The sequence below is a fragment of the Campylobacter concisus genome, assembly GCF_902460535.1.
GTDB lineage: Bacteria > Campylobacterota > Campylobacteria > Campylobacterales > Campylobacteraceae > Campylobacter_A > Campylobacter_A concisus_AS.
In genome coordinates this window covers 52,929-94,511 of the sequence record NZ_CABPTV010000008.1, presented here as the reverse complement: position 1 = coordinate 94,511, position 41,583 = coordinate 52,929, and the positions used below count along the sequence as shown (strand labels likewise).

The window sequence follows — 41,583 nt, the reverse complement described above, 5'->3', positions numbered from 1 at the left end:
TAGTTGCTTAAATTATAATTTTAAAATATATAAAAAAGAAAATACTATCTTGTAAATCTTTTCTATCCAAATTTTTAGCATAAATTTTTTGTCAAATTTATAGTGATTTAAAGCGCTGGCTAAATATCTTTTTATACAAATTTCGTTAAAATCGCCTCAAAATTTAAAGGAAATTTATGAAACAAACCATCACCGAGAAAATATTTTCAGATCACGTTGGCAAAGAGGTAAGCGCAGGAGAAATCATCGAGAGCAAGATCGATATGATCATAGGTAACGACATCACGACACCTATTTCGATCAAGCAGTTTGAGCGAAGTGGCGCTAAAAAGCTAGCCAACCCAGACGGCTTTGCCATCGTGATGGACCACTACATCCCGACAAAGGACATCCTAAGCGCAAATCAAGCCAAAATTTCACGCGAATTTGCCTACAAACACGACCTTAAAAACTATTTTGACGAAAAAGATATGGGTATCGAGCATGCGCTTTTGCCTGAAAAAGGGCTAGTCATCCCAGGCGACGTTATCATCGGCGCAGATAGTCACACCTGTACGCACGGCGCTCTTGGAGCCTTTAGCACCGGCATGGGTAGTACCGACCTAGCTTATGCGATGATCACTGGCAAAAACTGGTTTAAAGTGCCTGAGAGTATCAAGGTCGTCTTTAAGGGCAAGCTTGATAAGCACGTCTATGGCAAGGATCTCATCCTCGAGATCATCCGCCAAATAGGCGTTGATGGCGCACTTTACAAGGCGCTTGAGTTTAGCGGCGAGGTGATAGACACTCTTAGCATGGATGATAGATTTTCAATGTGCAACATGGCGATCGAAGCTGGCACAAAGAGCGGTATCATCGCGGTTGATGAGATCACAAAAGAGTTTTTAAAAGATAAAAATTTACGTGATAAACCAAAATTTTTCTACTCAGACGAGGGCGCAAAATACGACAAACTTTTAGAGATCGATGTCACGAAACTTGATCCAGTCATCGCATATCCATTTTTGCCAAGCAACGGCAAGAGCGTAAGACAGGCGGTTAGCGACGATCTAGCTATCGATCAGGCATTTATCGGCTCATGCACAAATGGCCGTCTAAGCGACCTTCGTATCGCAGCGCAGATTCTAAAAGGCAAAAAAGTAGCTCGAAAAACAAGGCTCATCATCACTCCAGCGACGCAAAAGATCGCAAGAGCTGCTGAAAAAGAGGGGCTTATCGACATTTTCATCGAAGCAGGAGCGGTTGTGAGCAACCCAACTTGTGGTGCTTGTCTTGGCGGATATATGGGCATTTTAGGTGCAAATGAGCGCTGTATCTCAACGACAAATAGAAATTTCGTCGGTCGTATGGGCGATAGAACGAGTGAAATTTATCTGGCTAACTCGGCAGTTGTGGCGGCGAGCGCGATAGCAGGTAAAATCGCCGATCCAAGGGACTTATAGGCGTTAGCTTTTAAGGCAAAAGATTGTTATATAAGAAAAGTTTAAATTATTTTGCAAATTTACAAGAAAATTGATTTCCAAGATCGCAAGCTTTTTTGTTAAGTTCTTTTGCCTTTGACTTATCTTTTTCTATACCTAAACCTTTGTAGTACAATGAGGCTAGACGACCACAACCATATCCGTCTTCATCGTCACAAGCTTTTTGATACAATTCAAATGCTTTTGCATAGTTTTGTTCTCTAAAGAACATCTCTCCAAGACCAGCACAACCATTTGCATTACCACCGTCACAAGCTTTTTGATAAAGCTCCTTTGCTTTTTTAGCACTTTCAAATAGACTAAGAATTTTTAGATCACCTTTTGCGTATAAAAATGCTAGCTGATTGCAAGCCCATGCTCTATTTTGTCCGCATTCTTTATTAAGAATTTTCTCAGCCTTTTCATAGTCTTTATTTTTTAACGCAGCTTGAACTATATCATATTCATTAGCAAAACAAAAGCATGATGCAAACAACATCACAGAAAAAATCTTTTTCATCTTTGGTCCTTTAACTTATCTTCAATATTAGTTATAACTCTAAATTCAACCCTTTGTGAGTTTAAATAATTTTCTTTTAGCCCGCTTTTTGAGGTTAAATTTGAATTATCGTCAAGCGTTTTAGCCGATGCAAAACCTATAGCCCTAAAATGTTCCTTTAGAAAATTCCTTTTTTTTGAATGTCTTAATATGTACTCTAAAACAGACTGTGCTCTCTTGGAGGACAAAGCCATATTTTTAATATACGCATCATCTTCACTAACATCATTCCAAACTGAGCTTGTATGACCTTCTATGCGTATTTCATCTATATTACTTATAATATTTTTGTCTGTTATTATTTTATGTATCTTGGGAAAAAGTTATCTAAAATTTTTTCAAAATCTTTAGATAGATCAGCTTCGCCAGTTTTAAAAAGAATTTCTGGCCTATTAAATCTAATAGTTAAATCATCTCCAATGACCGCATTAAATTTCGATAAATCATCCTTAAATTCTTCTTTTAACATAGCTGTTAATTTTAATCTTAGGTCTTTATAATTTTTTGGTATAGCCTGGCTTTTGTCAAGTTTTTCTTTTAAATTTATAATATTTGAGTTTTCATTTACTTTCAACATATATAAAGAAAACAACAACAAAAATACAAGCATTAAAGCTGTCATTATGTCACTTAATGCTATCCAGTAACTATTCTTTCCAGTTTTTTTAAAGAGACCCATTTTATTTTTCGCTAATTTTTTTAAGCAACAATATGATTTCTTCTTGATTTTTTATAAGCTCAGCTATATCAAACTCTTCATTCTTATTTTCTTTATTCATAGCGCCAAAAAAGAAAATCTCAATTAGTTTTAAAAATATGGATCCAAAAATAGCAAAGATAGATATACTAAAAGCTGTTTTTATACCATTTATAAGCTTAGGAATACTATTTTCGACATCATTAGCATCAAAGTCAATTAAACCCAAAAATATGCCTAAAAAGGTAAAGCCTATACCTATGGTGATTAAAATATCTGAACTTTGACTATGTAGTCTTTTACTTTTTATCAAATTTGTTAAAAAAAAGATAAAAAAACAAGAATGATACCAACGCCGATAACAATATGAGTATTTGAGAATAGAGAATAAATAAAATTGCCCAAGATAAAGTCCTATGTTTTTGTTCCACATTTTAACACTGACATACTTAAACGATTTATAAATTTATTCTTTAAAACGCTGTTATAGTTGCTAAAAGTCCAAAGATTATACCTGGCAAGTTTGCAGCAGAAAGCGGATAGTCTTTTTTAGCTTTTAGCAAGCCGTAACTTGTCCAGATCGTGCAGTTTATCGCAGCCGCTAAGGGCTGGATAAAAGGCGTTTTATGGCCATCGAGGTTGCCCATTATTTGTGGGATGTATGAAAAGTACATAACAACCGATAAGCACGTGCCTATCCAACCTAAAATTTGTAAATTTCTTTCACTCATGTGATCTCCTTTAAAAGTAAGCCGTTATTTTCTAGCTTTATGATTAGCGTGGTAAAAAAATTAATTTTATCTGCTAAAAAGTAGCCCATTGTTTTGGCAAAAGCGCTCTTTTTTTGCAAATTTAAGGGCAAAGCTTTGCTAAGTGATAATAAATTTAAAACAAGATGAGTTAGAAAATTTGGTTATACTTTTGTAATTTTTTGAAATTTAAAAGGATAAAAGATGCAAACTTGCGTCATTTTAGCAGGTGGCAAGAGCTCGCGCATGGGTCAGGATAAGACCTTGTTGCCATTTGGGGGATTTGAAACACTCACGCACTATCAGGTTGCTAAATTTAGCAAAGTCTTTGATGAGGTTTTTGTAAGCTCTAAATTTGAGAAATTTAACCCGCCACTAAAGCTCATAAAAGATGAGAGCAGTGAGGATTATTCGCCGATGTTAGCGCTTTACTGCGTGCTAAAAAGCTTTGATCATAGCGTCTTTATCATCCCAGCTGATATGCCATTTTTTGACCCAAAAAGTCTTGGCGAGCTGGCTAAATTTAAAGATGAATTTGAGATGGTTGTGGCTGGCGATGATGAGCATATACACTCGCTTTGTGGCTTTTTTAGCCCAAGCTTAGCCCCACTTGCACATGAGCTTTATCTAAAAAATGAGCACAAAATCGGGCTTTTACGAAAAAACTGCAAGTGCAAGATAGTAAATTTTGAGGACAAAGAGCAGTTTTTTAACGTAAATTTCCCAGACGAGTACAAAATAGCAAATGAAAAGATGAAAAATGAGTAAATTTACATTGCTTTTAAGCCTTAGCCTTACATTTTTGATGGCAGGCAGGACGGATGACTTTAAAAGGGCGCAGGAGCTTGAGCAAAGTGGCGATATAAGGGCTGCGATGCAAATTTATAAAGAGCTAGCCAAAAGCTCTTTAGGCGAGCAAGAAGCGGTGCAAAATGCGCAAGCAAGCGAGCCAGCACCAAATGATGCGAAGCTAAAGCAGGCTGATCTTTTAAGGGATAAAAACGATAAAAATTTACAAAACGCACTTGGCATCGAGCTTTATAAATTTAACTACCTTTTGCCAGTAACTTACGCTAAAACTGTCCCAGATGATGGGCGAAAGAGCGTTGAGACAAAGTTTCAAATAAGCCTTGCAAAGCCGCTTTTTTACGATGTTTTTGGTCTTAGAGAGAGCCTTGTGGCAGCATATACGCAAACCTCTTGGTGGCAGATAACAAAAACTTCAGCGCCGTTTCGTGAGACAAACTATCAGCCTGAAATTTTCTTAAATTTCGCCTCTCCAAAATACCTAGAGCAAATAGGCGTGAAAAACCTAAAATTTGGACTCTTGCATGAGTCAAACGGACGAGATGGCACCAACTCAAGGAGCTGGAACAGAGCCTATGTGCAAAGTGACTTTGTCTATGGAAATTTAACCATCTCGCCAAGAGTTTGGAGCGTGATCGGCGAAAAGAACGACAATAAAGAAATTTTAAACTACATCGGACACGGAGATCTAAGGCTTAGTTACAAGCTAAATGACCAAATTTTTAGCCTAATGCTAAGAAATAACTTACATTTTGATAAAACAAATAAAGGTGCGGCAGAGCTTTCATATATGTTTCCGATATTTTCAAGCGGCGTTTATGGCTATTTGCAGTATTTTACAGGATATGGTGAGAGTTTGATTGACTATGATAGGCACACTGACAAGGTTGGTCTTGGCTTTGTTATTTTAAAATAGCCTTAAAAATTTAATCTTATAAAGTGGCTAAATTTGGGCAGATGAAGTAAATTTTAGATAAATAACGAAAAAAATTTAACTAATAGAAAAACTTAAAAATATTAGAAAAAATATAAGCAAATTTTGCTAAAATCACTAGCAAAATCTCACAATAAAGGAGTTTTCATGAGCGGTATAGCTTTGATTGTCTGTTTTGCTATAGCAATCATCCTTATGATCGTTATGATCTCAAAGTTCAAGGTGCATCCATTTTTGGCACTTATGAGTATATCTTTGGTGCTAGCAATAGTCGCAGGTATCGATCTATCCAAGATCCCAGCGATGATAGGCGTTGGTTTTAGTGGCACATTTAAGAGCATCGGCATCGTCATCATCTTTGGAACGATCATCGGTACAGTGCTTGAAAAAACGGGAGCTGCGCTAAAGCTAGCTGACATGGTCGTAAAGCTAGTCGGACAAAGACGCCCTGAGCTTGCCATGCTTATAATGGGCTGGGTTGTAGGCATCCCTGTATTTTGCGATAGCGGTTTTGTCGTATTAAATTCTATCCGCGAGGCACTTTATAAGAAAATTTCAGCAAGCCCAGTTGCTATGTCAGTAGCACTTAGCGGCGGTCTATACGCTTCTCACGTTTTCATCCCACCAACTCCTGGCCCGATAGCTGCTGCTGGCACACTTGGCCTTGGAGGGAATTTACTTCTTGTCATCATCATGGGTGCGGTAGTTTCAGTGCCTGTTTTGGTAGCTGTCTATTTCTTTTCAAAAAGTATCGCTAAAAGCGTAACTATCAGCGATAAAGAGGCTGACGCTACTATCACAGCGAGCTACGAGGAGCTTTTAAATAAATTTGGCAAATTACCTAGCGGATTTTTGAGCCTTGCTCCTATCATCATGCCTATCATTTTCATGGCGGTTGGCTCTGTGGTTGATGTTTTAGCAAAACAAGGCATGCTTGATAAAGCTGCGCTCTTGCCAAAGATATTTTTATTCTTAGGTAACCCTATCATTGCGCTTGCTATCGGCGTGATCTTTTGCGTATTTTTACTAGCTGAAGCTAAAAAGATGAGAGAATTTGACCATATAATAAACGAATCATTAAAGATCGCAGGTCCTATACTCTTTATCACCGCAGCTGGTGGCGTTTTGGGCAACGTCATCACCGAGGCTGGCTTTGTAAATTTCATAAGAGAAAATGCCTCAACTATAAAAGCGATAGGAATTTTCTTCCCATTTATCATCTCAGCTGTGTTAAAAACAGCTCAAGGAAGCTCGACTGTGGCTATCATCACGACAGCCTCTATCATGGGCGCATTTAGCGCTGACAACTCGCTCATGCACACACTTGGCTTTACAAGTGAAATTTCAGCTGCTCTTTGTGTCATGGCGATAGCATCTGGTGCGATGTGTGTATCTCACGCAAACGACAGCTACTTCTGGGTCGTGACAAACTTTAGTAAGATGACGGCAGATCAAGGATATCGCACACAAACAGCGATGACATTTATCATGGGCGTTGTTGGAATGATCAGCGTTTATATACTATCTTTGGTGCTTTTATGAGAATTTTGGTTGCGATTGATTCATTAAAAGGCTCGCTAAGCTCGCTTGAAGCGGGCCTTGCTATAAAAGAAGCCCTTGAAGACTTTTGCGACGTCGTCGTAAAGCCTGTTGCTGACGGCGGTGAGGGCAGTGTAGAGGCTATGGCTGATGCACTTGATGCTAAATTTATAGATACCATCGTCAAAAACCCACTTGGCACTGAAATTTTAGCTAGATATGCCCTAAAAGATGACCTTGCCATACTTGAGATGTCAAGCGCTTCTGGGCTTACTCTTATAAATCCTGATGAGAGAAATCCTATGAAAACTAGCACATTTGGCTTTGGCCAGATGATAAAAGATGCCATTAGTAAGGGTGCTAGGAAATTTATCATAGGTATTGGCGGAAGTGCGACAAATGATGCTGGCATAGGTATGCTAAGTGTTCTTGGGTTTAAATTTTATGATAAAAATGGCTCTTTACTTGAGGGCAAAGGTGAAGATCTAGCTCAAATTTGCGAATTTTCAGATGAGGGAGCGCTAAAAGAGCTAAAAGAGTGCGAATTTTTAATCGCCTGTGACGTGGATAATCCACTCTACGGACAAAAGGGAGCAGCCTACGTCTATGCACCACAAAAGGGCGCAAATGGTCGTATGGTAAAACAGCTTGATGACGGGCTAAAGCACTTTGCGGGGCTTGTAAAAGAGAAAAATGGCACTAAATTTCACACGCAAAAAGGCGCTGGAGCAGCTGGCGGACTTGGCTTTGCTTTTGTTGCATTTTTGGGCGCAAAGCTTAGGCCTGGTATCGAGATCATCACGCAGACAATAGCGCTTGAAGATGAGATCAAAAAGGCCGATCTTGTCATCACTGGCGAGGGTCGTATGGACTTTCAAAGCACCATGGGCAAGACCCCAACAGGCGTGGCAAAGCTAGCTAAGAGGCATCATAAGTCAGTCATCGCGCTTGCTGGAAGCGTGCAAAGGTGCGCCAAAGACTGCCATAAACACGGCATCGATGCGTATTTTTGCATACTAAATGAGCCAATGAGCCTTGAAGAAGCTATGCGAAAAGATAATGCCATTAGAAATTTAAAGATGACCGCCGAGCAAGTCATCCGCCTTTATATGCTAAACCGCAAAGCATAAATTAAAAAAGATAGAAGCTAAATTTCTATCTTTTTCTCTCTAAATTTAACTCCAAATTTTACTAACAAAGTGCTACAAAAATTCTCAAAATTTAATACATTTTGTAAAAGTAAAACCACTTAGAAGAAATGGCGAATTTAGCCTAAATGACTGGCTGGTTGGTACTTGCGCTAGACAAGCACTTCCTGCAAAGATAAGAAAGATAGGCTAGTTTGATGTAAATTTGGCGAGTAGAGAAAAATTTGCTTGCCAAATTTCATTTTCGTGAGAGCTTTTTGTCCGTTTGGCGTAAATTTATATGCAAAGTAAGTTTTTTAGGCCACTTGCAAGCTAAAAATTCTCACATATCTATAGAGTTTCATAGTTAAATTTGATGTTTTAAATTTATATGGGTTAAATTTAGTATAGCTAGTTTGCTCTATTATTGAGCGCTCTAGTTCGCTAGATCCTCAGCCACTTTGGCGGTGAGTTTTAGCTTGTCACTATCGAAGTGTGTGTAAATTATCGAGGTGTTTAGGCTGGCATGCCCAAGGGCTTCTTGCGCTAGTGTCAAGCTTTTTTGGTTACGACAAAGAGAAATTTAAAAATAGTAGGCTTAAATTTAAATATAAAATCTATAAAAGCTTAAGCACATATCCATTTTCGGCGGCTTCAAGCTTATATTTATGCATCTTATCAAGCTCTAAAACCACTCTGAAATACTTGTCATGCCAGCCGATTATGACGTTTTTAAAAGTATCGTTTTCAAGCTTTAAATTTCTAGTCTTAAAGCTTCTTGGAGGTTTTGCAAAGTCAAGCACGATCTTGTTTTTCTCGTAAGCAAAGTGCTTTAAATTTTTAGCTTTTGTGATGATATTTAGCTCTTTTTCATGTGCTAAAAAGCTCACAAATCCTAAGAATTTAACCTCTTTTTCACTGCTTTTTATCTCTTGAACAGGCTTTGAGGCTGGCTCGATCTTTACTTCGACTACCTTTTGTTCAGGCTTAGTAGGCTCTTTTACTTTTTTTGTGCCAAGGTCGATCACCACGACGTTTGGAGTTGGTACATCTGAGGTTTTATTTCTATCTTTATTTGAAATTTTAGTCTCATTTTTTTCTATTATCACTGGCGTGCTAACCTTTTGAGCTGGCATATCGGCCATCGTGACTGAGACGTCTAGTTTTTTAGCTGCGACTGGCTCTGGAGTCTTCATCTTCATAAGTGCAAATTCATCGTTCCAGTCGATAGTTTTGTTTATATCGGTTAGTCTTTTTTCTTTTATGCTGCCGTCATTTGCTCTATATCTTATGGTGACATCAAGCAGAAGCATCGCATCGCTTGGAAATTTAAACGAGAGCGAGTTGAAGCTGTCATATTTTTCTACGACATTTGTCGTCATAACGCTTGTGTTTAGCTCGCTAATAGGCATAAATGGGTTTTCTCTAGCACATAAGCTCGCTGTAAATATAGATAAAACTAACCAAATTTTCTTCATCGTTCCTACTTTTTATTAGAGTCTGGCTCAAGGCCTTGTAGTTCAAAATAATCTTTTTGCAGACGTGCATTCATTTTTTTTAAAATTTCCACATCTTCGCTAAGCCTCTCTTTTTTGCTCTGAAGGCTTAGCATCACGTCAAGTGAGCGTTTGCCAAACATCATGTTGCCCACGTAAAAGGCAAACATAGCCACGCAAATGGTGGCTATGACGTAGTGTAATGTCGGCCGAACAAATTTTATGATTTTATGAAATATGCCATCTTCTTTGCCATATTCATCTAAAATTTCGCTCAAATATTATCCCCTAAAAACTCACCCGCCTCAAGCTCAATCTCAAGCAAGCGGTTGTATTTCGCGTTGCGCTCGCTTCTTGAAGTAGCACCCGTCTTTATCTCGCCAGTGTTTAGTGCGACTGCAAAGTCAGCGATAAACGCATCTTCGCTCTCGCCGCTTCTGTGGCTCATTATGCAGCGGTAGCCGTTTCTTTGAGCAAGGCGGACAGTCTGCATAGTTTGCGTGACTGAGCCTATTTGATTTGGCTTGATTAGGATCGCATTTGCGATATTTTTCTCAATGCCTTCTCGTAAAATTTTCTCATTTGTAACAAAAAGGTCGTCGCCAACTAGCTGCACCTTGCTACCAAGCCTTTTTGTAAGCTCAGCCCAGCCGCTCCAGTCATCCTCGCTAAGGCCATCTTCGATAGAGAATATCGGGTATTTTTCACAAAGTTTTTCGTAGTAGCTAATGAGCTCGTCGCTGCTAAATTTCTTGCCTTCAAGCTCGTATTTGCCGTCTTTATAAAGCTCGCTTGAAGCGACGTCAAGGGCAAGTTTTATCTGGCTGCCTAGCTCATATCCAGCCTCTTTTACAGCTTGTGAGATGAGCTTTAGTGGCTCTTCGTTGTCTTTTAAATTTGGAGCAAAGCCGCCTTCATCGCCGACAGCCGTGCTGTGACCAGCTGCGTTTAGGATAGATTTTAGCTTGTGGTAAATTTCAGTTGCAGCTCTTAGTGCCTCGCTAAATGTGCTAAAGCCAAATGGCATGATCATAAATTCTTGAAAATCAACGCTGTTGTTTGCGTGCGCGCCGCCATTTATGATGTTAAACATCGGCACTGGCAAGATGCTAGCGTTTGCACCGCCAAGGTAGCGATAAAGCGGGATATTTAGGCTCTTTGCGGCTGCGCGAGCTACCGCCATAGATACGCCAAGGACTGCGTTTGCGCCTAAATTTGAGTAGTTGTGCGTGCCATCAAGCTCAAGCATCTCCGCATCGACTGCTTTTTGGTTGTAGGCATCAAGTCCTATCACTGCTTCTGCGATCTTTTCATTTACGTTTGAAACAGCCTTTAAAACGCCTTTGCCAGCATATCTCTCGTCTTTGTCGCGAAGCTCGAGCGCCTCGCGCTTACCAGTGCTTGCGCCGCTTGGTACGATCGCGCTTGCCTCAGTTCCGTCGCTTAGTCTAACTGTCGCACGAACTGTTGGGTTGCCTCTGCTGTCTAAAACCTCGTGAGCTTCTACATCTTCAATAAATACCATTATTCATCTCCTACTTCGTTTGTGTCGTCGTCTTCGTCTTTTGCGCCGCTGCTTATTAGGTGGTCTATACCCATTGAGCCTTTTATCGCCGCTACTATCTCATCAGAAATTTCTGGGTGCTCTTTTAGGTAGGCTTTGGCGTTTTCTCTGCCTTGACCTAGTTTTTCGGCCTTGTAGCTAAACCACGCGCCTGATTTGTCGATGATGTCGAGCTTTACGCCATAGTCGATTATCTCGCCCTCTTTGCTCACACCCTCGCCAAACATGATGTCAAATTCAGCCACTTTAAATGGAGGCGCGACCTTGTTTTTAACGACTTTTGCTTTTGTGCGGTTGCCGATAGGCTCGTCGTTTTGTTTAAGTGTGGCTATCTTTCTTACATCAATCCTTACAGACGAGTAAAATTTAAGCGCATTACCGCCAGTTGTAGTCTCTGGCGTGCCATATCCCATCATGCCGATCTTCATACGAATTTGGTTGATGAAGATAACAGTTGTCTTCATCTTGCTTAAAATTCCAGTTAGCTTTCTAAGCGCCTGACTCATTAGTCTTGCTTGCAGGCCAACGTGCTGATCGCCCATATCGCCGTCTATCTCGCTCTTTGGTGTAAGAGCAGCGACGCTATCAACTACGATAAGATCGATCGCACCGCTTCTTGCAAGCGTCTCAACGATCTCAAGTGCCTGCTCGCCAAAGTCTGGCTGAGAGACGTAGAGGTTGTCGGTATTTACGCCTAAATTTGAAGCGTATTTTACGTCTAGTGCGTGCTCTGCATCGACAAATGCACAAATTCCACCAGCTTTTTGCGCTTCAGCGATGATGTGAAGTGTGAGCGTGGTCTTACCAGAGCTCTCTGGTCCGTATATCTCGATGATCCTGCCTTTTGGAACGCCGCCTATGCCAAGAGCCAGATCAAGCCCTAGCGAGCCAGTCGGTATCGACTCGATAGCCTCAACCTCTTTGTCGCCAAGTCTTAAAAGCGTGCCTTTGCCAAAAGCTTTATCGATCTGCTTTAGTGCAAGCTCAAGCGCCTTTTTCTTGTCCGCTTCGCTCTCTGGGATAGCTATCTTTTTGTCACTATCTTTTTCTTTTGCCATTTTTTACCTTATAGTTGAAATTTGGCTTGATTTTATCTAAAAAGAGATGAATTTTACTTGATTTACTCGCAAATTATAATATTTTCGCCAAGCAGTGCAGCGCTATCAATAAGAGCAAAAAGCTGCTCTTTTTCAAACAAAAATCCATAAATTTGATCTTCGTTTTTTAGTATCGCAAGCTTAAGCGGCTCTATAAGCGAGCTTGCGCAAAGGTTTAAAAAAGCTTCATCGATACTGTTTTGTGAAATTTGGGGTTTGATTTTGAAATTTTCATCTTTTATAAAAGAGATAAATTCCTCTTGCGAGGTAGATTTATTAAATTTAAAAATTAATTTTTCTTTTAAGGCCTCAGCCAAAATTTCATCAAATTTAACTAGGTCGATGTGATCTTTTACACCTAAAATTTTGGCAAAATTTAGCAAGTTTTTATCATAATCAGCCACATTTTTCTCATGCTCGCTTTGTGCCTTTTTAGCCCTATAAATGGCGTAAAATCCGATAGCTATAAACAAAAGTGAAAGGGTAAAAACTTCGCTTAAAAACTCACTCATCATCATCCTTATAAAATGCAAACTTCAGTCTTAAGCTCTACGCCAAATTTCTCTAAAACTCTAGCTCTAGCCAAATTTATAAGGCTAGTGGCGTCCTCAAAGCTTGCGTGGTTAAAATTTATCAAAAAATTTGCGTGCTCTTCGCTAAATTTCGCTCCGCCGATAGCGTATCCCTTTAGTCCAACTGCCTCCAGCAACGCCCCTGCAAAGTGCCCTTCAGGATTTACAAAGCAGCTGCCAAAGCTAGCGCCTTTTGGTTGATTTGCTCTTTTTGCGCTTATGGCTTCAGATATGCTCGCGTCAAAGCCGCTTTGAAGCTTAAATTTAGCCCCCAAAATGGCCTCATCTATGCCGCTATGGCGGTATCTAAAGTTTATCTCATCTTTGCTCACCCAGCCACGAACCAGACGCACATGCGTGAGGTTGTCACTTATGCTAAATTTAAGTAGTCCAGCGTTCATTTTTATAAGTCCGCCAAGCGTGCCAGGGATATTTTTTAAAAACTCAAGGTTTGCGATGTTATTTTGCTTGCAGAAGTTATAAATTTTAGCTGATTTTGTCGCAGCACCTATTTCAAGGCAAATTTTTTCATCACAAATTTCTAAATTTATATAGTCAAAGCTCTTGCCAAGCATCGCCATTTTTGGGGGATTTGGCGAGATAAGAAGGTTGTTGCCCCCGCCTATCATCACAGCGCCTAAAAAGTGAGGCGAGCTTAGATCTTCAAGGCTATCAACCTCGAAAATTTCATGCACGCCGCCTATCCTAACCGAGGTAAATTTAGAAAAATCAACAAGCCTCGTCACTGGATAAATTCCGGTATAAAATCAAGCATGCGAGTGGTAAATTCAACCATCATCGAGATCATCCAAGGCATCAAAAATATGATGACAACGACAACTAGCAAAATTTTTGGCACGAAGCTTAGCGTGGTTTCGTTTATCTGCGTGGTCGCTTGAAAAATGGAGATGATAAGACCTGCTATTAAGCCGCTTAGCAGCATCGGAAGGCTGATGTAAAGGGCGATCTTAAAGGTTTCAACTCCAAGTGAGACAAGCGTACTTTGCATCAGCTAAACCTTGCTTCGTTGTATTCAGTTGGGATTAGGTAGTCGTTTACGTCGATAGCTTTTTCAAAAAAGCCTTTGTCGTAGCCTATTTGATAGAGCTTATTTAGCGCTTTTAGCTGAGTTTCGTTCATGCTGATGGACTCGTCATTTGCATATAAATTTAGATACGCTTTAAGCTCGTCTTTGCCAACTCTTATTAAATTTCGCTCCATTAGCATGTGAGATAAAAATGGCTTGTGCGAAGTGGCGATCCTAACGGCCTCGCTAAGCACTCTCTCACACTCGATGGCGTCAGTTATCGGCAGACTTCGTCTAAGCGCCATGCCACCAAGTGGTAGCGGTAAATTTTCGCCGTTTAGCTCGCTCCAAATGTCCCAAATTTCACGCTCGACGCAGAGCTTGTCTGAGAAATTTAAGATACTTTCATGTATGAGCACGCCAGCATCGACTTCGCCGCTAAACACGGCATTTTCGATCTCTAAGAAATTTTTATAAACGATCCTTGCCTCTGGGTAGGCTATGCGAAAGAGCAGGGCGTTTGTCGTGTTTTTGCCAGATAACGCGACCTTGAAATTTCGCTTTAGCTGCTTATCTTTTAGCTTGATAAGCTTTGGACCATATCCGTTGCCAAAGCTCACGGCACAGCGCAAAAGCGCAAATTCATCGCAAATTTTAGGATAGAGAGCAAAGCTGATCGCTGTGGCCTCATAAGTGCCTTTTAGTGCCTCTTCGTTTAGCGTTTCTATATCAAGCGCCTTTGATGTGAAGGCTAAATTTTTACTGCCAACCCAGCCAAATTTGACCGCGGCATACATGAAAATATCGTCAGCATCCGGCGAGTGAGCGACGTTTATGGTTTTTAGATTGTGCAAAGATGATCCTTTTTTTGATTACGCCATTTTAATGAAATTTATTTAAAATAAAGTTTTAAGGGCGGTTTTGAAACGATTTTACCAGCTTTGCCTCTTTGAAATTTAGCACGTATTTCACGTCTATGGCGTCTTTGGCACCTTTTCTTCGAGCTTGGAGCGTCGAGTAAAATGGATGCTTAAGTTCAAGCATCTTAAGTAGTTTTTGATCGCTATCTTCTTTTTTTATATTTTCAACGATTATTGTCGTTATAAATTTGCCCTCAAACTCGTAAAATGGCCAGACAATCACGCCTGCATCGCTTGTTTTAAAGTCCGTAATTTTAGACTTTTTAGGGATATTTAGCATGGAGATGATCTTTTTGCATGAGCTCTCTAAGTTTTGCACGGAGATCACCTTTACAAGCAGGTCTTTTTTGATCCCGATGCCATTTTGACTAAAGCGATAAACTCCGTCCTCAAGGATACCAACTTTTTCAAAGGCGTTAGCGTAGTTTGCGGCGGTGCAAGCGGTCAGTAAAAGCGAGAGAATCGTTAAAATTTTTATAAATTTCATCTTCTCTCCTAAAATTTAACTCTCTTTAGCCTATCTGAAGCGAAATTTTTTCTGCCAAATTTAGCCTCACTTTTGCCGTTTAGCTCGACTAGATCGCCTGTAAAGCCACAAATGTCATTTTTAACAAGATAGCTTCCCACACCGTAAATATCAACTGGGGTGTTAAATTTCTCAAATTCGCTCATTTTTTGCGGATTAAAACCTGAGCTAACGACGATCTTAACGTGCTTAAAGCCAACTTTATCAAGCGCCTCTCTTAGGGCAAATATAAGCTCCTTGCAAACGCCGTGTGGGTCAAATTTACTCGTATCTTTGCCTTCAAAATACTTATCAATCAAATTTTTACTAGTATCCACTCTAACTGCGCCAAGCCTATCTTTTAGGGCATTTGCAGCCTTTAAGGCGTCTGTTATCACGTCGTTGTTGTAATCAACCAAGGCCGTGATCTGCTCGTTTTCAAAGGTTCTAGCGTAAATTTGGCAAGCCTTCACCACGTCTCCGCCGCACATTTGAATGAGCGCGTGAGGCATGGTGCCACCACCTTTTAGCCCTGTAAGCTCGCCCTGAGCGTCTGTGGCGACCTTTTTTATACCGCCGATAAATGAAGCATATCCGTCGCCTGGCTGCGTGCAGATGTCATCTTGCCTGTCTGCCATGCTAAAGACGTCCTTACCATTTGCCGCTCTTATCACGTCTCTGGAGCTTGTCGCCACACAGCTTCTTCTAGTAAGCGTCGCGTCGATCACGTTTTCTAAAAAGCCGAAATTTTCATACTTGCCGCTTATCTTTAAAACTGGCTCGTTTGCGTTTATGATATCGCCGTCATCAAGTGCGTAAATTTCAAGCTCGCTTGGATTTTTGGCAAATTTATTGATGATAGCTAAAACCTCGTCGATACCGCAAAGCACGATATCATCACGCCTTTGGAAAAACTGCATTGTTACGTGCTGATCTGGCAGGTTTTGCTTAATTATCTCATTTACTTTTAGAAAGTATTTCGCCGTAAAGTATCCCTCGCCAATCCTAGGATCTAGCCTAAAAGTCTTATCTGTTAGCCTCTCTATCTTGCCTTGCATCTTTAGCTCAAGTTCGTTCATGTCTATCCTTTTGTTTTTGCGAGATTATACCATTTTAGCGAAATTTGGCGCAGGTAAAAGGGCTAGTGAATTTATGCAAAAAGCAAAATTTAGAGGGCGAGCTAAAGGATAAAATTTTAGCAGTTGCTGGCGTAACACAGGTCGTTACCTATATATTAAGCGGCGAAGTTGATGTTGGCTTTATCAATCAAACTGAGCTAAACGCGCACAAGGATCAATTTGGTAGTTTTGTCTTGATAGATAAAGCGCTTTATGCATCAGCAAATATCGTGACTACAGCCTTTCCTAGTGCTCTCACGCGGGCTTGGCGAGGTTAGTATAACGCTCGTTTTAGGCGGTAATATCATAGACAAAACAGACACCATCTCACTTGCTATCTATAACGCAGTATATGACGGCAGAAGTTATCAGGCACTCGCTTTAAGTCTTGTTTTGGTTATGCTTAGTTTTGTTTTGTTTTGGGTTATAAATTTGCTAGAAAAAAGTAGGATTTAGCACAAAATTTATGCTAGCTAAAAATTAAATTTATTTAAATTTCGCTACAATTAGGGGCTTATATAAAAATTTAGGAGAATTTTCTATGAAAAAAGAAGATATAAAAGAGCTTATCGAATTTTTTAATGGTATGGAGATGAATCATATCAAGATAAAAAGTGGTGATTTTGAGGTCGAGGTAGAGAAATTTGCTGATTATTGCGCGCCTGCGAAGCCGGTAGCACAAGCAGCAGCTCCAGCGCCAACACCTGTAAATGTTGTCGTTAGCTCAGAGGTAAAACCAGCTGCAAATTCGCCAAAAGATAGCATAAAATCTCCTATGGTAGGTACTTTCTACGCTGCTCCAAGCCCAGGCGCTGCTCCATTTGTAAAAGCAGGTCAAAGAGTGAGAAAAGGCGATGTAGTAGGCATCATCGAAGCTATGAAGATCATGAACGAGATCGAGGCTGAGTTTGACTGCCAGATCACTGAGATGCTAGTCTCTGACGGACAGCCAGTTGAGTTTGGATTGCCGTTATTTGGCGTGGAGAAAAATTAATGGAATTAAAAAGAATTTTAATCGCAAACCGCGGCGAGATCGCTCTTCGTGCTTTGCGAACGATAAAGGAGATGGGTAAAGAAGCCGTTGTAGTTTATTCAACCGCTGACAAAGACGCACTTTACGTAAAATACGCCGACGTGGCCATTTGCATCGGTAAAGAGCGCTCAAGTGACAGCTACCTAAACATCCCAGCTATCATAAGCGCAGCTGAGATCAGCGAAGCAGACGCTATCTTCCCAGGTTATGGCTTTTTAAGTGAAAATCAAAATTTTGTTGAAATTTGCTCACACCACAAGATCAAATTTATTGGACCAAGCGTTGCTGCGATGGCTTTGATGAGTGACAAGAGCAAGGCAAAACAGGTCATGCAAAGAGCTGGCGTGCCAGTTATCCCTGGCTCAGACGGCGCTGTGGCTGACACAAAAGCTGCAAAAGAGCTAGCTAAAAAGATCGGCTATCCTGTCATACTAAAAGCTGCTGCAGGCGGCGGCGGACGCGGTATGCGCGTGGTTGAAAAAGAGGCTGATTTAGAAAAAGCATTTTGGTCGGCTGAGAGCGAGGCGATGAGTGCATTTGGCGATGGCACGATGTATATGGAAAAATATATCTTAAACCCACGCCACATCGAGGTTCAAATCATCGGTGATAGCCACGGCAATGTGCTTCACATAGGTGAGCGCGACTGCTCTATGCAGCGCCGTCACCAAAAGCTTATCGAAGAGAGCCCAGCCATCTTGCTTGATGAAAAAACAAGAGAGAGGCTACATGAAACTGCCATAAAAGCGGCAAAAGCGATCGGCTACGAGGGAGCTGGTACATTTGAGTTTTTGGTTGATAAAAATTTAGACTTTTACTTCATCGAGATGAACACAAGGCTTCAAGTCGAGCACACAGTAAGCGAAATGGTAAGTGGGCTTGATATCATCGAGCTTATGATAAAAGTGGCTGAGGGTGAAAAGCTACCGTCACAAAAAAGCATCGAGCTAAAAGGTCATGCGATCGAGTGCAGGATCACAGCTGAGGATCCAAACACCTTTACTCCGTGCCCTGGCAAGATCACAAAATATGTCTGCCCAGGCGGCCGCAATGTGAGAATGGATAGTCACATCTATCAAGACTACTCTATACCGCCCTATTATGACAGTATGATCGGAAAGCTCGTAGTTTGGGACACAGATAGAAATAGAGCCATTCACAAGATGAAAGTAGCTCTTGATCAGCTCATAATAAGCGGCATAAAAACAACAAAAGATTTTCACATCGCCATGATGGAAAACAGAGACTTTTTAAGCAACAACTACGATACAAACTATCTTTCAAGACATTAAAACTAAATTTTAAACCATTGCCTTTTGGCTTTGGTTTAAAATTTCTTATTTTATATATAAGCCAAATTTTTAGGTATTAAACTTTTTAAATTTAAGAGAAATTTAGCTAGATTGTAACTACAAAATGCAATAAATACTAAAAATTTATCTAAATTTATTAGTAGCAACTAAGTTTTGTGATATTCATACCATTTTTAAAATATGGCGGATAGGGCATAGTTACGGTAAATGGCACCGCTTTTTGCTTTGGTAAATTTTGAGCTACATCAAATTTGTATGCAACAGTGTTTGGTCTCTCGTCCTCATCGCCTCCAAAAACCCATGAAAAAAATGAGAGCCCGCTTGGTTTAAATAGCGCTTCGCCACCAAGATCGTTTTTATTTAGCGGCTGATTAATAAGCTTAATTGTAAGAGTGCATTTGCTAATGGTAAATTTGCCGACATTTCTTACTTGACCTCGAAAGACGATGCTTTCATTTCTTAACACTCGCTCGCTCTTTACGCCCTCGACTATGCCTTTTTTGGTGTATTTGTCAAGAACTAGCATCAAAAAAATGGCAAGCGTGGTTGAGACCAAAATGTTTGTAAAAAGTAGCGATAAAAATAGCTTTCGCTCAGCTCTAAGTGAGAGCACAAGAAACAAGATAGAAAGTAGTGCGATCGCGAAAAGCACGATGATATGAACGATCGTAAAGTAGGCTGAACTCATCAAAAACACTCCGCTTTTTTGGTGATATTGTAGTCAATGAAGGCAAAGTCATTGACAAATTCTCTTATCTGCTTGCTCTGCTTTGGCAAAAGCGCTTTATTTAAAATGATACGTTTTTTAGCAAAAGGGTTTAGTGAATTTAGAAAATTTCTCGTGCTTTGCGTTGAACCAAGGTAGAAGCCAAGCTCGATTTTGCAAATGTTTAATGTGTAGTTTGAGTTATTTGTGATGTTAAAATCAACCATCAACGCATCGACATATTGAAGCTGCTTTGTTTTTATTTTGCTTATGCTAACAGGTCTTAGGCTTTCATTTATATATTTGTTTGCGTAGTAGTTGCCTGCAAAAAGTCCCAAAAAACCAGCTAGGATAAATAAAAATCCTATCTGCCACCATGATTTTATCGCAACAAAAATTCCTAAAAGCACGATAAATATAAAGGCTAAAAACACCCAACCATAGGCTAGAAAGTCGATAAGTTTGGCGTTTTGAAGTATGAAAAGTATGTTGTGCTTGATGCTATTTAACATCTCGCGATCTTTTTTCTTCGATGCCACTCATGCCAAAACGTCTTGCAAGCTCGTTTTTGACGGCATCTGGATGTATGTTGTGGGCTGAAAGTGCGACAAGCGCGTGAAAGCAAAGATCAGCTGCTTCATAGATGAGGTCATTTTTTGCCTTTTGCTCATCTTGTTTTGTCTGCTTGGCAAAACTAAGCTCTTTTGCCGCCATGACAAGCTCTGTAGCCTCTTCGCCAACTTTTTTTAGAATTTGGTTTTCACCCTTTTTAAAAAGACTTGCCACGTATGATGTTTGCGGATCTGCATTTAGTTTTCTATCTTCTATAACGTGATAAAGCTCGTCAATGATGCCGTAACTTGGCTTTTTAACCTCACCTTTTTCATCAGAAATTTCTAAATTTTCTAAATTTATCTCGTTAAAAAAGCAAGACCTTGCCCCAGTGTGACAAGCAGTGCCTCCCTTTTGAACGACTTTTAAAAGCAAGGTGTCGTTGTCGCAGTCTAAAAATACAGCCTTGATCTCTTGCGTGTTGCCACTCTCTTCGCCTTTTTTCCAAATTCTATTTTTAGTGCGTGAAAAGTAGTGAGCGTAGCGGCTAGATAGAGTTAAATTTAGTGCTTCTTCGTTCATATAAGCAAGCATCAAAACCTCGTTTGTAGTGTGATCGCAAACCACCACCGGGAGCAATCCACCAACCTTTTGCCAGTCTATACTTTTTGCTATGCTATTCATTTTTACCTTTCGCTAACCGAGCTAGCTTTTGCCCTATCCTTTGCATCTAGCCAGATATTTGGCACAGCTCCACCAGGTGTTAAGAAAATTTTGGCATCTTTGTTCTCTTTTAGAGCGTCATTAAATCTATTTTGTGTCTCGATCTGCTTTAAATTTAACAAATTCTGATCAACACTTTTTGCGATCTCTTTGTTTGCATACGCAGTCGCATCAGCCTCGATCTTGATGGCATCAGCCTTACCCTTTGCCTCGATGATAGCAGCTTTTGCACTACCTTCTGCAAGGGCAGCTTGTTTTAGAGCCTCTTGATTTGCTCGCTCAACCTCGTATTTTGTCCTCTCAGCCTCTTGTTTAGCGATCTGGACGCGCTCGATCTGCTCTTTTACCTTCGAAGGCAAGATGATCTCACGAAGCTGCACAGTTAGCAGCTCGACTGGCTTGTTTGGCTGAGAGTCGATGTCTTTTCTTATGCCCTCATCGATCTGCCTAGCAAGGTCGTTTCTTTTAGTTGGTAGCTCTTCGGCTGTGTATTTACCAGCGATGCTGCGAACCACGTCACGCACGACAGGATCAACGATCTTGCTCTCCCAGCTAAGACCCCAAGATGCGATAGTTTGTGGTGCATTTTCTGGATTTAGGCGGTACTGCACGGTGATATCGATGCTAACTGGTAAATTTCTAGCGTCCAAAACCGAGATCGAGTTTTTGCGTAAAATTCCAGCTCCCTGATAAGACTTTTGCAAGCTCTCGCCCATGTCCTCGCCTGAAGTGTAGTTGATGATCCTAACTCTAGTATCAACTACAATGATATTTTGGATAAATGGCAAAAAGAAGTGAAATCCTGGTTGCAAAGGATTTGGCTCATATTTACCCGCTGTGGCTTTGATGCCGACCTCGCCTGAGTGTATCACTTTAAATGGCTGAGTGATAGCAAGGATCGCGATAATGGCAATTATGATGTAGGCTAGCGCACCAAATTTGCCAAAGCCACTTGGTATATTTGGCATTTTAAAATCCTTTTTAAAAGGTGGCTCTTTGTCATTATTTTGACCTGAGCCTCTGTTGTCATTACCTGGCTTTTTTTTGTTGAAATAATCATTTAAATCAGCGGGCATTTCATTCCTTTAAATCTTAAATATATGTTAAAAATGATTCGTATTTTTTGTTTAGACCATAAACTACGTCAAAGTAAGCTTTTTGTAGTCTCTTTGTCACTTCGCCCCTAGCACCGTTGCCGATGATGCGGTTATCTATGCTATTTATCGGTGTTACTTCAGCTGCAGTGCCAGTAAAAAACGCCTCGTCAGCTGTGTATGCCTGATCTCTTGTGATGCGCTCTCTTCTTACTTCGATATCAAGGTCATGAGCAAGTCTTATGACTGTATCTTGAGTGATGCTAAGTAGGCTGTTGTCATTTGGTGGAGTGATCAATGCGCCATTTTCAACGATGAAGAAGCACTCGCCTGGGCCCTCAGCTACAAAGCCCTCGCTATCAAGAAGTAGCGCCTCGTCGTATCCAGCCTCTTTTGCTTCGTAGTTTGCCATTTGCGAGCTTAGGTAGTTTGAGCTAGCTTTTGCTCTGTTCATTTGAGCAGCAGGAGCTAGTTTAGCAAAGCTTGAAATTTTAACCCTGATGCCTTTTTCTAGGCCCTCATCGCCAAGGTAAGCACCCCATTCCCATGAAGCGATAGCGGTTTGAACCGGTGCTTTTGTGTGCGCTACGCCCATTACGCCGTATCCTAAAAAGATAAGTGGGCGGATATAGACATTGCCGTTATATTTATTTGCGCGAAGTAGCTCGATCTGCGCTTTTTCAAGCTCTTCTTCAGTGTAAGGCACGTTTAAAACGGTCATTTTTGCTGATCTTAAAAGTCTTTTTGTGTGGTCTTTGAGTCTAAAAATAGCTAGACCTTTTTTTGTTTTATAAGCTCTTGTGCCCTCAAATACAGCATTAGCGTAGTGTAAAGAGTGAGTTAGAACGTGTACCTTTGCATCGTCCCATTTTACTAGTTTTCCATCCATCCAGATGAATTCTGAAGCGTTCATAATTAAACCTTTCTTTTTTAGAAATTTGATCCGAGTTTATCTAAAATTGCTTTAAATTTACATTTCTAAGCCCAAAATGTCCGTAAATTTTAGGCTAAAGTTACTTATCTAAAAGCTCTTTTATTGTCTTTGCCATCTCATCGATCGACGATGCTGCGCTTAAATTTATCAGATACTTTCCGCTTACCACAAAGGCTGGCACGCCGCTGATGCTTGCTACATCATAAGAGGCAAACCACTCGTTTAAAAGCTCTTTTGCACGATCTGAGCTTAGCGCTTTTTCATACTCGTATTTACTCACGTGAGCTGCGTTTAGCGCTAGATCGATAAATCTTTGCTTATCTTTGCCGTCATTAAAGTCATCTTTTTCATCGTGCCTTGCTTTGTAGATCGCAAATTTAGCTTGCTTAAATTTAGACTCATCGCTTAGCAGATCAGTCCCATTTGCCTCATCTATCGATATAAGAGCGGCGAAAATTTTACTTGTAGTCTCGCCAAGCTTGCCTTTGGTGCTTAGGTGATATGGGATAAATTTGACCCCATCAAGCTTTGCCATCAGCTTTCTTGTGATAGTTCGGTCAAATTTATAGCAGTGAGGGCAGTCGTAGCTAAAGACCTTAACGACTGAGTTTTTAGGCACATTAAGTGGTTTTGCTAGAGTTTGATACTCAACGCCTTCAGTCAGTGCTGATAAATTTAGCGCAAAAAACGCACTTAAAATTAGCATTTTTATAAGCTTCATCTTTGCTCCTTACTTCACAAGATCAGCTAGCACTTTTGCGGCGTGGTCTTTGGCTTTTACACTTTTGTAAATTTTAGCTATCTTGCCGTCTTTACCGATCACAAAGGTGCTTCTAACGATGCCAAGATACTCTTTGCCGTAGTTTTTCTTGACCTGCCAAACGCCATAAAGCTTTGAAATTTCTTTATCCTCGTCGCTTAAGAGGATATGCTTTAAATTTTGCTTGGCGATAAAGCCCGCATGCGACTTCACGCTATCTGGGCTAACGCCGATGATAACGGTGTCATTTTTGATGAACTGATCGTAGTTTGCGCTAAATTCGCAAGCCTCAGTCGTGCAGCCTGGAGTGTTGTCCTTTGGGTAGAAGTAAAGCACTACGTTTTTGCCTATAAAGTCCTTTAGCGCAACCTTTACGCCGTCTTGATTTAGCGCTTCAAACTCTGGCGCCTTGTCTCCAACCTCAAGTGTTATCTTTCTTTCCATGTCTACTTTGCTAAATTCGCTCATTTTATCCCCTTTCTCTTATCTTCTACGCTCTCGCCTGCTACGCCGATATTGCCAGCATCGTGAGTTTCTAAAAATATCATAACCGCCTCTTTTTTCTTGCCAAGCACCCTCACAAGCGTCTCGGTTACTTCTTTAAAAACTTGATCTTTCTGCTCTTTTGTAGGCTCTGGGCCTGCTATTTTGATATTAACATAAGGCATTTTTGCTCCTTTTTTAAGATGCAAAATATTAGCCAAAATGAGTGAAATTTCAGATTAAAGCCGTTATTTAAGAATTTGGCATTAAAATAAGCAAACTTCCAAAAGGAGCGAAAAATGGATTATAACAGGCAAAATAAGGGCTTTGTTTGCTTTATGTATGGCTTTGGACGAAGCAGGGCGGTTTATGCAGTTTTAATGATACTAATGGCACTTTTAGCTGGCTTTTTAACATTTAGCTCAAGTGCTCAAGCTGACGTTTCAAATTTACAAATAGCCCTTGGCATCATACTTTGCGGCCTTTTGCTGATCATTGTAAATCCTAAAATTTTCATCATCAAGCTAATTGGCTACTTAATCGCTTTAGCTGGCGTCATGATCGCCCTTCACAACGCAAATTTGCTCGGAGCTGATTTTAATTTATATTTTTACGCAAGCCTCGTTTTTGGCGCATTTATGATGCTTATGCTTCTTAGCTGGTTTGTCTATAATGCAAGAAGCAGCGAAATAAATGAAATTTAGTTCGCAACTCCCATTAGCACGCTTGTGTAGGTGTTTTGCTTAGGCTCTGAGCTTGTTGCATCGTTTGTATCTATGCGGCTAGCCTCAAGCCCAGCTTTTATAAGCGCCTCTTTTACCGCATTTGCACGCTCATTTGCAAGCTCTACTAGCTTTGCTTTATCGACTTCGATGCCCTTTAGCGCCTCTTCTCTTAAGGCTTTTTCGCTTCTATCTTTTAAATTTGGCACAAGCTCATTTAAAACCGCGATGTAGTCTTTGCCGCTTGAAGCGATGATTTGATTGATCTTTTGATCTAGTTTTTTGTTTTTATAAAAGCTCTCATCGAGTTTTGAGTATGTTGGCGTTATGCTAAGCTTCATTTTAGGTTTTGAGCCAGTTAGCTTTATGAAATCAGTTATTTTGGGCGCTTCTGAGCTTATAAGCTCGCTACTTCCTGCAAGAAAATCAATAGAGCTAAGATCTTTGCTGCCAAGTCCTAGGGCGTTGCCTAAAAATCTAAATGGAGCTAGCGTGATGTCGGCAAAGAGCTTTTTCACTGCAGCCCAGATGACGCCGCCATATTTAAAGTCAGGATCGTCTAAATTTCCCTCAACTGGCAGGTCGATGTTTATTTGATTATTTTGGTCGCTAAGTATCGAGATAGCAAGTGAAAGTGGTAAATTTACAGCATCTTTTGACTCAACCTTCTCTCCAAGTGTAAGCGAGTCAAAATTTATAAAATTTGAGCCATTTAGTTTTGAGTCGGTGACGCTATAGTTTAGGTTTAAATTTAGCTTTCCTTTTTTGATCTTATAGCCCACAAACTGCCCGCTATATGGCGTTATGTCGGTTAGATCGATATCTTTAAAGTCAAGCTTTATATCGGTATTTTGCTTTAGCTCAAACGGAAAGAGTTTTGCAGTGATCTGCGCAAAGCCATTTTTGCCAACCACACCTTGAAACTCGCCTGAGCTTGGGCGCTTTTTATCGATGTCGGTGAGCTTGCCATTTAGCTTTGAGATCGTTGTGGCAAATGGCATAAATAGCGATGCGTCCGAGAAATCAACCTCGCCATTTTTTAGAGAGAAATTTTTCACGCTAAATTTTAGCTCGTCCTCTTTTTTGCTAGCTACTTTTTTGCTCTCAGGTTTTGCCTCAGTTTTGGCCTTATTTTTATCCTCTTTTACGATCTGAGATAGGTTAAATTTACGCTCTTTGCTTAGATGAGCCTTGATAAATGGTGAATTTAAGCTCACTCCGCTTATAGTAAGGTCGTTTTTGGCAAATGAAATTTTTTCAAGATCAAGGCTTTTAAAGGCGACCAGTTTTTCAGCTTTTTTGCCATTTAGCCTTATATCTTTGATGCTAACTTTTGCGTCTGCTTTGATATCTTTTGCGTAGTGAAGCTGCGCATCTGCGCTCATCTGTCCGCTAGCTAGATCGGCCTCTAAAAAGGACTTTGCATAGGCAAAATACTTTGGTAAATTTGTATCATTTAGCTTGATCTTCGCGCTTACGTCAAGTGGCTCGATCTTTATCTTCGAATCAACATCCAAATTTAGCTTTTGCGAGCTTTTCATCGCCACTTTTGCGTCAAATGGCTTGCTAAAATCGCTACTTAAATTTGCTACTTTTACAAAAAGATTATCAAATTTATGAGCGATCTTCTCGCCTTCAAAAAGATGCGTCAAAGCGATATCTGCGTTATTTATACTTATATTTTTTACATCAAATTTAAACTCATTTTCTTTGCTTTTTGAAGCGCTTTTATTTTCAGTCTTTTTCTCTACTTTTTTAGTGTGTTTTGCCGCCTTTGTAGCTTTTGCGCTCTGCTCGCCAAATCCTAGCTCACTTACAGCGCTTAGACCATTGTCGTTTAGTTCTGAAGTAAATTTAGGCTTATTAACATCGACACTAGCGATATTTAGAGCCATTTTTAAAAGATCAAAGCTTATGCTCTTTATCGCCACGTCAGCGACGCTTGCTATATCTTTATTTTTTGCTTTAAGCTCTATGTTTTTTACGTTTAGCTCATCAAGGCTCGCAAGGCTCTTGTTGCCATCCATTGTAAAGCTTGTATTTGTCACGCCAGCGCTTACTATGTTTGCACTTGCACTTTTGCTAAGTGGCGCGTTGATGCCATTTAGTGCTATTTTTTCAAGCGTTAGGGCGGTTTTGTTATTTACTAAATTTAGATTTAAATTTGAAGCATTTATATCTTTTAAATTTGCTAAATTTCTATCTGCTTCATCTATTTTTAAAGCGTTTGCACCTACGCTTTTTAGCTTGGCTGTGGCGTTTAGTTCGCTTTTTTCATTTAAATTTGCAAGCAGCGAGATCTCATTTAAATTTAGTGATTTTACGCTCGCAGCGATAGCACTTTTAAAAGAGATGTCATTTAAATTTACAGCGCTTAAATTTAGCTCAGCCTCCGTTTTATCCGCTATCTTACTATCAAGATCAAATTTTGGAAGCTCAAGCTCGCCAAGGCTAAGCTCATTTGCGCCTTCATCAAGGCTTAGTCCTTTTACATTTAAAAAGCCATCTTTTAAATTTATCTTAGTTGCGTTCTCATCGGCTTTTAAAGCGTAGTTTATCTTTAGGTTTATAATGGCATTTTTGAGATTTAACGTGTCATTGTCGATAAAGCTTATCGCAACTGGCTTTATGCTAAAGTCCTTCACAGTGACGCTGCCGTCTATTTTTACAGGATTTAGCTTGATGTCGCCTTTTAGATCGATCTTATGTGCAAGGCTTGAGTTTGAGTCAAAAGTATGGTTGCCAGCGCTATTTTTCTTCGTATTTAGCGAGCTAAGCTCGTAGTTTATATCATCAAAGCTTACGTTAAATGGCTTTGTTAAATTTTGATCACTATACGAAAATGAGCCTTTGATGATCTTGGCGTTATTTAGCGCGAAATTTATCGAGCTAGTGCTGTTATCTTCGCTAGTTGCGTTATCGTCGCTTATAAAATTGCTAAAGTTAAAATTTGCCTTTTTATCTCTTGCGATCTTTACTTTTGGCTCATCTAGCCTAAAAATGTCTATCTCAACTAGCTTTTTAAAGATAGAAAATGGCTTTAGTTTAAGGTCGATCTGCTTCGTGCTAAAAAGCGGCGAAGTGGTATTTAGCTCGGCATTTGTAGCGTTTAGCTCAAAGGTAAAGGGATTAAATTTAGCATCACTTACAAAAAGCGTTGCGTTGTAGTCTTTTAGGTACTTTGGCGCGATATTTTTGATAGCATAAGGCAGACCAAAAAAGCCAAGTAGCGTGTAGATAAGCAAAAGTGAAACTACGCAGATGCCAGTGATCAGAGCTATTTTTTTCTTTTTATCCATTGTGAAATTTACCTTTTTGTCAGCTAAAATAAGCCCTGATTTTACTTTAAAAAAGGTTAAAAGATAGTTAGAAATTTCAAATTTTCTATACATTGAATTTACATTTATCTTAATAATACTTTTATGCATTTCGTATTACCATTCGTCAAATATTTTTTAAACAAAGGAGCGAGTGATGAAGAGGTTTTTGGTTTTATTGTTTTTGTTATTTTCTACCTTTGCTTATGCAAATGAAAATGCCGTTGTGGTCGCTATCGAGGAGCAAACACCTCGCATAAATCCACTCTACGACGAGGATCACGATCCTACGCTTTCGCTGGTTTTCTCTGGTCTTACTAGCCACGATGAAAATAGCCACGTGGTGCCAGAGCTTGCGAAGTCTTGGCAGGTGAGTGAAGATGGGCTGGAGTATGTTTTTGAGCTAAGAGATGATGTTTTTTGGCATGACGGGGTGAAATTTAGCGCAAAGGACGTTAAATTTACCATCGAAGCGGCTCAAGATAAGAAGCTAAACGCGCCTGCTATCTCAAACTACGAGGTGGTAAAAAGCGTTGAAATTTTGGGCGATTATAAAGTTAAGATCACGCTTGGCGAGCCTTTTCCGCCATTTCTTGACGCACTTAGCTTTGGCGTTTTGCCTGAGCACATTTTAAAGGGCAAAGATATCGCAACTGACAAATTTAATGACGCCCCTATCGGCACTGGCGCATACAAGCTTGTAAAATGGAAAAAAGATGAGAGCTTGGAATTTGCGGCAAATGAGAAATTTTATAAAGGCGAGCCAAAGATAAAAAAGGTATTTTTTAAAATAGTTGGCGATGAAAATTTAAGACTTGTGGGCCTAAAAAGCGGTGAGATCGACGTTGCGCTCATCTCTCCAACTGGTGTAAATTTCATAAAAAATGATAAGAAATTAAGCTTGCTTAAGTTTAAAAGTGCGGATTATAGGGCTTTGATGTTTAACCTTGAAGATCCTATCTTTCAAGATAAAAATGTAAGGATAGCCCTAAACTACGCCGTAAATAAAGATGAGATCGTTAAAAGCTTATTTCACGGATATGCAAGCGTAGCGAATAATCCGATAGAAAAAAGCTTTGCAAATGACAGCGAGTTTAAATTTAGCTACGATCCGCAAAAGGCAAAAGAGCTACTTGAAAAGAGCGGCTTTAAGAAAAACAAGGCTGGTTTTTTTGAAAAGGACGGCAAGGAGCTTGGCTTTGACATCTACGCCTTTAATAACGACATCTTAAGGGTTAATCTAGCCAAAATTTTAAGCAGCGAGTTTGAGAAATTTGGCGTAAAAGCCAAAGCCTATGCAAAGCCAAAAACAGCCTTTGATCTAAGCAAAGTAGATAGCTTTGTAATCGGCTGGGGAAGCCCGTTTGATCCAGACTTTCATACATATAGAATTTTTGGCGGATTTGCCGATGTGAGCGTAAATGAAAATGGCTGGAACTTTAGCCACTACAAGGACGCAAACGTCGATAGCGCTTTAAAAAACGCAAGATATACAAAGGACGTGGAGCTTAGGAAAAAATACTACAAAGAATTTCTAAAAGCGCTTCATGAAAACCCACCTTACATTTTTATAGCCTATCTTGACTATCCGCTCGTCTTTAACAGCAAAATTTCAGGCATCAAGACGCAAATTTTGGGACATCACGGGGCTGGATTTTTATGGAATATAAGAGAGTGGCAAGTAAAATAGTGGATAAAAACTTTGTTTAGAGCCATTTTAAAAACAGCGATCTCAAGCCTTGGATTGCTGTTTTTTATCTCATTTTTTCTATTTTTACTCATATACTTTTTGCCAGGGAATGTCACTGACGCGATGTTTTCAAGAAGTGAGGCGATAAATTTAGCCATAAAAGAGCAAATTTTAGAAAATTTGGGGCTAAAAGATAACTTTTTTGTGCAGTATTTTAGGTGGCTTGGTGGCTTTGTTACGGGCGACTTTGGCACTAGTTTTGTAAGTGGGGCAAGTGTGTCGCTACTCATTAAAGAGCGGCTTTTAAACTCGCTCATTTTATTTTTTGCTTCGTTTTTTCTGATAGCTCTTTTGTCTTTTTTCTTAGGGCTTTTAAGCGCCATTTATAAGAATAAATTTGCCGATATCTTTATAAATTTTAGCTCCTTTTTGCTGGCTTCACTGCCACATTTTTACATCGCACTTGTGCTAATAGCGATCTTTAGCGTCTATCTAAACGTACTACCAAGCTCTGGGGCAAACGAGCTAGGATCTAGCGGCGTTGGGGTGAAATTTATCATCTTGCCAACGCTTGCCATCATCTTGCCACACCTTGGAGCAAACGTAAAATTTGTGCGTGACAGGCTAAATCAAAGCCTAAACGCCGACTTTATCCAAACGGCTCACGCTAGAGGTTTGGGGCGCGGCAAAATTTATCTCTTTGCCATAAAGCACGCAAGCACCGATATAGTCTATTATTTCGCCACTCTTGTGGCTGGCGTTTTTGCTGGCTCATACGTCATTGAGAGCATTTTTTCATTTCCTGGCATTGGCAAGCTTAGCCTTGATGCGGTCATCGCCAAAGACTATCCAGTCGCACTTGCGACCATTTTGCTAACGGCTGTTTTTGTCGTTTTGGCAAATTTGCTAGCTAAAATTTTTGCCATCTTGACAAATAAGAGAAATTTATGAGAAAAGTCATATTTTTCCTAGCTTGTTTTGTATTTTTAGCGCTTGTCACATTTGCCTTTGTCGCGCCATTTTTTTCTAAATTTGAGCCAAATTTCACTGACTTTATGGCGGTAAATTTAGCTCCAAACGGCGAACACATCTTTGGCACTGACATCCTAGGCAGGGATAATCTCATAAGAGTGGCCTACGCGCTTAAAAACTCGCTTCTTATCTTGCTTTTAGCTGGCTTTTTAACGACGCTTTTCTCGCTCATCTACGCATATTTTGGCACGAGCAAGAGCAGAGTTTGCGAGAGCCTTTTTGATAAGGGGCTTGATGCTTTTTTAAGCATACCAAACATCGTTTTTATCATGCTTTTTAGCTCATTTAGTAGCGGTGATCTGCTTATAACCTCTTTTATCATCGCCATTTGCTCGTTTATGCAGGGTGCAAAAGTTTTTATACAAAATTTAAGACTTAATAAAAAGTGCGACTACGCCGAGCAAGCCGTGATAAATGGTGCTAGTAAATTTAGTCTTGTCTGCTTTGAAATTTTGCCAAATTTAAAGCATCTAATAGTTAGTATCTTTGGCATAAATGCGATAAACGCGGTCGTCATGGAGGCCACGCTTGGCTTTTTTGGCGTGGGAAGTGACGCTAATAAAATAAGCCTTGGCATCATGCTAAACGAGAGCAAAGAAGCGCTTTTTCTTGGCTCTTGGTGGATGGTGCTTTTCCCTGGTGTGACGCTCTTTTTGCTCATCCTTGCAACCTCGATCATCACGTCAAATTCAAAAAATGGCAATATAAAAATATGATAGAGATTAAAAATTTAAACGTTTTTTATAAGGATAAGAAGCTTTTGAGCGAGCTTGATTTTGACATGAGCGAGGGTAAATTTATAGGTATTATAGGCGCTAGCGGCAGCGGCAAATCGCTCTTTGCAAAGAGCCTAATAAGGCTTTTTGATGATCATTTTAGAGTGAGGGCGGATAAATTTAGCATTTACAAAAAAGATATCTTAAAACTTAGTCAAAATGAGCTAAAAGAGCACCGACGAAAGGTCGCCGCACTTGTTTTTCAAAACTCTATTGCTAGCCTTCATCCGCTCTTAAACGTGGGCGATCACTTTAACGCCTATCTTGATGGCGACAAAAGGGCAAATAAAGAGCTTGCATTTACTTATTTTAGGGAGTTTGGGCTAGATAATGCAAATCTCATCTGGCACAAATACTCATACGAGCTAAGTGGCGGTGAGGCGAGCCGTGTGCAGATCGCTCTTGCGCTTTGCCTGAAGCCAAAAATTTTAGTCTGCGACGAGATAACAAGCGGTCTTGATAGCATTAGCGGTAGCCACGTGGCGGGCATCTTAGAGAGCTTAAAGGGCAAGATGAGCGTCATCTTTATCTCGCACGATGAGGCGCTAACGAACTATCTTAGTGATGAAATTTGGCAGATGAGAGATGGACGGCTAAATTTAAAGGAAAATGCGTGAAAATAAGGCTCAAAAACGTCTCAAAAAGTTTAAGTTTTAAGGAGCATTTTAACGCTAGAGCTGAAGTGCTGCACCTTTTAGAGGGGATAAATTTCGAGCTTGATGATGGCGAAAATTTAGCCATTTTGGGGCAAAGTGGCAGTGGTAAAAGCACGCTTGCAAAGCTCATATCATTTAGTGAGCCAAAAAGTGGGGGCAAAATTTATATAAACAGTGAAGAGATCACGGGCAAAAATGAGCTCAAAAAAGATATCAGATATATCTTGCAAAATCAAAAACAAGCCCTAAATCCAGCGCTAAAAGTAAAAACAGCCATCGCTCATGTGAGGTCATATCTTAAGCTTAGCTTTAGCGAAAATGAGCTTAAAGAGCTTCTGACAAATTTAAATTTAAAAGATGAAATTTTAGGCAAATATCCATCACAGCTAAGTGGCGGAGAGGCGACAAGGGTCGGGATACTGCTAGCGCTTCTTTCAAAACCAAAAATCCTAATCTGCGACGAGATAACAAGCGGACTTGACAACGAAACGAAGCGAAAGATCATAAATTTGCTTTTAAGCCTAGATGAAAAGATCAGCATAATTTTCATCACGCACGATATCATAAGCGCGATGAAGATAGCGCAAAAGGTGCTAATAATCGAATCTGGCAAGCAAGTGGCGTGGGGTAAATTTGATGATCTTGCAAGCCAAAATGTCTTTAAAAAATACCTCGATGCAGCTAAATTTTATGAGGGCAAACTTTGATATAATGCAAGCAAAAAAGGTCAAATTTGCTAGTTCATATCTGCTGCTCGGTCGATAGTCACTACTTTTTACAGCACCTACGAAAAGACTTCCCAAACGAGCGAATAGTAGGCTATTTTTACGATCCAAACATACATCCATATAGTGAATTTTTACTGCGTTTTGAGGACGTGAAGCGAAGCTGCGAGAAGCTAGGCATCAAGCTAATCTGCGGCCAGTACGACTACGAAGCGTGGCTTGGTGGCACAAAGGAGCTTGAAGACGAGCCAGAAAAGGGCAAAAGGTGCGAGTACTGCTTTGATTTTCGTATGAAAGACTCTGCTAAAAAGGCGATAGAGCTTGGACTTAGTAAGATCACGACAACGCTTTTGATGAGCCCAAAAAAGGACTTTACTCAGCTTAAAAAGGCGCTCGATGAGGCGGTGGCTGGCTCAAATTTAGAAGCGGTTGCGGTTGATTATAGAAAAAATGGTGGCACAAGCGAGCAGTTTATCCTCGCTAAAAAAGACAAACTCTATCACCAAAACTACTGCGGCTGTGTCTTTGCGCTAAAAAAACAGCGCGACTCGCAAAATTTGCCCCAAAGTGAGCTTATGAGCGAGGTTCGCGCAAGGGTGCTTTATGGCAGCATAGAAGCGAGGCTTGAGCTTTACAAAAAGGTGCGCGAGTGCGAAGCGAGAGGAGAGAAATTTCACCTTTTTAGAAGAAGGTTTTTAAACTACAGACTTTTGCGTGCTAGTGTTAAATTTAATGGAGTTGTGGTGCCAAGCTACTTTGTGCTCTACTCTGGCTTTAAAAGAGAGAATTTAAAGCTTAATGTGGAGCGTGACTGTGAAATGGACGACGAGCTAAAAGAGGGCGTAGTTTTTATGAGTATAGAGCGCTTTAATAAATTTACAAATAGCAAATTTAAAAGCGTTGATGAGCTTTGCAAAAGACCGCTTGAACTTGGCGCTGAGATGAAATTTCGCCGTGATATAAGCGGGGAGTTTTCGCAAAATCCTATCATCATCCTAGACGAGGTCAAAAAGGGCAGCTACGAAATTTACGCAAAGGCTCTTTTTTACAACGACAGCGAAGAAATTTTGGTTTTAGAGGGCTAAATTTAGACCTATTAAGGCTAAATTTCAGAGATTTTAAAAGAGGCTAATAATTTTTTTCTTAGTATAAATTTGTTACAATCTGCCAAAATTTACATTACTAAGGCTAAAACGTGATAGACGTCGTAGAAATTCAAAAAATTCTCCCACATAGATTTCCATTTTTGCTTATCGATAGAGTTGTCGAGCTAGAGCCTGCGAAAAACATCGTCGCTTATAAAAATGTAACCATTGGCGAGCCGATATTTCAGGGGCACTTCCCAGGTCATCCGATCTATCCTGGTGTGATGATAATAGAAGGCATGGCGCAAGCTGGCGGCGTGCTAGCGTTTAAGAGTATGAGTGACGAGCACCAAGCTGGCATCGAGAACAAAGTGGTCTATTTTATGAGCATAGACGGAGCGAAATTTCGCCATCCAGTCCGCCCTGGAGATAGGCTAGAGTATAGATTAAACGTGCTAAAGCACAAGGGGAATATTTGGGTGCTTGAGGGTAAAGCATACGTCGATGATGTGCTATGCGCCGAGGCTGAACTTAAAGCGATGATAGTCGATAAATAGGCTTTTGCTTAAGAAAAAGAGAAATAATGAAAAATATCCACCAAACAGCTGTTATAGAAGATGGAGCGATAATAGGAGATGACGCAAATATCGAGGCCTACGCCTTTGTAAGTAAAGATGCGGTCCTTGGCAACAACGTCACGATAAAACAAGGCGCAAGGGTACTTGGCAAGACGAGGATCGGCGATAACTCTCGTGTATTTAGCTACGCGATCGTGGGCGATATCCCGCAAGATATCAGCTATAAAGACGAGGTCGATACTGGCGTCATCATCGGCGAGCACGCAACTATACGTGAGTTTTGCACGATAAACTCAGGCACGCACAAGGGCGATGGTATAACAAGGATCGGCGATAACGCCTTTATCATGGCATATTCTCACATCGCACACGACTGCATAATAGGCAGCAACATCATTTTGGCAAATAACGCAACTCTAGCGGGCCATGTTGAGCTTGGCGACTACGCAGTTGTGGGCGGTCTTACGCCTATTCATCAGTTTGTTAGAGTTGGGGAAAGCTGCATGGTCGCAGGCGCAAGCGCGCTAAGCCAAGATGTAGTGCCATTTTGCCTAGCTGAGGGCAACAGAGCCTATATAAGAAGCTTAAATTTAGTTGGCATTAGGCGTAGATTTGACAAAGAGCAGGTTGAAGAGCTTGTTCGCGCTTATAAATTTTTGTTTAATCAAGGCATCAGCCTAAAAGATCAAGCAAATGAGCTGATCACAAAAACCAGCGACGAAAATGTTAAAAAAATGTGTAAATTTATATTAGAAACGACAAGAGGAATTCCGCTTGCAAAAGGAAGAGATTAATGGCTAGAAAGTGTAATTTTTGTGGCGAGGCTGAGTCTGCTGAGAGAAGGTTATTAGCAGATATCGAAGGAAACGCCTATATATGCGAGTACTGTATAGCAGCAGCATATGATATGATACATGGTGATACGAGTGTAGAAGAGAGTAAAAACGATGAGGCAATAGAGTATCAAAAGCTCACACCAAAGGAGCTAAAAGCGGTACTTGACAACTACGTGATCGGTCAAGATAGGGCTAAAAAGGTCTTTAGCGTCGGCGTATATAACCACTATAAGAGAATTTTTAAACAAAGCGACATCAAAGACGACACTGAAATTTCAAAGTCAAACATCTTGCTTGTTGGTCCAACTGGAAGTGGCAAGACGTTGATGGCTCAGACTTTGGCGAGATTTCTTGATGTGCCTATCGCGATTTGTGATGCGACAAGCCTAACTGAGGCTGGATATGTCGGCGAAGACGTTGAAAATATCCTTACAAGGCTCTTACAAGCTGCAAATGGCGACGTGAAAAAGGCGGAACAGGGCATTGTATTTGTTGATGAGATCGATAAGATCGCTAGAATGAGCGAAAATAGAAGCATCACAAGAGATGTCTCAGGCGAGGGCGTGCAACAAGCACTTTTAAAGATCATCGAAGGAAGTGTTGTAAATATCCCACCAAAAGGCGGCAGAAAGCATCCAAATCAAGACTTCATCCAGATAGATACGACAAATATTTTATTTGTTTGTGGCGGTGCATTTGACGGACTTCTTGATATTATCGAGCGCAGGGTTGGCAAAAATGTACTTGGATTTAACCAAGAAAAACGTGGCAAAAATGAAAAAGAAAATTTACTAAGCCTGCTTGAGCCAGACGATCTTGTAAAATACGGCCTCATCCCAGAGCTCATCGGCAGACTTCACGTGGTGGCTACATTAAATGAGATAACAAAAGAGGATATGGTTAAAATTTTGACCGAGCCAAAAAATGCGATATTAAAACAATATCAAAAGCTTTGTGCGATCGATGGCGCTGCGCTTAAATTTGATGATGAAGCGCTTGAAGAGATAGCGAGCCTTGCTATCGAGCGCAAGACTGGAGCAAGAGGGCTTAGAAGCATAATGGAAGAGCTCATGACAGATATAATGTATGATCTGCCAGAGCTAAAAGACTACGATATCGTGATCTCAAAAGAGACGGTAAAAGATAAGGCAAAGCCGATTTTGGTAAAGCACAATAAATTAACAGCGTAAAGGAAATAGATGTTTTTAGATCAGGTTATAGGTTTTTTCTCAAGTGATATGGGTATAGATTTAGGTACGGCAAATACTTTGGTTTTGGTAAAAGATAAGGGAATAATCATAAATGAACCATCGGTTGTTGCAGTAAGACGTGAAAAATATGGAAAACAAAAAATTCTAGCAGTCGGCCATGCTGCAAAAGAGATGGTGGGAAAAACTCCTGGCGACATCGAGGCGATAAGACCGATGAGAGATGGTGTTATCGCAGACTTTGACATGACAGAGAGGATGATACGCTACTTTATAGAAAAGACTCATAGAAGGAAAAATTTCTTACGCCCAAGGATCATCATCTCAGTTCCATACGGACTTACTCAGGTTGAAAGAAAGGCTGTTAGAGAGAGCGCATTAAGTGCCGGAGCTAGAGAGGTATTTTTGATAGAAGAGCCTATGGCAGCAGCTATTGGTGCAAATTTACCAGTTCGCGAGCCACAAGGCAACCTTGTAGTTGATATCGGCGGTGGTACGACTGAGATCGGCGTCGTCTCGCTTGGCGGTTTAGTTATCTCAAAGTCTATCCGCACAGCTGGCGATAAGATAGATAGCAGCATAGTTAATTACATAAAAGAAAAATACAACTTACTAATAGGTGAGAGAACAGGCGAGGAGATAAAGATCGCTGTGGGCTCTGCTGTGCAGCTTGAAAAAGAGCTAAGCGTAGTGGTAAAAGGACGTGACCAAGTGAGCGGTCTTTTAAGCAGGGTTGAGCTAACAAGCGAGGATGTGAGAGAGGCGATGAGAGAGCCGCTAAAAGAGATCGCAGATGCGCTAAAAACTGTGCTTGAGATGATGCCGCCTGATCTTGCTGGCGATATCGTCGAGACTGGTATCGTGCTAACTGGCGGTGGAGCGCTCATTAGAGGGCTTGACAAGTTCTTGTCTGATATCGTTAAACTTCCAGTATTTGTAGCTGATGAGCCGCTTCTTGCTGTTGCTAGAGGCACAGGCAAGGCACTTCAAGAGATCGGACTTTTACAACAGCTAACAAATGAAGAGTAAGATTGTTCTTTTTGTTTTTATAGCGTTGCTTGCTGGCGCCTCGATGTTTAAGGGCGAAATTTTAAGCAACATTTCTATCAAATTTAGCAACTACGCTATAAATTCATACGACAATTTTGCCAAAAGCGTGAAAGATTATATAAATGAATATTTTAGGCAGGCTAGCGAGATAGAAAAACTAAGAGCGCAAAACAAAGAGCTAGAGCGCTCAGCCACGCTTTTATCTACTTTTGCAAACGAGCTAAATCAAATTTTAAAAGATAAAAACTCAACTGCCTACGCCCCAGCTGTAAAGCTAGTAAAAGGGCTTAGTTACGTGCATATCGGGGATTATAGTAAAATTTGGATAAGCGAGTTTGAAGGATACGACCCAAATAAAATTTACGGTCTCATATATCAAGGAAGCAGCGCTGGCATCGTCATCGCAAAAGACGGCAAGCCGCTAGCTTACTTGCAAAATGACCCAAAAAGTATATTTGCAGTCTATATAGGAAATGAGAAAATTCCAGGCGTCGCGCATGGAAATCAAGGCCAAATAATGGTTAAATTTATCCCACAATGGCTCAGCCCAAAAGAGGGCGACGAGGTCTTTACGAGCGGGCTTGACGGGATATTTTTTAGTGGGGTGCCAGTAGGGCGCGTGAGTAAAATTTTAAAAGAGAGCTCCTATCAAAGCGTGATAGTAGAGCCCTATGCAAAGCTAAACATACCAAACTACCTATACGTTGTAACAAAGGAAAAATGATGCCAAAAAGAACAGATATAAATACCATTTTACTAATCGGCTCAGGCCCTATCGTCATCGGTCAAGCCTGCGAATTTGACTACTCAGGTACGCAAGCGGCCAAGACGCTAAAAGAGCTTGGATACCGCGTAGTGCTTATCAACTCAAACCCAGCCACCATCATGACTGACCCAAATTTCGCCGACGCAACGTATATAGAGCCTATCACAAAAGATAGCATTTTAAAGATCATCGAAAAAGAAAAAATTGACGCTATCTTGCCAACGATGGGCGGTCAAGTAGCGCTAAATGCCGCCATGGAGGTCTTTGAGAGCGGCCTTTTAAAGGATGTCAAATTCCTTGGTGCAAACCCAGAGGCGATAAAAAAGGGCGAAGATAGACAAATTTTTAAAGCGACCATGCAAAAGATCGGCATGGACCTGCCTGAGAGTAGATATGCCTACAACATGGACGACGCGCTAAATGCGGCAAACGAGATAGGCTTTCCGCTCATCATAAGAGCTAGCTACACGCTTGGTGGCGCAGGAAGCGGCGTGGCATATAATATGGACGAATTTAAAGAGCTAGCCAACACCGGCCTTGACGCAAGTCCGATACATGAAATTTTGATAGAAGAGAGCTTGCTTGGCTGGAAAGAGTATGAGATGGAGGTCATCAGAGATAGAAATGACAACTGTATCATCGTCTGCTCGATTGAAAATTTCGACCCAATGGGCGTGCATACAGGCGATAGCATCACAGTCGCACCAGCACTCACACTCACAGATAAAGAGTATCAGGCGATGCGTGACGCTAGCTTTGCCATACTTCGCGAGATAGGCGTTGATACTGGCGGTAGCAACGTGCAGTTTGCCATAGACCCAAAAACGGGCCGCATGATCGTTATCGAGATGAACCCACGCGTTAGCCGAAGCTCAGCACTAGCAAGTAAGGCTACTGGCTATCCGATCGCAAAGGTCGCGACACTACTTGCAGTTGGTTTTAGTCTTGATGAGATCAAAAACGACATAACTGGCACGCCTGCTAGCTTTGAGCCGGTGATTGATTATATCGTGACAAAGATCCCACGCTTTACATTTGAGAAATTCCCAGGATCAAACCCATATCTAGGTACTGCGATGAAGTCAGTTGGCGAGGTCATGGCGATAGGTAGGACATTTAAAGAGAGCATCCAAAAGGCGCTTTGTAGCCTAGAGCGCGATCTTTGCGGATTTAATAGCCTTAGCCTAGAGAAAAATGCTTTGATTTATGGCATCAGAAATGCAAATGAGAGAAGAATTTTATATCTAGCGCAAGCCTTTAGAGATGGCTTTAGTGTGGCTGAGGTGCATGAGTTTAGCAAGATCGATCCTTGGTTTTTGGAGCAAATTTATGAGATAGTTAAATTTGAAGATAAGATCGACATGGATATCTTAAACAACGAAGAGCTACTGCGAGAGGCCAAAAGCATGGGCTTTTCAGACAAGATGATAGCTGTGCTTATAAATGAAAAAGACGATCTTGAGCTTAGTCAAAATGATATCTATTTTGCTAGACAAAAGCTTGGCATCGAGCTTGAATACAACGAGGTAGATACTTGCGCGGGCGAATTTAAGGCACTAACGCCGTATCTTTACTCAACCACAAATAACACTAAATTTCCTAAAAAAGAGCCTGTAAAAGACGCTAAAAAGGTGATGATAATAGGCGGCGGTCCAAACAGGATCGGTCAGGGCATAGAGTTTGACTACTGCTGCGTGCATGCAAGCTACGCCCTAAGAGACCTTGGCATAAAAACGATAATGTATAACTGCAACCCAGAAACCGTCTCAACCGACTACGACACGAGCGATATTTTGTATTTTGAGCCGATCGATTTTGAGCACGTTAGATCAGTCATCGAGCGCGAAATGCCAGACGGCGTGATCGTGCATTTTGGAGGTCAAACTCCGCTTAAATTTGCAAAACGCCTAAGCGTGATCGGCGCTAAGATCATCGGCACAACCGCAAGAGTGATCGACGTGGCCGAGGATAGAAAGAAATTTAGCGAATTTATAAATAAAATAGGCGTCCTTCAGCCTAAAAATGACACCGCCATTAGCCTAGAAGAAGCCTTGCAAAAGGCCGCGACTATCGGCTATCCAGTGCTCGTTCGCCCAAGCTACGTTCTAGGCGGCAGAGCGATGAGAAGGGTGCATAACGAGAGCGAGCTAAAAGAGTATATGAGTGAAGCGGTAAAGGTTAGCAACCACTCGCCAGTGCTACTTGATAAATTTTTACAAGATGCAAAAGAACTTGACGTGGACGCGATATGTGACGGCAAAGAGGTCTATATAGGCGCTATAATGGAGCATATCGAGGAGGCTGGCATTCACTCTGGCGACTCAGCTTGCATATTGCCACCGATGAGTTTAAGCGATGAGATGATAAAAAAAGTGGAGAAGCAAACCAGAGATATCGCGCTAAATTTAGGCGTTGTCGGCCTTATGAATATCCAGTTTGCTATCTATGAAAATGAGCTTTATATGATCGAGGTAAATCCTCGCGCGAGCAGGACCGTGCCGTTTGTGAGTAAGGCCACTGGCGTGCCTATGGCAAAGGTGGCGACAAGAGTTATGTGGCAGGGAAATTTACGTGAGGCGCTTAAATTTTATGATGATTACAAGGTCGTTTACGAAGATGGCGACATCTTAAAACCTCGCATAAGCTCGCATGTTAGCGTAAAAGAGTGCGTGTTGCCGTTTAACAAGCTAAGTGGTGCCGATCTCATCCTTGGCCCTGAGATGAAGAGCACGGGCGAGGTCATGGGTATCAGCCACGACTTTGCAAGCTCATTTGCAAAGAGCCAGATCGCTGCGAGCAACACTTTGCCAAGCAAGGGCAGGGTATTTTTAACGCTAGCTGACGCTGATAAATCTTACGCACCAGACCTTGCAAGAGATCTCATAGCGCTTGGTTTTAGCATTGTCGCAACTGGTGGAACGCATAAAATTTTAAGCGAAGCTGGCGTGGAGGCTGAGTTTGTCTATAAGATAAGCGAGGGCAGGCCAAACGTCGAAGATAGGCTTAAAAACGGCGATATAGCGCTTGTTATAAATACAAGCGATACAAAATCAAGCGTGGATGACGGCAAAAAGATACGCCAAAATGTACTTAGATTTAAAATTCCATATTTTACAACGATCCGCGCAGCACTTGCAGCTGCCAAGTCTCTAAGCACAGTTCAAACTGGCAAAGCACTTGAAGTAAAAAGCTTGCAAGAGTATCTAAGCGAGAGATAATAAATTTAGTGGCAGTTTTGGCTGCCACTAGCTAAATTTCACTCTGATTTTTAGCTATTTTTTAAAGCGTCAGCCACCTTTAGAGCGCTTGCAAAGGCAAAATGCAAGTTATATCCGCCAAGCATACCGGTGATATCTAAGACTTCACCTATAAA

45 protein-coding genes and 2 pseudogenes are annotated in these 41,583 nt (G+C 40.8%); 22 read left to right on the top strand and 25 right to left on the bottom strand.

Annotated features, from left to right (window positions below):
- Positions 1–176 precede the first annotated feature (176 nt).
- Complete coding sequence (gene leuC / locus FZ945_RS07735; RefSeq protein ID WP_148803699.1) at positions 177–1,442, top strand: 3-isopropylmalate dehydratase large subunit; 1,266 nt, start codon at positions 177–179, stop codon at positions 1,440–1,442.
- 46 nt (positions 1,443–1,488) lie between these two features.
- Here leuC and FZ945_RS07730 read toward each other — a convergent pair whose 3' ends face one another.
- The 5 genes from FZ945_RS07730 to FZ945_RS07715 form a co-directional block, all read right to left on the bottom strand.
- Positions 1,489–1,980, bottom strand: a complete 492-nt coding sequence (locus FZ945_RS07730; protein WP_148803698.1) for a tetratricopeptide repeat protein — start codon at positions 1,978–1,980, stop codon at positions 1,489–1,491.
- Positions 1,977–2,276: an OmpA family protein gene (locus FZ945_RS10350; protein ID WP_262367201.1), complete on the bottom strand. Its 300-nt coding sequence runs from the start codon at positions 2,274–2,276 to the stop codon at positions 1,977–1,979. The genes FZ945_RS07730 and FZ945_RS10350 overlap by 4 nt, the downstream gene beginning before the upstream one ends.
- A gap of 41 nt (positions 2,277–2,317) precedes the next feature.
- Positions 2,318–2,593 carry a hypothetical protein gene (locus tag FZ945_RS10345; RefSeq protein ID WP_262367196.1) on the bottom strand — a complete coding sequence of 92 codons (276 nt, stop codon included), beginning with the start codon at positions 2,591–2,593 and terminating at the stop codon, positions 2,318–2,320.
- 106 nt (positions 2,594–2,699) lie between these two features.
- Positions 2,700–3,029, bottom strand: a complete 330-nt coding sequence (locus FZ945_RS07720) for a hypothetical protein (RefSeq protein WP_222862618.1) — start codon at positions 3,027–3,029, stop codon at positions 2,700–2,702.
- A gap of 160 nt (positions 3,030–3,189) precedes the next feature.
- Entirely contained in the window at positions 3,190–3,447 is a 258-nt protein-coding gene (locus FZ945_RS07715) for a SemiSWEET family transporter (protein ID WP_087583541.1), read from the bottom strand.
- A gap of 222 nt (positions 3,448–3,669) precedes the next feature.
- Between FZ945_RS07715 and FZ945_RS07710 the strand changes: the two genes are divergently transcribed.
- From FZ945_RS07710 to FZ945_RS07695, 4 genes are all read left to right on the top strand, one after another.
- Positions 3,670–4,233: a molybdenum cofactor guanylyltransferase gene (locus FZ945_RS07710; protein WP_103606693.1), complete on the top strand. Its 564-nt coding sequence runs from the start codon at positions 3,670–3,672 to the stop codon at positions 4,231–4,233.
- Positions 4,226–5,188 carry a phospholipase A gene (locus FZ945_RS07705; protein ID WP_148803694.1) on the top strand — a complete coding sequence of 321 codons (963 nt, stop codon included), beginning with the start codon at positions 4,226–4,228 and terminating at the stop codon, positions 5,186–5,188. Before FZ945_RS07710 ends, FZ945_RS07705 begins: the two co-directional genes overlap by 8 nt.
- 165 nt (positions 5,189–5,353) lie before the next feature.
- Positions 5,354–6,748 carry a GntP family permease gene (locus FZ945_RS07700; protein ID WP_148803692.1) on the top strand — a complete coding sequence of 465 codons (1,395 nt, stop codon included), beginning with the start codon at positions 5,354–5,356 and terminating at the stop codon, positions 6,746–6,748.
- Positions 6,745–7,875, top strand: coding sequence for a glycerate kinase family protein (locus FZ945_RS07695; protein ID WP_148803690.1), 1,131 nt, complete (start codon positions 6,745–6,747; stop codon positions 7,873–7,875). The genes FZ945_RS07700 and FZ945_RS07695 overlap by 4 nt, the downstream gene beginning before the upstream one ends.
- A gap of 433 nt (positions 7,876–8,308) precedes the next feature.
- On the opposite strand, the pseudogene FZ945_RS10050 reads toward FZ945_RS07695, so the two are convergent.
- The 11 genes and pseudogenes from FZ945_RS10050 to FZ945_RS07640 form a co-directional block, all read right to left on the bottom strand.
- Positions 8,309–8,449, bottom strand: a pseudogene (locus tag FZ945_RS10050) (integrase); the annotation flags it as partial.
- A gap of 40 nt (positions 8,450–8,489) precedes the next feature.
- Entirely contained in the window at positions 8,490–9,350 is an 861-nt protein-coding gene (locus FZ945_RS07685) for an AMIN domain-containing protein (RefSeq protein ID WP_148803687.1), read from the bottom strand.
- Positions 9,351–9,355: 5 nt separating this feature from the next.
- Positions 9,356–9,538 carry a hypothetical protein gene (locus FZ945_RS10475; RefSeq protein ID WP_178140078.1) on the bottom strand — a complete coding sequence of 61 codons (183 nt, stop codon included), beginning with the start codon at positions 9,536–9,538 and terminating at the stop codon, positions 9,356–9,358.
- Between the two features lie 104 nt (positions 9,539–9,642).
- The gene (gene eno, locus FZ945_RS07675; RefSeq protein ID WP_002940828.1) at positions 9,643–10,893 is read right to left on the bottom strand and encodes a phosphopyruvate hydratase; all 1,251 of its coding nucleotides are present in this window, start codon (positions 10,891–10,893) and stop codon (positions 9,643–9,645) included.
- Positions 10,893–11,990 carry a recombinase RecA gene (recA, locus tag FZ945_RS07670; RefSeq protein WP_084109639.1) on the bottom strand — a complete coding sequence of 366 codons (1,098 nt, stop codon included), beginning with the start codon at positions 11,988–11,990 and terminating at the stop codon, positions 10,893–10,895. Before recA ends, eno begins: the two co-directional genes overlap by 1 nt.
- Positions 11,991–12,052: 62 nt before the next feature.
- Positions 12,053–12,541, bottom strand: coding sequence for an addiction module antitoxin (locus FZ945_RS07665; protein WP_107848082.1), 489 nt, complete (start codon positions 12,539–12,541; stop codon positions 12,053–12,055).
- Between the two features lie 8 nt (positions 12,542–12,549).
- Entirely contained in the window at positions 12,550–13,347 is a 798-nt protein-coding gene (locus tag FZ945_RS07660) for a UDP-N-acetylmuramate dehydrogenase (RefSeq protein ID WP_148803685.1), read from the bottom strand.
- On the bottom strand, positions 13,344–13,613 hold the full coding sequence (fliQ, locus tag FZ945_RS07655; RefSeq protein ID WP_223154231.1) for a flagellar biosynthesis protein FliQ: 270 nt from the start codon (positions 13,611–13,613) through the stop codon (positions 13,344–13,346). The genes FZ945_RS07660 and fliQ overlap by 4 nt, the downstream gene beginning before the upstream one ends.
- Positions 13,610–14,425, bottom strand: coding sequence for a menaquinone biosynthesis family protein (locus FZ945_RS07650; RefSeq protein ID WP_410369049.1), 816 nt, complete (start codon positions 14,423–14,425; stop codon positions 13,610–13,612). Before FZ945_RS07650 ends, fliQ begins: the two co-directional genes overlap by 4 nt.
- A 112-nt stretch (positions 14,426–14,537) precedes the next feature.
- Complete coding sequence (locus FZ945_RS07645; RefSeq protein WP_148803681.1) at positions 14,538–15,035, bottom strand: chemotaxis protein; 498 nt, start codon at positions 15,033–15,035, stop codon at positions 14,538–14,540.
- Between the two features lie 8 nt (positions 15,036–15,043).
- Positions 15,044–16,132 carry a nicotinate phosphoribosyltransferase gene (locus tag FZ945_RS07640; protein WP_148803679.1) on the bottom strand — a complete coding sequence of 363 codons (1,089 nt, stop codon included), beginning with the start codon at positions 16,130–16,132 and terminating at the stop codon, positions 15,044–15,046.
- A gap of 65 nt (positions 16,133–16,197) precedes the next feature.
- On the opposite strand from FZ945_RS07640, the gene FZ945_RS07635 reads away from it, so the two are divergent.
- The 4 genes and pseudogenes from FZ945_RS07635 to FZ945_RS07620 all read left to right on the top strand — a co-directional run bounded on the left by FZ945_RS07635 (position 16,198) and on the right by FZ945_RS07620 (position 18,496).
- Positions 16,198–16,449, top strand: a complete 252-nt coding sequence (locus FZ945_RS07635) for a substrate-binding domain-containing protein (RefSeq protein WP_148803677.1) — start codon at positions 16,198–16,200, stop codon at positions 16,447–16,449.
- Positions 16,418–16,627 (top strand): annotated as a pseudogene (locus FZ945_RS07630) (molybdate ABC transporter permease subunit); the annotation flags it as partial. The gene FZ945_RS07635 and the pseudogene FZ945_RS07630, both read left to right, overlap by 32 nt.
- 85 nt (positions 16,628–16,712) lie before the next feature.
- A complete protein-coding gene (accB, locus tag FZ945_RS07625; RefSeq protein ID WP_103598658.1) occupies positions 16,713–17,165 on the top strand; it encodes an acetyl-CoA carboxylase biotin carboxyl carrier protein in 453 nt (150 codons plus the stop codon).
- On the top strand, positions 17,165–18,496 hold the full coding sequence (locus FZ945_RS07620; protein WP_148803673.1) for an acetyl-CoA carboxylase biotin carboxylase subunit: 1,332 nt from the start codon (positions 17,165–17,167) through the stop codon (positions 18,494–18,496). Before accB ends, FZ945_RS07620 begins: the two co-directional genes overlap by 1 nt.
- 157 nt (positions 18,497–18,653) lie before the next feature.
- Here FZ945_RS07620 and FZ945_RS07615 read toward each other — a convergent pair whose 3' ends face one another.
- From FZ945_RS07615 to FZ945_RS07580, 8 genes are all read right to left on the bottom strand, one after another.
- A complete protein-coding gene (locus tag FZ945_RS07615) occupies positions 18,654–19,205 on the bottom strand; it encodes a DUF2393 family protein (RefSeq protein WP_148803671.1) in 552 nt (183 codons plus the stop codon).
- On the bottom strand, positions 19,205–19,735 hold the full coding sequence (locus FZ945_RS07610; protein WP_148803670.1) for a DUF2393 family protein: 531 nt from the start codon (positions 19,733–19,735) through the stop codon (positions 19,205–19,207). The genes FZ945_RS07615 and FZ945_RS07610 overlap by 1 nt, the downstream gene beginning before the upstream one ends.
- Positions 19,725–20,459, bottom strand: a complete 735-nt coding sequence (gene hisIE / locus FZ945_RS07605) for a bifunctional phosphoribosyl-AMP cyclohydrolase/phosphoribosyl-ATP diphosphatase HisIE (RefSeq protein WP_148803668.1) — start codon at positions 20,457–20,459, stop codon at positions 19,725–19,727. Before hisIE ends, FZ945_RS07610 begins: the two co-directional genes overlap by 11 nt.
- Before the next feature lie 2 nt (positions 20,460–20,461).
- On the bottom strand, positions 20,462–21,574 hold the full coding sequence (locus FZ945_RS07600; protein WP_004317857.1) for a prohibitin family protein: 1,113 nt from the start codon (positions 21,572–21,574) through the stop codon (positions 20,462–20,464).
- 16 nt (positions 21,575–21,590) lie between these two features.
- Positions 21,591–22,505 carry a branched-chain amino acid transaminase gene (locus FZ945_RS07595; protein WP_148803665.1) on the bottom strand — a complete coding sequence of 305 codons (915 nt, stop codon included), beginning with the start codon at positions 22,503–22,505 and terminating at the stop codon, positions 21,591–21,593.
- Between the two features lie 100 nt (positions 22,506–22,605).
- Positions 22,606–23,247 carry a thiol:disulfide interchange protein DsbA/DsbL gene (locus FZ945_RS07590; RefSeq protein ID WP_148803663.1) on the bottom strand — a complete coding sequence of 214 codons (642 nt, stop codon included), beginning with the start codon at positions 23,245–23,247 and terminating at the stop codon, positions 22,606–22,608.
- A gap of 9 nt (positions 23,248–23,256) precedes the next feature.
- Complete coding sequence (bcp, locus tag FZ945_RS07585; protein WP_148803661.1) at positions 23,257–23,754, bottom strand: thioredoxin-dependent thiol peroxidase; 498 nt, start codon at positions 23,752–23,754, stop codon at positions 23,257–23,259.
- Positions 23,751–23,954 carry a tautomerase family protein gene (locus FZ945_RS07580; RefSeq protein ID WP_103598421.1) on the bottom strand — a complete coding sequence of 68 codons (204 nt, stop codon included), beginning with the start codon at positions 23,952–23,954 and terminating at the stop codon, positions 23,751–23,753. The genes bcp and FZ945_RS07580 overlap by 4 nt, the downstream gene beginning before the upstream one ends.
- A 114-nt stretch (positions 23,955–24,068) precedes the next feature.
- Here FZ945_RS07580 and FZ945_RS07575 point away from each other — a divergent pair, with 114 nt between their 5' ends.
- Complete coding sequence (locus FZ945_RS07575) at positions 24,069–24,473, top strand: hypothetical protein (protein WP_148803659.1); 405 nt, start codon at positions 24,069–24,071, stop codon at positions 24,471–24,473.
- Here the strand turns inward: FZ945_RS07575 and FZ945_RS07570 are convergent.
- The gene (locus tag FZ945_RS07570) at positions 24,470–27,790 is read right to left on the bottom strand and encodes a DUF748 domain-containing protein (RefSeq protein WP_148803819.1); all 3,321 of its coding nucleotides are present in this window, start codon (positions 27,788–27,790) and stop codon (positions 24,470–24,472) included. The two genes, FZ945_RS07575 and FZ945_RS07570, sit on opposite strands and share 4 nt — an antisense overlap.
- Positions 27,791–27,965: 175 nt before the next feature.
- Here FZ945_RS07570 and FZ945_RS07565 point away from each other — a divergent pair, with 175 nt between their 5' ends.
- The 12 genes from FZ945_RS07565 to carB all read left to right on the top strand — a co-directional run bounded on the left by FZ945_RS07565 (position 27,966) and on the right by carB (position 41,428).
- A complete protein-coding gene (locus tag FZ945_RS07565) occupies positions 27,966–29,498 on the top strand; it encodes an ABC transporter substrate-binding protein (protein ID WP_148803657.1) in 1,533 nt (510 codons plus the stop codon).
- A gap of 12 nt (positions 29,499–29,510) precedes the next feature.
- Positions 29,511–30,449 (top strand): ABC transporter permease, encoded by a 939-nt coding sequence (locus FZ945_RS07560; RefSeq protein ID WP_148803655.1) that lies wholly within the window; start codon positions 29,511–29,513, stop codon positions 30,447–30,449.
- Complete coding sequence (locus FZ945_RS07555) at positions 30,446–31,246, top strand: ABC transporter permease (RefSeq protein WP_148803653.1); 801 nt, start codon at positions 30,446–30,448, stop codon at positions 31,244–31,246. The genes FZ945_RS07560 and FZ945_RS07555 overlap by 4 nt, the downstream gene beginning before the upstream one ends.
- Entirely contained in the window at positions 31,243–31,923 is a 681-nt protein-coding gene (locus FZ945_RS07550; protein WP_148803651.1) for an ATP-binding cassette domain-containing protein, read from the top strand. Before FZ945_RS07555 ends, FZ945_RS07550 begins: the two co-directional genes overlap by 4 nt.
- Positions 31,920–32,669: an ATP-binding cassette domain-containing protein gene (locus FZ945_RS07545; protein WP_148803649.1), complete on the top strand. Its 750-nt coding sequence runs from the start codon at positions 31,920–31,922 to the stop codon at positions 32,667–32,669. Before FZ945_RS07550 ends, FZ945_RS07545 begins: the two co-directional genes overlap by 4 nt.
- Positions 32,670–32,695: 26 nt before the next feature.
- Positions 32,696–33,772: an epoxyqueuosine reductase QueH gene (locus FZ945_RS07540; protein WP_148803647.1), complete on the top strand. Its 1,077-nt coding sequence runs from the start codon at positions 32,696–32,698 to the stop codon at positions 33,770–33,772.
- A gap of 110 nt (positions 33,773–33,882) precedes the next feature.
- Positions 33,883–34,329, top strand: coding sequence for a 3-hydroxyacyl-ACP dehydratase FabZ (gene fabZ / locus FZ945_RS07535; RefSeq protein ID WP_004317884.1), 447 nt, complete (start codon positions 33,883–33,885; stop codon positions 34,327–34,329).
- Positions 34,330–34,355: 26 nt separating this feature from the next.
- The gene (lpxA, locus tag FZ945_RS07530; RefSeq protein WP_148803645.1) at positions 34,356–35,144 is read left to right on the top strand and encodes an acyl-ACP--UDP-N-acetylglucosamine O-acyltransferase; all 789 of its coding nucleotides are present in this window, start codon (positions 34,356–34,358) and stop codon (positions 35,142–35,144) included.
- Positions 35,144–36,376 (top strand): ATP-dependent Clp protease ATP-binding subunit ClpX, encoded by a 1,233-nt coding sequence (clpX, locus tag FZ945_RS07525; protein ID WP_148803643.1) that lies wholly within the window; start codon positions 35,144–35,146, stop codon positions 36,374–36,376. The genes lpxA and clpX overlap by 1 nt, the downstream gene beginning before the upstream one ends.
- Before the next feature lie 9 nt (positions 36,377–36,385).
- The gene (locus FZ945_RS07520; protein WP_002939972.1) at positions 36,386–37,423 is read left to right on the top strand and encodes a rod shape-determining protein; all 1,038 of its coding nucleotides are present in this window, start codon (positions 36,386–36,388) and stop codon (positions 37,421–37,423) included.
- The gene (gene mreC, locus FZ945_RS07515) at positions 37,413–38,168 is read left to right on the top strand and encodes a rod shape-determining protein MreC (protein WP_148803641.1); all 756 of its coding nucleotides are present in this window, start codon (positions 37,413–37,415) and stop codon (positions 38,166–38,168) included. Before FZ945_RS07520 ends, mreC begins: the two co-directional genes overlap by 11 nt.
- Positions 38,168–41,428, top strand: a complete 3,261-nt coding sequence (gene carB / locus FZ945_RS07510) for a carbamoyl-phosphate synthase large subunit (protein WP_148803639.1) — start codon at positions 38,168–38,170, stop codon at positions 41,426–41,428. Before mreC ends, carB begins: the two co-directional genes overlap by 1 nt.
- Positions 41,429–41,583: the final 155 nt, after the last annotated feature.

Bases quoted from the DNA above. Each gene is read 5' to 3' on its own strand.
- FZ945_RS07650 (WP_410369049.1), bottom strand. From the start codon at position 14,425: ATGTATGCCGCGGTCAAATTTGGCTGGGTTGGCAGTAAAAATTTAGCC.
- FZ945_RS07610 (WP_148803670.1), bottom strand. From the start codon at position 19,735: ATGTTAAATAGCATCAAGCACAACATACTTTTCATACTTCAAAACGCC.
- FZ945_RS10475 (WP_178140078.1), bottom strand. From the start codon at position 9,538: ATGTTTGCCTTTTACGTGGGCAACATGATGTTTGGCAAACGCTCACTT.
- lpxA (WP_148803645.1), top strand. From the start codon at position 34,356: ATGAAAAATATCCACCAAACAGCTGTTATAGAAGATGGAGCGATAATA.
- FZ945_RS07570 (WP_148803819.1), bottom strand. From the start codon at position 27,790: ATGGATAAAAAGAAAAAAATAGCTCTGATCACTGGCATCTGCGTAGTT.
- FZ945_RS07685 (WP_148803687.1), bottom strand. From the start codon at position 9,350: ATGAAGAAAATTTGGTTAGTTTTATCTATATTTACAGCGAGCTTATGT.
- eno (WP_002940828.1), bottom strand. From the start codon at position 10,893: ATGGTATTTATTGAAGATGTAGAAGCTCACGAGGTTTTAGACAGCAGA.
- FZ945_RS07600 (WP_004317857.1), bottom strand. From the start codon at position 21,574: ATGCCCGCTGATTTAAATGATTATTTCAACAAAAAAAAGCCAGGTAAT.
- FZ945_RS07715 (WP_087583541.1), bottom strand. From the start codon at position 3,447: ATGAGTGAAAGAAATTTACAAATTTTAGGTTGGATAGGCACGTGCTTA.
- FZ945_RS07590 (WP_148803663.1), bottom strand. From the start codon at position 23,247: ATGAAGCTTATAAAAATGCTAATTTTAAGTGCGTTTTTTGCGCTAAAT.
- FZ945_RS07645 (WP_148803681.1), bottom strand. From the start codon at position 15,035: ATGAAATTTATAAAAATTTTAACGATTCTCTCGCTTTTACTGACCGCT.
- mreC (WP_148803641.1), top strand. From the start codon at position 37,413: ATGAAGAGTAAGATTGTTCTTTTTGTTTTTATAGCGTTGCTTGCTGGC.
- FZ945_RS07615 (WP_148803671.1), bottom strand. From the start codon at position 19,205: ATGAGTTCAGCCTACTTTACGATCGTTCATATCATCGTGCTTTTCGCG.
- FZ945_RS07700 (WP_148803692.1), top strand. From the start codon at position 5,354: ATGAGCGGTATAGCTTTGATTGTCTGTTTTGCTATAGCAATCATCCTT.
- carB (WP_148803639.1), top strand. From the start codon at position 38,168: ATGCCAAAAAGAACAGATATAAATACCATTTTACTAATCGGCTCAGGC.
- FZ945_RS07595 (WP_148803665.1), bottom strand. From the start codon at position 22,505: ATGAACGCTTCAGAATTCATCTGGATGGATGGAAAACTAGTAAAATGG.
- recA (WP_084109639.1), bottom strand. From the start codon at position 11,990: ATGGCAAAAGAAAAAGATAGTGACAAAAAGATAGCTATCCCAGAGAGC.
- FZ945_RS07550 (WP_148803651.1), top strand. From the start codon at position 31,243: ATGATAGAGATTAAAAATTTAAACGTTTTTTATAAGGATAAGAAGCTT.
- FZ945_RS07710 (WP_103606693.1), top strand. From the start codon at position 3,670: ATGCAAACTTGCGTCATTTTAGCAGGTGGCAAGAGCTCGCGCATGGGT.
- FZ945_RS07555 (WP_148803653.1), top strand. From the start codon at position 30,446: ATGAGAAAAGTCATATTTTTCCTAGCTTGTTTTGTATTTTTAGCGCTT.
- FZ945_RS07665 (WP_107848082.1), bottom strand. From the start codon at position 12,541: ATGAGTGAGTTTTTAAGCGAAGTTTTTACCCTTTCACTTTTGTTTATA.
- FZ945_RS07640 (WP_148803679.1), bottom strand. From the start codon at position 16,132: ATGAACGAACTTGAGCTAAAGATGCAAGGCAAGATAGAGAGGCTAACA.
- accB (WP_103598658.1), top strand. From the start codon at position 16,713: ATGAAAAAAGAAGATATAAAAGAGCTTATCGAATTTTTTAATGGTATG.
- FZ945_RS07565 (WP_148803657.1), top strand. From the start codon at position 27,966: ATGAAGAGGTTTTTGGTTTTATTGTTTTTGTTATTTTCTACCTTTGCT.
- FZ945_RS07520 (WP_002939972.1), top strand. From the start codon at position 36,386: ATGTTTTTAGATCAGGTTATAGGTTTTTTCTCAAGTGATATGGGTATA.
- bcp (WP_148803661.1), bottom strand. From the start codon at position 23,754: ATGAGCGAATTTAGCAAAGTAGACATGGAAAGAAAGATAACACTTGAG.
- hisIE (WP_148803668.1), bottom strand. From the start codon at position 20,459: ATGAATAGCATAGCAAAAAGTATAGACTGGCAAAAGGTTGGTGGATTG.
- clpX (WP_148803643.1), top strand. From the start codon at position 35,144: ATGGCTAGAAAGTGTAATTTTTGTGGCGAGGCTGAGTCTGCTGAGAGA.
- FZ945_RS07705 (WP_148803694.1), top strand. From the start codon at position 4,226: ATGAGTAAATTTACATTGCTTTTAAGCCTTAGCCTTACATTTTTGATG.
- FZ945_RS07730 (WP_148803698.1), bottom strand. From the start codon at position 1,980: ATGAAAAAGATTTTTTCTGTGATGTTGTTTGCATCATGCTTTTGTTTT.
- FZ945_RS07575 (WP_148803659.1), top strand. From the start codon at position 24,069: ATGGATTATAACAGGCAAAATAAGGGCTTTGTTTGCTTTATGTATGGC.
- leuC (WP_148803699.1), top strand. From the start codon at position 177: ATGAAACAAACCATCACCGAGAAAATATTTTCAGATCACGTTGGCAAA.
- FZ945_RS07695 (WP_148803690.1), top strand. From the start codon at position 6,745: ATGAGAATTTTGGTTGCGATTGATTCATTAAAAGGCTCGCTAAGCTCG.
- FZ945_RS07620 (WP_148803673.1), top strand. From the start codon at position 17,165: ATGGAATTAAAAAGAATTTTAATCGCAAACCGCGGCGAGATCGCTCTT.
- FZ945_RS07580 (WP_103598421.1), bottom strand. From the start codon at position 23,954: ATGCCTTATGTTAATATCAAAATAGCAGGCCCAGAGCCTACAAAAGAG.